Origin of the sequence: Chryseobacterium sp., assembly GCF_019236175.1 — a bacterium.
Classification (GTDB): domain Bacteria; phylum Bacteroidota; class Bacteroidia; order Flavobacteriales; family Weeksellaceae; genus Chryseobacterium.
Genome location: NZ_JAFAJM010000001.1, coordinates 173,015 through 230,685 on the forward strand (window position 1 = coordinate 173,015; position 57,671 = coordinate 230,685).

Consider the following 57,671-nt stretch of genomic DNA (forward strand, 5'->3'; position numbering starts at 1 on the left):
TACAAGAGTAAAACACCCGATGTACGGTAAATTCGTTTTGAAAACGAAAAAATATACTGCACACGACGAGAACAACGAATGCACAGAAGGTGATACAGTTTTGATCCAAGAAACTAGACCTTTGAGCAAGAGCAAGAGATGGAGATTAGTAAGAATCATTGAAAAAGCTAAGTAATAATGTTACAAACAGAATCAAGATTAAAAGTTGCTGATAATACAGGTGCAAAAGAAGTACTAGTTATCAGAGTTCTGGGAGGAACCAGAAGAAGATATGCTTCAGTTGGTGATAAAATCGTTGTTACTATCAAGGATTCTACACCATCAGGAAACGCAAAAAAAGGTCAGGTATCTAAAGCTGTAGTAGTAAGAACTAAAAAAGCAGTAAGAAGAAAAGATGGTTCATACATCAAATTCGACGATAATGCTTGTGTATTACTAAACGCAGCGGGAGAAATGAGAGGAACTCGTGTTTTCGGACCGGTTGCTCGTGAGTTGAGAGACAAAGAATATATGAAAATCATTTCATTAGCTCCTGAAGTACTTTAATTTTTAAAATTTTTAAAAGAAATGTCAAAGTTAAAAATAAAAAGAGGAGATAACGTAATCATTACTACTGGTAAGAAAGATATCAAAGGTAAGACTGGTGAAGTTATTGAAGTGATTAAGAAAGAAGGTAGAGACCCTAGAGTAATCGTTGCAGGACTTAACATCGTTAAAAAACACGTTAAGCCTTCAGCTGCAAATCCTCAAGGAGGAATTACTGAGAAAGAAGCTTCTATTCATATCTCAAACGTAGCTTTAGTTGGTAAAGACGGAAAAGCTATCAAAATCGGTTACAAAATCGAAGGAGATAAGAAAGTAAGAATTAACAAAAAAACGGGTGAAACTTTATAATTTGAATTAACATGGAATTTATAGCAAGACCCAAAAAAGCATATAAAGAGACAATTGTTCCTGCAATGATGGAAGAATTCGGGTACAAGTCAATCATGCAAGTACCTAGATTAGAGAAAATCGTTGTATCACAAGGTTTAGGAGATGCTACTGCAGATAAGAAAATCATTGATTATGCTGTAGAAGAATTGACAAACATCACAGGTCAGAAAGCAGTAGGGACGATCTCTAAGAAAGACGAAGCTGCATTCAAACTAAGAAAAGGAATGCCTGTAGGTGCAAAAGTAACTTTGAGAGCTCACAGAATGTATGAGTTCTTAGACAGACTTACTTCTTCTGCTTTACCACGTATCAGAGATTTCTCTGGGATCAAAGCAGATGGTTTCGATGGTAGAGGTAACTACAACTTAGGTATTACTGAGCAGATTATCTTCCCTGAGATCGTAATTGACAAAGTGAAAAAAATCCAAGGGATGGACATCACTTTCGTTACTACAGCGAAAACAGATAAAGAAGCTAAAGCATTATTAACTCACTTCGGTTTACCATTTAAAAAGAACTAAGAAATGGCTAAAGAATCAATGAAAGCGCGTGAGCGCAAAAGAGAAGCACTAGTTGCTAAATACGCTGCTAAAAGACAAGCTCTTAAAGAAGCTGGTGATTACGAAGGACTTCAAAAATTGCCTAAAAATGCTTCTCCTGTAAGATTACACAACAGATGTAAACTAACAGGTAGACCAAGAGGATACATGAGAACGTTCGGTATTTCCAGAGTAACTTTCAGAGAAATGGCAAACAACGGTCTTATCCCAGGTGTAAGAAAAGCTAGTTGGTAATAATTACTAATTAAAAATCGGGACAATTAAGTTGTCAAGATACTAAAGAATAAAAATATCAGACCGAAGATTTCTGACGTCTGATATTTTAATCTTCAAGTCTTTTCAAAACTGATTGTTCTTTAACCAATAATTTATAAAAGAAAAATGGTAACAGATCCAATTTCAGATTTCCTAACAAGAGTAAGGAACGCACAAAGCGCAGGCCACAAAGTGGTGGAAATTCCTGCATCGAAAATCAAAAAGGAGATTACTAAGATCCTATTTGATCAAGGGTATATCTTAAACTTCAAGTTTGAAGATAACGCTGTTCAAGGAGTGATCAAAATCGCTTTAAAGTATGATAAGCAAACTAACAAACCTGCTATTAAGTCTATTCAAAGAGCTTCAAGACCAGGTTTGAGACAGTACAAAGGTTCTACTGAACTTCCAAGAGTACTAAACGGTTTGGGTATTTCTATCATCTCTACTTCTAAAGGAGTAATGACTGACAAGAAAGCTAGAGAAGAGAAAGTAGGCGGTGAAGTAATCTGCTATGTTTATTAATTTTTAATCAGAGGAAAATGTCAAGAATTGGTAAAGCAATTATAACAATTCCAGCTGGAGTTACAATCACTGAAAACAACGGTGTAGTAACTGTTAAAGGAGCTAAAGGAGAACTTTCTCAGGAGCTTACAGCAGGAATTACTTTAGAACAAAACGATGGTCAACTTAACGTAAACAGACCATCTGATTCTAAACAACACAAAGCGCTTCACGGTTTATACAGAGCGTTGATCGCTAACATGATCGTTGGTGTATCAGAAGGTTTCGAAAAGAAACTAGAACTAGTAGGGGTAGGATACAGAGCATCTCACGCAGGTCAAAAACTTGAGTTAGCTTTAGGATTCTCTCACGGTATCGTATTAGAACTTCCAAGTGAAGTAAAAGTTGATACATTGACTGAAAAAGGTAAAAACCCAATTATTACTTTAACGTCTCATGACAAACAACTTCTAGGAATGGTTACTGCAAAGATCCGTTCTTTCAGAAAGCCTGAGCCATACAAAGGAAAAGGTGTAAGATTCGTAGGAGAAATTGTTAGACGTAAAGCTGGTAAATCTGCTTAATAAATTATAAGTATTATGGCATTAAGTAAATTAGAAAAAAGAATAAGAATCAAAAGAAGAGTAAGAGGAAAAATCTCTGGTTCTTCTGAATTGCCAAGATTATCTGTATACAAAAGTAATAAGGAAATTTACGCTCAGTTAATCGACGATAAAAATGGTAAAACTTTAGCATCAGCTTCTTCTAGAGAGAAAGGTGTAGACGCTAAAGGTACTAAGACTGAAATTTCTGCTGCTGTTGGTAAAGCTATTGCTGCTAAAGCTATCGCTGCAGGAATCGAAAGTATTGTATTTGACAGAAACGGTTTCGTATACCACGGTAGAGTAAAAGCTCTAGCTGACGGAGCGAGAGAAGGTGGACTTAAATTCTAATCATTAAATTTCGGAAAATATGTTAGGACTAGATAATATAGAAAGAGTAAAACCGGGAGGATTAGAATTAAAAGATCGTCTCGTAGCTGTTAACAGAGTAACAAAAGTAACTAAAGGAGGTAGAGCTTTCGGATTTTCTGCTATTGTTGTAGTAGGAAATGAAGAAGGAGTTATCGGTTTTGGTTTAGGAAAATCTAAAGAGGTTGCTTCTGCAATTGCTAAAGCAGTTGAAGATGCTAAGAAAAACCTTGTGAAAGTTCCGGTAATGAACCACACGATTCCTCACCAAACTACTGCTAGATACGGTGGTGCAGATATCTTCTTAAGACCTGCTTCTCACGGTACAGGACTTATCGCAGGTGGTGCGGTAAGAGCGGTATTGGAATCTGCTGGTATTCACGATATCCTTTCAAAATCTAAAGGATCTTCTAACCCTCACAACGTAGTGAAAGCTACTTTCAAAGCGTTATTAGATATCAGAAGACCTGAAGAGATCGCTAGAATGAGAGGAGTTTCTCTAAGTAAAGTGTTTAACGGTTAATAATTAAAACAATGGCAACAATTAAAGTAAAGCAAGTAAGAAGCGCTATTGGTAGAACAAAAACCCAAAAGAGAACGCTTGAAGCATTAGGATTAAAAAGACTTCACCAAGTTGTAGAGCACGAAGCTACTCCTTCTATCTTAGGAATGATAGCTGCTGTAGGTCACTTACTAGAAGTTCAAAAATAATTTTATAAAAGAGAAATTAAAATGAATTTAAATAACATACAACCTGCTGCAGGATCTACTTTCAACTCAAAGAGAATTGGTAGAGGTCAAGGTAGCGGAAAAGGAGGTACTTCAACAAAAGGACACAAAGGTCAAAAAGCTAGAGCTGGTTATTCTCAGAAAATCGGTTTCGAAGGTGGACAGATGCCTTTACAAAGAAGATTACCTAAATTCGGATTCAAAAACGTAAACAGAAAAGAGTTTAGAGGAGTTAACCTTGATACGATCCAGACTTTAATCGAGAACAAATCCATCACTGGAGAGATCACGAAAGAAGTTTTAGTAGCAAACGGGATAGTTTCTAAAAACGAATTAGTGAAAATTATGGGTAGAGGAGAATTGAAATCTGCGGTTTCAATCTCTGCTGACAAATTCACTAAATCTGCTGAAGAGCTTATTGCTAAAGCAGGTGGAAAAGCAATTACCTTATAATACTTACTAATGAAAGAATTTATACAAACACTTAAAAATATTTGGAGTCTTAAAGAATTGAGAGATAAAATTCTCTTCACTTTAGGGATTATCCTTGTGTATAGATTCGCATCTTATATTTCACTTCCGGCAATTAATCTTGCAGAAGTGGGAGATCTCTTAGAGCATTATAAAAATCAAGGCGGTAACAAGCAAGGAGCAGGTCTCCTTGGCTTGCTTTCGTCGTTTACGGGGGGAGCTTTCAGCCACGCTTCCGTAATGGCGTTAGGAATCATGCCTTATATTTCTGCTTCTATTATTGTTCAGTTGATGGGGATGGCTATTCCTTATCTTCAGAAGCTTCAGAAAGATGGAGAGTCAGGTAGAAATACATTGAACCAAATTACAAGATGGTTAACGATCGGGGTTTGTCTGGTACAGGCACCTTCTTACTTAACTTCTATTACTCAATTATTCTTACCGTATGCTCAGTTCCAGTCTGCATATTATGTAGAGCCAAATTCAATTATGTTCTGGTTACCAAGTATTGTTATACTTGTAGGTGGTTCAGTATTTGCAATGTGGTTAGGTGAAAAGATTACCGATAAAGGAATCGGAAATGGTATCTCTATCCTTATTATGGTGGGGATCCTTTCAAGATTACCTGAGGCATTCGTACAGGAGATGGCCGTGCAGAACGGAAAAGGAGGAATGGGATCTATCATGATCCTTATTGAAGTATTATTCTGGATGTTGGTAGTTCTTTTAGCAGTGATCCTATCGGTTGCTGTCAGAAAAATTCCAATTCAGTATGTAAGCAGAGCTCAAGCAAGAGGAGGTGTAAACAAAAATCTTATGCAGGGAGCAAGACAATGGATTCCATTGAAAGTAAATGCTGCTGGTGTAATGCCGATTATCTTTGCTCAGGCATTGATGTTCGTACCAGGACTATTAACAAAGTTCGATGAGTCTAATACTTTTCTTGCAGGTTTCAAGAATGTTTTTAGCTGGCAGTACAATGTATTGTTTGCGCTATTAATTATTATCTTCTCATTTTTCTATACTGCGATTACTATTCCGGTAAACCAGATGGCTGATGATTTGAAAAGAAACGGAGGTTTAGTACCGAAGGTAAGACCCGGAAAAGAGACCGCTGATTATTTAGATGATATTTTATCAAAAATTACCTTGCCAGGTGCAATTTTTTTATCTATCTTTGCAGTCCTTCCAGCAATTGTGCATGGAAGCTTTGTTCAGACAGATGCGTTTGCCCTATTTTTCGGGGGAACGTCACTATTAATTATGGTGGGTGTAATTTTAGATACAGTTCAACAGATTAATACATATCTGCTGAACCATCATTATGATGGCTTAATGCAGTCTAAATTATCAAGAACGACTGGATATTAATTTATGGCAAAACAAAAACATATTGAACAAGATGGCGTGATCGTGGAAGCACTTTCGAACGCCATGTTCCGTGTAGAGCTGGAAAATGGGCATATCCTTATTGCTCATATCTCCGGCAAAATGAGAATGCATTATATTAAACTTTTACCTGGTGATAAGGTAAAACTAGAAATGTCCCCCTATGATTTAACAAAAGGGAGAATCACATTTAGATATTAAAACAATTAGCCAAATGGAATACACATTCCATTTGGCATTTGTAAAAAATAAATACTATCAAAATGAAAGTAAGAGCATCAATTAAAAAAAGAAGCGCTGATTGCAAGATTGTACGCAGAAAAGGTGTACTGTTTGTAATCAACAAGAAGAACCCAAAATTTAAACAAAGACAAGGTTAACATTAAATTATGGCGAGAATTGCAGGTATTGATTTACCAAAAAACAAAAGAGGTGTTATCGGTTTAACTTACATCTATGGAGTAGGAAGAAGTACTTCTTCTGAAATCCTTAAAGCTGCCGGTATCAGCGAAGACAAGAAAGTCAACGAATGGAATGACGATGAATTGGCTGCAATCAGAACATATATCTCTGAAAACGTAAAAGTAGAAGGAGAATTGAGATCTGAAGTGCAATTGAACATCAAGCGATTGATGGACATAGGATGCCAACGAGGAATACGTCACAGACTTGGATTACCTTTAAGAGGCCAGAGAACGAAAAACAACTCTAGAACACGTAAAGGGAAGAGAAAAACTGTTGCTAACAAGAAAAAAGCTAGTAAATAATCGTTAGGAATTATGGCAAAACAAACTAAAGTAGTTAAAAAAAGAAAAGTAAAAGTTGAAGCTATTGGAGAAGCTCATATTCAGGCTTCTTTCAATAACATCATCATTTCTTTAACAAATAAAAACGGAGAGGTTATCTCTTGGGCTTCTGCCGGTAAAATGGGTTTCAGAGGTTCTAAAAAGAATACTCCATTTGCTGCTCAAATGGCAGCTGAAAATTGCTCTGCTGTAGCTCACGAAGCTGGTTTAAGAAGAGTAAAGGTGTTTGTGAAAGGACCAGGTGCAGGTAGAGAATCTGCTATCAGATCTATCCACAATTCAGGAATTGAAGTTAGCGAAATCATTGATGTGACTCCTATGCCACACAATGGATGTAGACCACCAAAAAGAAGAAGAGTTTAATTTTTAGAATTTACCCATTATGGCAAGATATATTGGACCTAAAACTAAGATTGCTAGAAAGTTTGGTGCTGCAATCTACGGAGATGATAAAAACTTCGAAAAAAGAAAAAACCAACCGCCAGGACAACACGGTCCTAACAAAAGAAGAGGTGCTAAGAAATCAGAATACGCAGTTCAGTTAGCTGAAAAACAAAAAGCTAAATATACGTACGGTATCTTAGAAAGACAGTTTGCTAACTTATTTGAAAAAGCACACAGAAGTAAAGGTGTAACAGGGGAAGTTCTATTACAACTTTGTGAATCAAGATTGGATAACGTAGTATACAGATTAGGTTTTGCTAAAACAAGATCTGGTGCTAGACAATTAGTTTCTCACAGACACATCACTGTGAACGGAGAAATTCTTAATATCCCTTCTTACTTGGTAAAAGCAGGTGATGTCATCACTGTAAGAGAAAAGTCTAAGTCTCTTGAGGTTGTTACCAATGCGTTGGCTTCTAAGTCAAACTATGAGTGGTTACAATTCAACGATGAGAAGAAAGAAGGTACTTTCATTTCTGCTCCTGAAAGAATCCAAATTCCGGAGGATATTAAGGAGAACCTTATCGTCGAACTTTACTCTAAATAATTTTTTAATCAAATTTTTGCTCAACCCAATAATATGGCAATTTTACAATTCATAAAACCCGATAAAGTAATTTTACTTAACTCTGATGAATTTAAAGGTCAATTCGAATTCAGACCTTTAGAACCAGGTTTCGGGCTTACAATCGGTAATGCTTTGAGAAGAGTGTTGCTTTCTTCTCTGGAAGGATATGCTATTTCATCTATCAAAATAGAAGGTGTAGAGCACGAATTTTCAACTATTCCAGGAGTAATCGAAGACGTTACCGAAATTATTCTTAACCTAAAGCAGGTAAGATTAAAAGCTGCAGCAGAAGGCCAGGCTAATGAGCAGGTTGTTGCTAAAGTTTCAGGTCAAACGATTATTACTGCTGGAGATTTAGGAAAGTCGATCAACGGATTCGAGGTTCTGAACCCGGATTTAGTGATTTGTAACCTAAACAGTGATGTAACTTTCGAAATTACTTTCAATATTGAAAAAGGTAGAGGGTATGTTCCTTCAGAACAAAATAAGTCAAACAATGCACCGGTAGGTACTATTGCTATTGACTCTATTTTCACGCCAATCAAGAAAGTTCAATACAGCATTGAAAATTATCGTGTAGAGCAAAAAACAGACTACGAAAAACTTGTATTAGATATAGAAACTGACGGGTCTATCAGCCCTCAGAACGCTTTAACTGAAGCTTCTAAGATATTAATTTATCACTTCATGTTGTTCTCTGATGAGAGAATCACGCTTGAAACTGAAGCTGTAAAAGCATCTATCCAATACGATGAAGAAACTCTTCACACAAGACAACTTCTTAAGTCTAAATTAGCAGATATGGATCTTTCTGTAAGAGCCCTTAACTGTCTGAAAGCAGCTGAAGTAGAAACTCTTGGAGAACTGGTTTCTTACAGTAAGTCTGATTTGATGAAATTCAGAAATTTTGGTAAAAAATCTTTGACAGAACTAGAAGAATTAGTGCATTCAAAAGGTCTTAACTTCGGTTTCGACGTTGCAAAATATAAGTTAGACGCTGATAAATAATTAATAATGAGACACGGTAAAAAATTCAATCACTTAGGAAGAACAGCTTCTCACAGAAGTGCTTTACTTTCTAATATGGCTTGTTCTCTAATTGAGCATAAAAGAATCAACACTACTGTAGCTAAAGCTAAAGCTTTAAGAGTATATGTTGAGCCTCTATTAACAAAAGCAAAAGAAGATACTACACACAACAGAAGAGTAGTATTCTCTTACCTTCAAAATAAATTTGCGGTTGCTGAATTATTCAGAACTGTAGCTCCTAAAATCGCTGAAAGAAACGGTGGTTATACAAGAATCATCAAGACAGGATTCAGACCAGGTGATGCTGCTGATACTGCTCTTATCGAATTAGTAGATTTCAACGAGCTTTACAACCCTAATGCTGAAGAGAAAAAAGCTACAAGAAGAAGCAGAAGATCAACTGCTGCACCTAAAAAAGCTGAAGCGGTAGTTGCTGAAGCTCCTGCAGTAGAAGAGAAAGTAGAAGAAGCTAAAGCTGATACTACTGAAGAAAAAACTGAAGAATAATATTCATCAGATATACAATGAAAACCATCCGCATTCCGGATGGTTTTTTTGTATATGAATTTTGTGAAGTTGAAAATCTGTATATTTTCTCTTCCTCTACTTACATCAATTCGCTATGCCGCAATCGTTATTCTTATCATTAGCTGCGAAGATCCGGAGTAAGGCAGGGTTTAATATTCTCTTAACATAAAAGAAAAATAATACGCTTATTTTTGAGTACCAAATAATAATTCTTTTATGAAAACCAAATTTTTATTTTTAGCGATCTTAGCTTTGTTCACAATAGGATGTTCTCATGATGACAGCAGATTAGACTCCGGTTCTGTAACAAGAGTCGCAAGCAAAACTGAGACTGCTAAGACAGAGGCTTCCAGAGCTACTAATATTTCAGACCTTACTAATGAAAATACAGTTGTGAGTTATGTAAAATCAAATCATAAATTACCTGATTATTATATTACTAAGGCTGAAGCAATGTCATATGGATGGGTACCTTCAAATGGAAATTTATGTACTGTTTTGCCGGGAAAGGCTATTGGTGGTGATAACTTCACTAATAGAGAAGGTCTGTTACCTAAAAAGTCAAATCGTAAATATTATGAGGCAGATCTCAACTATAATTGCGGGCCACGAAACGCGGATCGCCTGATATACAGTAACGACGGATTAGTATATGTTACTAAAGATCATTATAAGACTTTCCAGCAAAAGTAAATTTTATTGTGTCATGTCATACAATTGAAACATTTTACGAATGTGCTTTTTATAATATAAAAAATATCCCTCCGTGTAGAGGGATATTGTTATTCTAGATTTTTGTTCTTTTCAGCTCAATAATATTATTTCCCTGTTCAAGATGAAGGCTGTCTCCTTTTACTCTTGCAGTCATATCATCTTTCTTATAAATGGTTTCCTCTCCTTTGGTTTCCGATTTAGGAAGGGTAAAAGTTTTTTTATTGCTGGTAATTGCTACCGTACTTTCTTTCGGATCATTTTTGAAAACCACTTTTACCAGTGTTCCATCGGTTGCTTTGTAAACAAAATCTGTTTTTTCAAATTTTTTACCATTCACATCCATTGTTGATGAACCCTGGGTTACAGAATCAATTTTCCGGTTGTTGTCAGTCACAACGGTTTCAGAGCTTTCCGTTTTGATAATTCCGCTATTTCCGCTTTCGCTTTTTTTACAGCTGATTACTGCTAATGTAAGTACTGCACCAAGTACTAGGATACTTTTTTTCATGATTATATTATTTGATATTCAATATGATTTTTATTCTTTAATTTTACAAAAATCATGCCTTACAATATGAGAAATTTTTACAAATATTTGTGTGTAATTCTTTTCATTTTCTCCATAAATACTGTGTTTTCACAAAAAGGACGCTTTGAAATTAAAGACGGACATTTTGTACTCAACGGAAAACCGTTTATCATTCATTCAGGAGAGATGCATTATCCGAGAGTTCCGTCAGAATACTGGAAGCACCGTTTACAAATGATGAAAGCCATGGGACTGAATACTGTTACTACTTATGTTTTCTGGAATTATCATGAAGAAGCACCCGGGCAGTGGAATTTTTCAGGAGATAAAAATTTGAAAAAGTTTATTAAAACAGCACAGGAGGTAGGTCTGTATGTCATCATCCGTCCCGGACCTTATGTTTGTGCGGAATGGGAATTTGGAGGTTATCCATGGTGGCTTCAGAAAAATAAAGACTTAGAGATCAGAAGAAATAACAAAGCATTTTTAGAAGAATGTGAACAATATATTCACCAGCTTGCACAGCAGCTTGTTCCGCTTCAGATTAATCATGGAGGTCCTGTCATTATGGTTCAGGCTGAAAATGAATTCGGGTCTTATGTTGCACAACGCAAAGATATTTCTTTGGAGGAACACCGGAAATACAGCATACAATAAAAGATATTCTTTTGAAAGAGGGGATCACTGTCCCGTTATTTACTTCAGATGGAAGCTCTTTGTTTAAGGGAGGTTCTATCGACGGAGCTTTGCCTACTGCCAATGGTGAAAGCAATATTGATGTTCTGAAGAAAAGGATCAACGAATATACACAAGATAAAGGACCATATATGGTGGCAGAATATTATCCCGGCTGGCTGGATCACTGGGCGGAGCCATTTGTGAAAGTAAGCACTGAAGATGTGGTAAAACAAACAGAATTATATATCAATAACAATATCTCATTTAATTATTATATGATTCATGGCGGAACCAATTTCGGATTTACCAGTGGGGCTAATTATGATAAGGAACATGATATCCAGCCGGATCTTACAAGCTATGATTATGATGCTCCCATTAATGAAGCAGGCTGGGCTACTCCCAAATATAATGCCTTAAGAAAAGTTTTTCAAAAAATCAGTAAAAACCTGCTTCCTGATGTTCCAAAACCTGCAAAAACGATCTCTGTTCCGGAAATTAGATTTTCAAAAATAAATTCTCTTTTTGATGTTATCAGCTTACAAAAACCGGTGATCAATGATCACCCTCTGACGTTCGAAAACCTGAATATCGGAAACGGTTATGTTTTATACCGAAAGAAATTCGGGCAGAATCAGAAAGGAACGCTTGAAATAAAAGGACTAAGAGATTATGCCAATGTGTATGTTAATGGAATATGGAAAGGGGAGCTCAGCAGAGTCAATAAAAAATATGAGCTTATGATAGAAATTAATGCCGGAGACAGACTAGATATTTTGGTAGAGAATATGGGCCGGATTAATTATGGATCTGAAATTGTGCATAACTTAAAAGGAATTATCAGTCCTGTCAAAATAAACGGAACTGAAATTTCAGGAAACTGGGAAATGTTTCCGCTTCCTTTTGACCGGTTTCCCGGGTTTGGGTATCAATTAAAAGATATACCCTATCATTCTCCCGTCATTCAGGAAGCTGAATTTAACCTTCATGAAACCGGAGATACTTTTCTGGATATGCAAAAGCTCGGCAAAGGGATTGTTTTCATTAACGGGAAAAATATAGGAAGATACTGGAGTAAAGTGGGGCCCCAACAAACATTATACATTCCGGGAGTATGGTTGAAAAAAGGAAAAAATACGATTCAGATTTTCGAACAATTATTTGAAAATAATACCTCTGTTCACAGCATTGATCATCCTGTTTTAGATCAGCTGATAAAATAACAATGCTGCCTGATATCCTGTTTTATTGTAATAGCGGTGTTTGATAATTATTTATGCAAATGTGACGCTGTTAATTGAAAATTAGTTAAATTTAATAAGACTAAAAACTAAATCATAACCAGAACTCAATCTTAAAAAATTACACAAAAGGGTAATTGTTTCTGCTTTATTTTCTATTGAAATTTGTTTCAAACAAAAAGAACATGAGTATTTCTATAGCCATAGTAGAAGATGAGAAAAACTACAACAATGCGTTGAAGAAGGTGATCAGTTACCAGAACGATATGAAGGTGGTAGCCCAGTTCTTCGATGGCAATGATGCCCTAAAAAATCTTCCCGACCTTTCTCCGGATGTTGTCATGATGGACATTCAGCTGCAGGATATGCCGGGTACTGAAATCATTGAGAAGCTCAGGAAAGAAATGCCGGAAACTCAGTTTATCATGTGTACAAGTTTTGAGGATGACGAAAAAATTTTTAATTCCTTAAAAGCCGGTGCGATGGGATACCTTGTGAAAGGAGAAAGTATGGACAAGATTCTCTCCTCCATCCGGGATGTTTATCATGGGGGGGCTCCTATGAGTTTTTCTATCGCCCGAAAGGTTCTCAGACATTTTGAAAAAAAACTTCCCGAAATTAAAGGCTTTGATGAACTGACAGAACGTGAAAAAGAAATACTGGAATTACTATCTCAAGGTCTTTTATACAAAGAAATTGCAGATCAGAAATACATCAGTATAGATACCGTAAAAAAACACGTGGGCAATATCTACAGAAAACTGCATGTCAGCAATAAAGTTGAGGCCATCAATAAACTAAACCAATTTAAAAACTAAGATATTATGGAAAATCCACAAAAAACTCATGGGCCAATAGGCAATAAATTTGAAAAATTAATTGTAGGGCCAGAATTTATAGGCATTGAAGGTATTATAGCTGAAAGCTTTATAACCAGCGCTAAGAATGGAATGTTGCAACTTCTGGATTTAGCAAATTTGAATTTTAACAAAGATGGAGTTTATGAAGTTGAATATTCAGTTCTTGAGAGTTTACTCGAATTAATGTTAGATATTAAGGCAACATATTTAAAATTTAGTTTGGTAGAAATAGATCGAAGGAAATATAATTTAAATCTGAATCCACATTTCAATGAAGATAATTTAATCTATCTTGCTGTATCTCTTGAAGATAAAAACGAAGTAACTATTGATGAACATAATTATTTACTATTTAGTACTTCAGATCAATTAAATAATCTCAGAATTTCAAATAGTACTTTAGACCTTTATAAAGAAGCTTACCTTCAAAAATATCTTCCAACACTTAACAAGTATTTTTCAAATAATAATTTGGGAAGTAATACAATGACTATTTCTTACCATATTCATGATCTGGAAAATATGATAAGTCGTATAAGTAAAAAGTATTTAGTTTATTTATGTGAAATAAGCGATGTTATGGCAATTATTCGGGCTAATAGCCTGAAAGTATCACAATTAGTTTATCGCACTTATTATCAATTTCGAATAAAGCAACTTACAATAGTTTTCTATTCTGTTGATGATGGAAAATATTATGATATGGGCTCACTATACCCTTAATCATGTTTATTATTCAACTCATATATATCACAGTACTTTTTATTGATACTGTAAAATCTGTAATTTTGGCTGGGAAGAAAAGTCTTCCCAGCCAAAACTATTTGACTGTCTTTTTACTGGTTTCTTTTGGACTGGAAGTTTATGGACATTATAAGATGTACATCAAGGAATTTGATTTTGCCTACCTGTTTAATTATTATAGCATTTTCTTAATCCTGTTCTTTGGTTTGTATTATTTCAGAATATTATCAAAAGAAGTAAAGAAAATCCTGCTGTATATTACAGTTTTTATATTTCTCTATATTGTATTCTTTACCAAATTTTATGGTGAAAACTATGAAAATAAGATAGGCTTAATTGTTTGTTTTTATTTTATAGTCAATGCATTGGCTTGGTTTTATTATAGAGTAAAGAATCTGGCTGAAATAAAAATTATGGATGATCCCCATTTTTGGGTTTCTTGCGGATTACTTTTTTGGAGTATCTTTTTTATTTTCAGGTCTATTCCTATGTTTTTCCTTAGAGATAATGATCCTGCTTTTTTACAAATTTTGAAAAGTATGCAATACCTTGTCAACATCATTATGTATGGGGTATTTTATATTGCCTTAGTGAAATTTAAAAAAATAAAAATACCTGTATGAAACAGTTACCGGATACAATCAGATTAGTTTATATTATAGCTGTAATTTTACTCTTTACGTTTGTTATTTTTATTGTTTTAATAGTTGTTCTGTATAATAAACGACAACTATTCTTTATTCAGCAACAGCAGCTCAAAGAAGCAGAATACCAGAATCAGCTCCTTCAGAAAGAACTGGAAAAGCAAAAATCAGTAGAACAGGAACGTGAACGTATTTCCCATGATATGCATGATGATCTGGGGGCAGGAATTTCAGCATTAAAACTTCAGGCCGAATTTATAAAACAAAAGGCACATGACGGAGCCTTGATAAGTGATATTGATGAACTTCTGCTAACCTCAGAAGAAATGAATGTCTCCATGCGGGAAATGCTTTGGAGTCTGAATTCAGGAAATGATACCCTGGGAAATTTTGTAGATTATGCGATTCTGTATACCAGAAATTTTTTAAAGAAAACCAAAATCATATTGTATGCCGAATCAGAGCGGATTATCGGTGAAATTCCAATTTCTACAGAGCAGAGACGGAATCTGTTTTTATGTCTTAAGGAAGCCGTTAATAATGCCTATAAATACAGTAAAGCAAACCATCTCACCCTTTCATTTATTCAGAAAGAAAATAATTTTATCATGAAACTCTCAGATAACGGAACCGGAATTCCTCAAGACCGGCCTGAAGGAAATGGTCTACGGAATATGAAACGGAGAATGCTTGAAATGGATGGCGAATTTGAAGTTGTATCGGGCGATTCGGGAACTCTTCTTCTTTTTAAAATACGATTGTGATAAATTAATTTTTCCTTAGATCCGTAGTCCGGAATTATAAGACCCCGATAATTAAAATAACAGAATGAAGGTCCTGTAAATTAACTAAAATTTAACTTGTATTTCTTTCAAAAAGATCACCCTTAAATGCCCCTAAAAGTTAAATTTTGATTAAATTTGTCTAAACTAAAAAAAATAAAAAATGAGTGCAATTTCTTACATAGAAGCAAGACAGATTTTAGATTCCCGAGGTAATCCTACAATTGAAGTAGATGTATTTACGGAAAGCGGAGCAATGGGGCGTGCTGCAGTTCCTTCAGGAGCATCTACAGGAGAACACGAAGCCGTGGAATTACGTGACGGAGGTTCAGAATATCAGGGAAAAGGAGTTCTGAAAGCTGTTGAAAATGTAAAAGAAATAATTGCAGAGAATTTAGTTGGACAGCCGGTTTTTGAACAAAACTATATCGATCAGATTATGATTGATCTTGACGGAACCGCTAACAAAGGAAATCTTGGTGCTAACGCAATTCTTGGTGTTTCTTTAGCCGTAGCAAAAGCAGCCGCCGCAGAATTGGGAATGCCTCTGTATAAATATGTAGGCGGAGTAAACGCCAATACACTTCCTGTTCCAATGATGAACGTCATCAACGGTGGTTCTCACTCTGATGCCCCGATCGCATTTCAGGAATTCATGATTATGCCGGTAAAAGCAGATTCTTTCTCTCATGCATTGAGAAAAGGAACTGAAATTTTCCACAACTTAAAATCAATCCTTAAAGGAAGAGGCCTTTCTACAGCAGTAGGAGACGAAGGAGGTTTTGCTCCAACATTCAACGGTACAGAAGACGCTTTAGATACTTTACTTCAGGCTATCGAAAAAGCCGGTTACAAACCAGGTGATGACATCATGTTAGCATTAGACTGTGCCGCTTCAGAATTCTATAAAGACGGAACTTACGATTACAGAAAATTTGAAGGAGACAAAGGAGCTCACAGATCAAGAGAAGAACAGGTTTCTTACCTTGCAGAACTGGCTGCTAAATATCCGATCATCTCTATCGAAGACGGTATGCAGGAAGATGACTGGGAAGGATGGAAAATGTTAACGGATAAAATCGGTGACAGAGTACAGCTGGTAGGCGATGACTTATTTGTAACAAACGTTGACAGATTATCAAGAGGAGTAAAAGAAGGAATTGCCAATTCAATCCTTGTAAAAGTAAACCAGATCGGTTCTCTTTCTGAAACAATGGCAGCAGTACAAATGGCTCAGAACAATAAATTCACTTCAGTAATGTCTCACAGATCAGGAGAAACTGAAGATGCTACCATCGCTGATTTAGCAGTAGCGATGAACTGTGGACAGATCAAAACAGGGTCCGCCTCAAGATCAGACAGAATGGCAAAATACAACCAGTTATTGAGAATAGAAGAAGCTCTTGGAGAGACGGCTATTTTCCCGGGCTTAGAAGCATTTAAAATTAAAAGATAATCGAATTTATAAATAACGGCAAGCGATATTTTTTGTTTGCCGTATTTTATGGAAAGTAGTATATTTAAAAAAAAATAAATAATGTCAGACAACAAAGTAATATTGAATTACGCAGGTAATTCATATGAATATCCTATCGTGGATAGTACTATCGGAGACAGAGGGATTGATATTTCAAAATTAAGAGACCAGACAGGTTTAATCACTCTGGATTTAGGTTACAAAAATACAGGAGCTACTATTAGCGACATCACTTACTTAGACGGAGATAAAGGAGAATTATTCTACAGAGGTTACCCTATCGAGCAAATTGCTGAGAAATCTAACTTCACAGAAGTAATGTATCTTTTATTACATGGAGAACTACCTACTCAAGACCAGTTTACTTCTTTCGACAACAATATTAAAAAATATAACTTCATCGCAGATGAGATGAAAAAGATCATTGATGTTTTTCCTCGTTCTGCTCACCCTATGGGAGTTTTATCTTCTATGACTTCTGCATTGACAGCTTTCAACCCGAAAGCAGTTAACGTAAACTCTAAAGAAGAAATGGATCACGCTGCTGAGTTAATGATCGCTAAGTTCTCTCACCTTTGTGCTTGGACTTACAGAAAAACTCAAGGTTTACCATTAAACCACGGAGACAACAACCTAAATTATGTAGAGAACTTCTACAAAATGGCATTCAGATTACCAAACGCTGATTTCGAAATCGATCCAGTGGTTGTAAATGCATTAGATAAATTGTTAATCCTTCATGCAGATCACGAACAAAACTGTTCTACTTCTACAGTAAGAATGGTAGGTTCTGCTCACACAGGTCTTTTTGCTTCTATCTCTGCCGGAGTATCCGCTCTTTGGGGACCACTTCACGGAGGGGCTAACCAGGCCGTAATCGAAATGCTTGAACTTATCGAAAAAGATGGTGGTGACGTATCTAAATATGTGGCTAAAGCAAAAGATAAGAACGATAGCTTCCGTCTAATGGGATTCGGACACAGAGTGTACAAAAACTTCGACCCAAGAGCAAAAATTATCAAGAAAGCTGCTGATGATATCCTTACTGCACTAGGTATTCAGGATAAAGCTCTTGATATCGCGATGCAGTTAGAAAGAGTAGCCCTTGAAGACGAATACTTCATCGAAAGAAAACTATATCCAAACGTAGATTTCTATTCAGGTATCATCTACAGAGCATTAGGAATCCCTACAGAAATGTTCACCGTAATGTTTGCACTAGGAAGACTTCCGGGATGGATTTCTCAATGGAAAGAAATGAGATTGAAAGGAGACCCGATCGGAAGACCAAGACAGGTTTACCAAGGTGCTCAGGAAAGAAACTATATCGATATCGCAAGCAGATAATATTTGCTTATACCATATCAAAATCCCAAGGCTTGCTTTGGGATTTTTTTGTTTTTAATGATTAGGAGCTATTTCCCGCTATCCACTTCTACTCCTCGCGCCAAAGCTTTCCAAAACCTGCTGCGGGGTAACCGTTTCTATCGGGGCTGGGATATACATAATTCCTTTAGTATTTCACAGTGCGATATAACCGACTATCTGTTATTTGAATGCTGATAATGACCTTAATTAATCAATAATAAATACAACCATTCCCATTCTGTCTCATAGCTATTGAATACATTGTACTTTGCCATCCTATTCATTAGAGACGGGCTTTAGCCCGTTTAGAAATAAAAAAAATTCCATTGGCTTTAGCCAAAACTAAAAAAATATCCCATCTGTCTGAAATTCAATCCGATAATTTATTAAATTTACTCTTGAAGAAGATGAGTTTCGGTTAAAGCCGAATGAATAGTGTTTATAGACTAAACAGGCTAAAGCCCGTTTCTATAAGCCCGTTAATTTTGATTAGAAAAATAAATACACCATGACTTTCGGACAACAAATGTTATTTTTTTTCAGTGCAGTAGGAGCATTCAACGGGCTTTTGCTGGGAATTTACCTGTTGTTTGTCAAAAAACTGAAATATCTGCCGGATTTTTTCCTCGGTCTTCTTTTATTAATGCTGAGTACAAGAGTCGGAATTTCCGTTTGTATTTACTTTTATCCGGATTTACCAAGAATTATTCCCCATTTGGGATTATCCGCTTTATTTTTTACAGGACCGGCTTTATATTATTATGTAAGAGCCTCGTTCCAGGATATATTTGATTTCAAAAGCTGCAGAAAAATATTCGGATTACTGACCCTGATCTTAGGAGCTGTTGGTTTATTGTATCTGGTATTTCCTGTTACCTGGGACCATTACTTCGGAACGTTTATTTACACAGTCTGGTCCGTATTTGTATTTCTGGCTGTATATCAATATTATCTTTTTTCAAAGCGAAATAGCAAAAGTTCCAGCCAGTTTGTTTTTCCGGTTCTCCTTAGTAATGTTATTATCTTCCTGACATATCAGCTGATTTCAACAGGATGGGTACAGATTTATTGCGCAGGCGGAAGTCTGGTATTTTCTTTCGTATTATATGCCAATTTCCTGATTCTTTTTAATGAAAAATATAAACAGCTATCGATAAAAGAATCAAATAAATACCCCAATAGAAAGATTTCAGAAACTCAGGCAGATAATTTTGTTTCCAGATTAGAAAAACTGATGAATGCTGAAGAACTGTACAAAGATCCTAATTTGAAATTAAATGACCTCGCTTCCAGAATAAATATTTCGGCCCACCAGCTCTCTCAGTTGCTGAATGATAACCTGGGTAAAAGTTTTTCTACCTATATCAATGAATACAGAATAAAAGAAGCTTGTGAAAAAATAGAAAACGGGTCTTATTTAAAAATTGAGGAGATTGGTTATGAAGTGGGATTCAATTCAAAATCTACTTTTTTCTCTACCTTCAAGAAAATAAAAAATACGACACCTCTTTTGTATAAACAATCTCAAACCCTTATTGAGCCGAAGTTTCAGAGTTCTGATTTATAATTTCGTACTGCGGAATTTTAAATCCAAAACCTCATTGCCGCCATAGCCGTATACTTTTGATTTCATAAAATTAAAATGTATGTTAATCAAATTATGGTTGTTTCTGCTGGTTATATTCCTTTCGTGTTTTGGAAAAGCACAGGAACCGGTAAAAACGAAAACTCCGGATTCCACTGCAGCATCCAGAGCTGTGACTACAAATATTTCAGAAGTTATTATTAAGTCGGCTTCCCGTAACATAAAACTGAGTGAAGGAAATTTAGTTATGAGTGTTTCCGGTAATAAAGACTTCAAAACTTCAGTCAGCCTTCTTGATGTACTTAAAAAAACGCCGGGTGTTACTGTAGATCAGGAAGACGGAATTTTTATCGGCGGAAGGATAAGTCCTGCCATATTCATAGACGGAAAACCAGTTATCATGAGCAATCAGGAACTTCAGGCCTACTTACGTTCCTTACCCCCGGAAATGGTAACATCTGTAGAAGTAAATACCAATCCCTCTTCAAAATATGATGCAGAATTTAACGGAATCATTGATATCAGACTGAAGAAGAATGTAAACCCGGGATGGAAAGGAAATTATAATGGAACATTATATGTAAATAAGTTCAATTACCGGGAAAATTCTTTTAATGTCTCCTATCATACAGGAAAAGTGACTTATAATCTGCTGTCCGGATATAGCGACGGAATTTCCACCTATCGGTATAACGCCCTGCAAAGATTAGCCAATACCAATATCATGAGAACCCAAACCTATCAGAAAGATAATGCAGGCATTTATAATGTTCAGGCAGGAGCAGATTTCAGATTGAATGATCATCACAGAATAGGTGTCAGTCTGAGAGGAAATTTCCGTAAAAATGACAGAGACCGCTCCGGATCGTTATATGCTACAGATAAAAAAGAAACCCTGTTAATCCTGAATACTGAAAATAAAAATCCTATGGATTATTCACAGGACAATTTTGGAATTACTACAGATTATTCCTTTCAGAATAAAGGGTTTAAAATAAGTTTTTCCGGAAACTATCTTTCAGTAAAAAATAAGCAGAAGGATGATTTTATTAACAGAGAAATTTCTTCATCAGCGCTGTTATCCTATTGGAAATCGGATCTTCTGAATAAAATCGATATCTATACCGGTCAGACTGATATTTCTCAGAAAATCGGAAATGCAGATTTTGAAGCCGGAATTAAATACAGTCATTCCGATACCCATAATAACATCAGGTATGATACTTTATCGGCAGATCATCAGTTTTTATTTGATTCTTCAAGAAGTAATGTTTTCGCATATAAAGAAAAAATATGGGCAGGATATCTGGCTTATAGACAAAAGTTTGGAAAACTTCAGATGAATGCAGGCTTACGAGTTGAAAATACCTATAGCCTTTCCAATGCAGTCACAGTTGATTCTGTTGTTTCAAGAAATTATACGGAATGGCTGCCCTCCTTTAACGCTGCTTACACTTTTAATACGGCTAATGAATTTTCCGTTTCTTACAGCAGACGAATAACAAGACCCGTTTTCTCACAGCTTAACCCCTTCCGCTTCTATTTCAGCCCTTTGAATTATTGGATTGGCAATCCGTATCTGTTGCCTTCTCTGACCAGCCAGATCAAAGCAACCTACCGTTATAAGAACTGGATCACGAGTTTTACCATCGGAAAAGAAACAGATGTGATGACCCGTTATCCGTTATATAACTCTAAAACCAATGTACTGGAGTATCTTGGTACTAATCTTCCCTATAGAAAATTTGCTGTTCTGGAAACAAGTTTTCCGCTAAAAATAGCCAAGTGGTGGAATATGACCGGTCAGTTTGCAGGATATTATAATAATGAATTCAGACCTTATCTTGATGAGGTTTTTAAGATGAGTGTGTATAATTACGAAATCAGACTGAATCAGATTTTTACCCTGCCTAAAAGATATACGATAAATCTGTTTGCCGCTTATGAATCAAAAACAGGAAACAGCCTTTATGTCATAAAACCGCGCTATACCATAGATGTATCAATACAAAAGTCATGGTTTGATAACAAACTGAACACCAAGATGGGGTATAATAACATTTTTGATTCTTATGACCAGCGCCTGGAATTCAGATATAAACAGATTATGGATAACCGTTTTACCCATTGGTGGGACAGTAGCAGATTCTTCTTTACTTTAAGTTATAATTTCGGAAGTTCAGATTATCAGGTTAAAGAAACTCAAAGATCAGAAGAAGAGAACAGAGCCAGATAAAAGAAGCCTGCTTCAAAAAGCAGGCTTTTATTTTATTATGGACATACACAATTGCCACATGTCCATATTCTGCAGCTTCCGTCATCATTCCATTCACAGCAATAGCTGTCGCGGCGTGTTGTTCCGCCGGTGATGGATTTTTGTTGGTCTCTGCCTAATTTTTGTGCGTTTTTCAGTACAGGATTGTTCTTGCTCATGATTTTGTTGTTTTTGATGTTAATAGTAAAATTTTAATTTTTTTATAATTTTGTAAAATTATATCACTAATATAGGAATTTATTTAAAGATATAAATAAAAATAGGTGTAATTAATAAGCAGGAGATTTTTGATATAAAATTGAATCCGCTAAAACCTAGAGAAAGTATGAAATGATATCATATACTTTGCTGAATGAATAGTGAGCAAAAGAAAACCTGCTTAAAAAAGCAGGTCATGATATTTTTATGGGCATACACATCTGTCACAAGTATAGATAATACATTTTCCTGATGGATCCCATTCACAACATCTTTTGCCTGTTGAGATTCCTATTCCGCCAGTTACATTTTTTTGTTGGTCTCTACCTAATTTTTGTGCATGCTTCAGCACTTGACTGTTCTTGTTCATGATTTTGTTGTTTTGATGTTAATTGTTAAGTTTTAATTATAATTTCGCGAAAATTATATCACTAATGTATGAAAATATTTTATATTATTACTATATTTTAAATACAATAGGTAGATGGAATATAGCATGTTATACGTTTTTTTTCAGGTTGAGTTTCATTTTCGTGACTGAATGCCGGAGAAGAAACAAGGGAAACAGAAAGGTTAGATAAAGAATAATGTCCTTTATAAAGCCAAATTTAATACATAAAATAATGCAAAAGTTTTGCAGATAGAGTCCTTTACTTATATTTGTAGTATTGCATAAATCTTTATGAGACTAAACATTAAAAACGAAACGGGTAGGCTGAGGTCAGTAGTTCTTGGTCAGCCTAATTCATTGGGGCCCGTTCCCACATTAGAAGAAAGCTATGACGCCAAGTCATACTATTCCATCGAACATAATATGTATCCTAAAGAAGAGGATATCGTTAATGAAATGAACGCTTTCGAAGCGGTTTTAAAAAAGTATGACGTTGAAGTCCTCCGCCCAAGTATTATTGAAGACTATAATCAGGTTTTTTCACGAGATGTGGCTTTTGTGATTGATGATAAAATGATCATCTCCAATGTGATCGCTGACAGAGCGGACGAGCAGGAGGCTTACAAGAGCGTTTTTGAAAAAGTAGCCTGGAGAAAAATTATCAACCTGCCGGAAACAGCGCATATTGAAGGTGGGGACGTTATTGTATGGAATGATTTCCTTTTCATTGGAACCTGTTTCAGTGAAGACTACAGAAATTATAAAACAGCAAGAACTAATGAGTACGCCATTGAAATCCTGAAAGAATACTTTCCGAAGAAAAGAATTATTGATCTTGAACTGAAGAAGAATGATAAAGTTCCGTTTGAAGGAATTCTGCATCTGGACTGTACCTTCAACCCTATAGGAGACGATAAATGTATTATTTATAAAAACGGATTTGTAGACGAAAGTGATTACCGCCTAATTATTGATATTTTTGGAGAAGAAAACTGTTTCCACATTAATGATGATGAAATGTTTGAAATGTTTCCGAATATTTTTTCTATTTCACCGGAAGTAGTGGTTTCAGACAAGGCATTTACAAGAATGAATAACCATTTGAGAAACGAATGGGGAATGACAGTAGAAGAAATCCCCTACAGAGAAATTTCTAAAATGGGAGGCTTACTGAGATGCTCTACTATGCCACTTGTCAGAGAGTAGTTGAGTTATAGTGTAGGAGAGTCTTAGAGTGAGAGAGTTTTAGTAAAATTTTAATTTTAAATAATAACGATCATGCCAACGATTAAATTTCACCAGGATCTAAAAGTATATCAAAAATCTTTTGAATTGGCTCAACAGATTTACGAATTATCGAAAGCTTTCCAAAAGAAGAACTCTATTCTCTTACTGATCAGATTAGAAGATCGTCAAGATCTGTAGCAGATAATGTAAGTGAAGAATGGGGAAAAGAAGATATGAAAAATCCTTTGTTGCTAAACTTACAGACTCCGAAGGTGAAGCAAGAGAAACTCAGACATGGGGCCAATTTGCCTACGCTTGCAATTATATAAACAAAGAGCAATTTAACAACTTGCATAATCAGTATAATCAAATAATAGGGATGTTAGTTAATAGGATCAACCAGTCGGAAAAATGATGCTCATTTTCCTCGATTGATAAAGAAGAGAAGGATTTATAGATAATAGTTCATACTCTGAAACTCTCATACACTAACACCCTCAAACTAAAAAAATGCAGACAACAGATACCATATTAATGATAGAACCGATTGCATTCGGTTACAACGCAGAGACTGCGAAAAATAATTACTTTCAGGTGGAGCAGACAGGAGATGATATTCAGTCGAAAGCTTTGGCGGAATTCAATACTTTTGTCGGAAAACTAAGAAGTAAAGGAATCAATGTGATTACTATAAAAGACACATTGGATCCTCATACACCGGATTCTATTTTTCCTAATAACTGGGTGAGCTTTCACAAAGACGGAAAAGTGGTTTTATACCCGATGTTTGCCTCAAACAGAAGAGTAGAGAGAAGAGAAGATATTATTGAAAGTATAGAAAATCAGGGATTCGAAGTATCGGAAATTGACGACTGGTCATTTTCTGAAACACAGGGGCATTTTCTTGAAGGAACGGGAAGTATGATTTTCGATCACGATCATAAAATTGCTTACGGTTCAGTTTCTTTAAGGTTAGATGAAAATCTTTTCAGAGAATTCTGTGCAAAATATGGCTTCACTCCGGTTGTATTTCATTCTTATCAGACTGTAGGTACAGAAAGGCTGCCTATTTATCATACGAACGTCATGATGTGTGTAGCAGATCAGTTTGTAGTGATATGCCTCGATTGTATCGACGATGAGCTGGAGAGAGAGAAAGTAGTGGAAACCATCAAGAATTCAGGAAAAGAAATCGTAGAAATTTCTGAAGAGCAAATGCAGCAATTTGCAGGAAATATGCTTCAGGTCCAAAATAAACAGGGCGAAAAATTCCTAGTGATGAGCCAGACAGCTTATCAGTCTTTAGCTCCGGAGCAGGTGGCTGCGATTGAAAAATACTGTGAGATTATTTATTCAGATCTTACTACCATTGAAGTGAATGGAGGAGGAAGTGCAAGATGTATGCTTGCTGAGGTATTTCTTCCGAAAAAATAAATAGCATTATATGACACGTCAATAAGCACTTTGAGATCTCAAAGTGCTTATTTTTGATCAATACGGCGCAAGAACCTATCGATTTTATCGATCAGGAAAGAATTATGGGGTGCTTTATCCCAGTCCAGATGACCTCCGTTAAATGCATAGGATTCACTCATCACCTTATTTTTAAAAAAAAGAGAATCCAGAATATTTTTTTGAGCCATTGGAATGACGCGGTCTGTTTTCCCGTAATAAGATAATGTAGGTGGTGTCTTTTTATTAATCCAATATGCAGGGCTTGCAAAGTGGACAGCAGAAATTCCCTGAGGTAAAAATTTCGGATCAATTAAATGTTTCTCCACAAACGGATAGTCTTCATAAGATGTAAAACTGGTATCTGTAAGATCTGCGGGGCCTACAATATTAATGACAGATTTCACATACCGATCCGAATCAAAATGATAGGCATACAGCATAGAAAGATATCCTCCGGCACTGTTTCCTAAAAGAATGACGTTAGGACGGGTGTTGAATTTCTTTTTCAAAAATAAAATGACTTCTTGTATATCATCCATCTGATTGGGAATGGCATATTGCTGTGCAGAGGCTAATCTGTAGTTGATATTCGCAAAAATATGATCCGGAAACTTCTGCATCATAGACAGGGTGAAGAAAGTAAGCTGAGATTTATCTCCGCTACGCCAGCCTCCACCATGTATGATGATAAAAATATCTCTTTGTTGTATTGAATTTCCCTGTGGAATATAAAGATCGAATACCTGCTGTAACTCCTTTCCATAGTGAATATTTTCTTCCTTTTTAAAATTAATTCCTTTTCCAAGGTGTATTGTTTTTTCACGACAATCTACCGGTAAAAAAAAGAAAATAATGCTGACAATGATAATGATTATACTTTTTTTCATAATGACTAAAGATAAAAAACCTGCTGATAAATCAACAGGTAATACAAAATAATTGAGTTGAATATGAAGAAAGATAATTTATTTCGTTCTGCTTTTAATGGCATCTGAAGCGCCCTCAATGTCTCTTACTTTTTTCACTTTCTGATTTCCAAAGTTGTAAGTAAGACTTAGAGTGATACTTCTCGGATATGAGTTTTGGTGTATATAATTATAGTTTCCATTAGTCTGATAATCCTCAATTTCCACAATGTTTGTTTTTAATACATCATTTAAATTCAGGGCAAAAGTCCAGTCGTTCCAATTTTTCTTTATGCTGAGGTCTAAACTTGATAAACTTTTGATCAGTCCCAATTCCACCTGTTGTTTGTCTATATAGAAAAAATTGACGCCAAGGAACCAGGATTTATTTTTATCAAGCCGGATCGTATTGTTTGTCTGGATCACAAGACTCGTAGACTTTCTGTTATTGGTATATGCTACAAATTCTCCCTTATCATTTTTAAACCGGTCTCCTGTAGTAGGGTCCACTCCCAAACTTCCGTTATTGATATTATGCTGAACACCAATATTGAAGTTGGTCGTCCAATATTGCTTAAACAATGATTTCTGAACCCCTATCATGGCAGACATTTCCTGTTTATTCCCGAAATTAGTACTGATGTATCTTAGCTGATTGATATCTTTTGTTTCACCGTCAGGAGATACGGGATAACCTTGTAAAGGAACCTGGGTAATAATATCCTTGAAAAAAGTATGATTCAGGATCAGGAAATATGAATTTTTATACATATAGGTTAATTCCTGATTATACATAGACGATGCCTTTACAAAAGGGTTGTTTTGGGTATAATTATTATTTGTCAGAATACTTCTTACCGGATTGATCTGCCAGAAAGTGGGTCTCATCATTCGACTTGAAAAAGAATAAGAGATATTATTTTTATCATTTATGGCATAGTTGAAACTTGCATACGGAAGAAAATTATTATAATCCCTTTTTATTCTTTGAAGTTCAATGGTAGGCGCATTATCAGATGTCCCTAAACTATGGGTGATTTCATATCTTGCGCCTATTTTTCCGGAAAATTTCTCCGAAAATTTCTTTTCTGCAGTGGCATAAAAACCATATATATTTTCATCGTATATAAAATGATTAGGAGCAGATAACGAAACAGGAGGAGTGTCAAAAATATAAATATCGTTCTGAGTATTGTTGTCCGTTTTGGTTGTATTATAATTTCCTCCCACTGAAACAGTCAGATCATTTTTAAATTTCTGAATATAGTCTACCATTCCGGAGAAATTGTTGATAAGCTGAGGCAGATCCTGCAGGATCTGAGAAGACCTTTTGCCTATCTCTCTGTTAACGTTTGAAGCAAAATTCTGGTTATCAATAAACTGAAATTTTTTATAATTCAGATAGGCCGCGTTTATATTTAATTTACTGCCTAAAGAATCTGTTTTTAATTCATAGTTTAAATTGAATGAATTGTTATATGATCTGGTGTCTTTTTTATTTTTAGACCAGCTGTACGTTACGATATTTTCATCAGTAACGGTATTAAATAAATCTGCCGTAGAATTGTAGCCTTTATTGGCCCAGGTATTCCAGGAGAGTGCCAGATTACTTTTATCTGTCAGTTGATAATCAATATTCAGATATCCACCGATATTTTTGTTAGGATTATCAATTTCCCCTGTAGATACATTAAAAGCTCTGCTATTACCGTTTTTTAAAGTATAGGCCTGGGCAAATATGCTTTCGCCTCCGCTGAGGTTAGCACTGATCCCTAGTTTATTCTTTCTGTAATTGGCAGAAAAACTGGCCTGGCTTGCATTATATTTACTTTGAGTATTAGAGAATCTCATATTGCCGCTTAGACCGTCACTCATCTTTTTCTTTAATATAATATTGATGATTCCATCCGAAGATTCCACCTGATATTCACTTCCGGGAACGGTAATCACTTCAATTTTCTGAATATTTTCAGCAGGCGTGTTTTTCAGGAACTGAGCCAGAGAATCAGCATCCATATTGGTTTTTCTTCCGTTGATATAAATAACGGCATTATTTTTACCTGCAATCTTTAATGTTTTGTCATCAGTAGAAGATAACAACGGGGTTTGCTTTAAAAGATCAAAAGTAGTATTTCCTTTGGTAACAGGTGAAGCTGCTACATCGTATACAAAACGATCACTTTGTTTTTTAAAAACCTGTTTCGTAATAGTAATTCCTTCAATATTTTTTGCTTTGGCAGTATCAGATTTCTTTTCCTGAGCAAAGGTGAAGATTCCTAATACTATTGTGATGGGCAAGAGAGTACGTTTCATGATGTTTTTGTTTTAGAGGAGAGTGGTGGTGATAGTTGTTGAACGTTTAAGTTCTTGATTTTACAGCGTCATTAGCAGATTTCATTTCCCTTGCTTTTTTCAGTTTCTGATTTCCGAAGTTGTAGGTAACCCCGATATTCAGTAATCTTGGATAATAGAAGTTGGTAATATTATTATAACTTCCGTTAGGTTGTGTTCCCTGAACCCTGTAATAACTTTGGTTAAATAAATCGTTTACTTCCGCTATAAGAGTCCAGTCACCTATGATTTTTTTAAGACTGATGTCAAAACTTTGTCTTACCCCTACGGTTCCGGATTCCATAGCTACTTTGCTGGCAAAAAAATAATTGACACTTAGAAACCAGTCCTTTTTGGAAGAAAGGCGAACCATATTATTAATAGTCGCTGACATATTATAATTTTTAACATCAATAATGTAAGGCTCTACAACTTCAGTTTCACCCGGAGCAGGCATTGAGGTAGGGTCTTCTAATACTGCCCCCTTATAGGTAGTATATCCTAAGTTGACAGAATAGTTGGTTGTCCAAATATCTTTAAACCAGGATTTGTTCATTCCAAGAGTCAGATTAAGTTGTCTGTTGTTTCCATAATTGGTTCTTATATATCTCAGGAACCTTGTTGTTTCCATGATCTGATTGCCGCTGTTATCATATATGATATTGCCATTAGCATCTTTTTTCGGAGCTGTTACTGTTCCCTGCAACGGAATAAGATCGGAAGCCGCTGCATCTTCTACCATCGTAAAACTTAGATTAGCATAGAATGCATTTTTGTACATATAATTAAGTTCCTGATTATAGTATTTAGCGGCCAAAATAAATGGATTGTTCTGCGTGTAGTTGGTAGGAGTAAAGTAAGTTCTTGAAGGATTTAATTCCCAAAATCTAGGTCTTCTGATTCTGCTGGAGAAAGTATAGCTAAGATTATGATTTGAACTGATAGCATAATTTAAATTCAAAGAAGGCAACAGATTGTTGTAATTTCTTTCAAAACCTGTCTTGTCAACAATATCTCCGGTACTTCTTGTCATTTCATAGCGAGCGCCTATTTTTCCGGTGAGTTTTTCCGTCAGCTTTCTTTCATAATTAAGATAAATTCCTAAGATATTTTCTTTATAAATAAAGTGATTGGTTTGATTAGGATCAATCATGAAATCTCCGTTAATAAGCTTATCCTGTCGGGTGTCATTATCGGTATTGGTATAATTGTAACTGACTCCCATTAACCATGTCGCCCCCTTAGACGTTTTCTTAATATAATCTATATTGGCCGCGTAATTATTGATAATCTGTGGTACAGACTGATGCAGTGCAGAATATGTATTATTAGGATCATTATTCAAAGGGAAGCTTTCATTAAAGCTTGCCTTATCTCGATTAAACCATAGATAAGAAACGTTCGAAGTAAGCTTACTCCCTATAGAATCTGTTTTTATTTCATAGTTTAAATTGAAAGAATGATTCCTTGTCTGGGCATCTTCATTATTTACCGTCCTGTTTGCTAAGACTCCATTTTGCCAATTGGTAATATCCAGAATCGAGTTGAAACTCTTATTATATCTCATATTATAAGACAATCCTAAACTCTGTTTCTTGCTTACTTCATAGTCAATATTAAAACCTCCGCTGAAGTTCGTATTAGGGTCATCATTATATCCATAAGACTCATTTCTAAACGTTGAATCACCGTTGGATAATGTATATTTTTGTCTGTCTGTCCAGGTTCCCATTCTGAAATTAGAATTTCCCGACCACTTATTTTGTCTGAAATTGAAAGAAAAACCTCCCGATGGATTATTATAATAAGCCTGTTCATTCTGCATTTTCATCGTTCCGTTATAACCGTTATTTCTGTTTTTTTTCATAACGATGTTGATGACTCCTTCTGTTGATTCTACCTGAAATTCACTTCCCGGAACAGTGATCACTTCAATTTTCTGGATATCTTCAGAAGGAGTAGACTTCAGCATTTCAATCAATGCTTCGGAATCCATATTTGTTTTTTTATTATTGATATAGATGACTACATCCGATTTACCTAAGATTTTCAATGTTTTTCCATCTATACTGGAAATCATTGGAGTTTGCTTTAAAAGATTGAACGTAGTGGTTCCCTTAGCAATAGGAGAGGATGCAACATCATAAATCAAACGATCACCTTGTTTTTTGAAAACTTGCTTCTTGATATTAACCGCATCAATAGCATTTACTTTCAGACTGTCTTTTTTCTGTTGAGCACTGATCAATCCGCTGAAAAATAGAGCTGCAATTAGAATTTGAGTTTTCATAATTATTATTTTTTAATTGTTAATAGCTTGTATGGTTAGTTATTTAACATTACAAAGATATATAATAAATTTAGTATCATGCAATACAAAGTACTTAAAATTAATTTAACAAACATGTAACATGTTGATTTGTAGCCATTAAAAATTAAATTAAAATTTGAGTATCTTTATCTTTCTACAATAATAAGACAACTGTAACATTGATTTTGTTACAGCCAAAGTTGATTTTTTTAAAAAAATAAAATTATTCCCGGTCGAAACGGGCTAGTTTTTTATCCACCCAGATGGTAGCAAAAGGGAAAAATGCTGCCAATAAGGCAAATACAAAATCTTCATCATCCCACTTAAAAATTTTTCTCACCGGAATACAAAACAGAAGATAGAGGGTGAAGAATAGCCCATGAATATTTCCGATGATGATAATAAAAATAGTAGGAAGAAGACCTTCATCATCATATCTTTTCCAGATCATGGCCACTCCGTAAAGTAAGAAACAGGTAATTGCTTCTGCCACACAAATCTGCTTAAACCATTTGATAACTTTTTCCTGAGGGTATTTTGTGAAAAATTTTTCGATGAAGTTCATTGATTGAGTTGTAAGTTGAAGGGTACAAGATCAAAGTCCTTTTATGACTTTTCGCTTCTAACCTCTAATTTCTAGTTTACAAAATTACTTATAAAAACTGCTTCCGTCCAAATATTCAAAAACTTCGGGGGGAAGCATAGGTCTTACATTTTTACCTGCCTTGAGCATATTACGGATTTCAGTAGCAGAAAGCTCTATGACCGGAGCTTTTATTAAGGAAATATTTTCGTGCTGCAGATATTCAGAATCCTTTTTCTCCCCTTCAAAAACTCTTGGATAAACAATTATATGATGATTTTTAATTAAAATATCAGCATTTTTCCACTTATGAATACTTTTCAGATTATCTTCTCCCATAATCAGACTAAAAGAATAATCCGGATATTTTTCATGAAGATAAGTAAGCGTATCAATAGTATAACTCGGCTGGGGAAGAGAAAATTCAACATTGGAAGCCCTCATATTCGGATAATTTTTGACTGCAAGCTGTACCATATCCAATCTGTTATGATCTTTCAATAAAGATTTTTTGTCTTTAAAAGGATTTTGTGGACTCACGACAAACCAAAGCTCATCCATATCGGAGTTTTCCAGAATGTAATTGGCTAAAATAAGATGTCCAATGTGTATAGGATTAAAAGACCCGAAAAATAAACCGATTTTTTTCATTTTTGTTAGGTAATAAATAACAGACAGCGGATGATGGTGCTTAGAATAATAACGACAGAGATCAGGCGATTCTATGATCTGTCACCGGAATCCCTCAACTTATCTAATCTCTGAATTTCACATCCTTGATATTAAGATAATGAGTCACATTGCCTTTCCAATGGTTTTCTTCCAGTGTAAATGCCAGATCGAAATTTTTATTTTTAAAATCTTCAACAAAGGGCCCTAGTTTAAAGCCAACACATTCAATATTTCGTCCCGTAGCTTCCTGTCTGATATAAAATTTAAGATGGTTGTTGTCTTTTCCCATTGTTTTCACATAACCCGAAAGTTTCTGATCCGTAAGGGTGAAAATAGGTTTCATATTGTGAGGGCCAAAAGGAGCGAGCTTTCTGTGGAAATTAATAAACTCCCTGTTGATTTCGTCAACATTGATTTCAGTATCAATCGTAATAGAAGGTTCTTTCTGATGTTCCTGTATTTTTTCAGAGACAATTCTTTCAAATTTTTCTTTGAAAGCATCAAACTTTTCCTTTTCCATGGAAAGACCTGCAGCAGCATGGTGACCACCGAATTTTAGAAAATATTCAGAACACAGATCAAGTGCTTCATGTACATCAAAATCTGCAACGGATCTCGCTGAAGCTACCATTTCCCCATTGTTTCCGTCGGTGAATACAAGGGTCGGTTTATAATAGGTTTCAATAAGTCTGGATGCGACAATACCTATCACTCCTTTGTTCCATTCAGGGTGGTAAACAATGGTGGTGTATTTTGTTTCCTGTTGAGATTCTATAATTTGATTCAGTGCAGAAAGGGTAGAGTTCATATCCAGTTCACGCCTTTCATCGTTGAGGTTCATGATATCGCTGACAATCTGATTCGCATGTTTCAGATTATCGGAAACCATAAGTTCAACGGCTGCTTTACCATGTGAAATTCTTCCTGCAGCATTGATTTTAGGGGCAATTTCAAAAACAATATTTGAAATTTCGAAATGAGAAAGCTTGTCTTCCGGAATCAATAATCTTAACCCGAGATTTCTGGTTTTTCTGAGAACTTTTAATCCCATTTTAGCCAAAACCCTGTTTTCACCGGTCATGGAAACAATATCCGCAGCAATAGAGATGGCCAGAAGATCGGTAAGCTCAAATAATTCCGTTTCCGGAATTTTATAAATAGTATTAAGACCCTGGCAAAGTTTAAAACCAACCCCGCATCCGGAGAGTTCCTTAAAAGGATATCTGCAGTCATTTCTCTTTGGATCCAGAACTGCTGCTGCATTAGGAATCTCATCTCCCGGAAGGTGATGGTCACAGATGATAAAATCAATACCCAGATTTTGAGCATACTTTATCATATCGATTGCTTTAATTCCGCAGTCGAGAGCAATAATCAGTGAAAATCCGTTTTCTTTGGCAAAATCAATACCTTCAGTGGAAATCCCATATCCTTCGGAATTTCTGTCCGGAATATAATAATCCAGATATTTTTTCTCAACAATTTTACTGAGATAAAGGTACATCAGGGCAACTGCCGTAGTGCCGTCTACATCATAGTCTCCATATATCAATATTTTTTCTCCATTTTCAATGGCAGTAGCAATACGCTCAACAGCTTTTTGCATATCCGCCATTAGAAACGGATTGTGTATATCGTTGAAATTAGGTTTGAAGAATTCTCTGGCCTTTTGATAATTGTCAATTCCTCTGAGAACGAGGAGTTTAGATTCAAAGGTGCCAAAACCAAGTGACGAACTTAGTCTGTCCACAACTTCCTCATCGGGTTCGGGCTTATAAATCCATTTTTGACTCATTTCACAAAAATAAGGAAAAAAAATAGCATTATGTAAAGATGAGGAACGAAGTTTCGACTTTGTAATCGTTAAAAATTAATTATCTTCGTGCTCCAAATTTTAAATGACTATGAAAAAAATTACTGTATGTCTGCTATTCTTAGGAGCTGCACATTCGATGAGCGCACAAAAAATTAATCTTGGAAAAGCTGCCGGAATAGTCTCCAATGGCGCAAAAGCTTTAACATTTACAAACGAAGATGCTATCAAATTATCCAAAGAATCCGTGGACTGGATGGATAAAAATAATCAGGTAGCCGGACCAAAAGACCCTTACACGGTAAGACTGAATAAGTTATTTGGAAAACACAAATCCCAGGACGGTCTGAATCTGAATTATAAGGTATATAAAGTGAAAGATATCAATGCCTTTGCCTGTGCAGACGGAAGTGTACGTGTATTTTCTTCTTTAATGGATATTATGACAGATAATGAGCTATTAGCCGTAATTGGCCACGAGATCGGGCACGTTAAAAATCAGGATACCAAAGATGCGATGAAATCTGCTTATCTGAAAACAGCAGCCTTAGACGCTGCATCATCTGCTTCTTCCGCTGTGGCAACACTCAATGAAAGCCAGGTCGGAAAAATGGCCAATGCATTTTTAGATGCTTCACACAGTAAAAAACAGGAATCTGAGGCGGATACCTATTCTTATGATTTTATGAGGGCGAATCAGTATGATGTGGTGGGAGCTTACACGGCATTTAAAAAATTAGCATTATTGTCCGGAGGAAACACGCAGTCAGGATTCGAAAAGATGTTTAACTCACATCCGGATAGTGAAAAAAGAGCTCAGGCTATAAAGAAAAGAGCTGAAAAAGACGGGGTATGGAAAGACCCGGGAACGATAAGTCTTCCTGCCGCAAAATTGACGAAATAATTATTTTATTTATTGTTTTAAACAAAATACCTCAAAGCAATTGCTTTGAGGTATTTTTATGATCATGTAATTTTAGATTAAGAATACATCTGTTCTCTTAATTCTTTTACTTTTTTATCAGAAAGATATTCATCGTAGGTCATTTCTCTGTCGATGATCCCTTTAGGAGTTAATTCAATCACTCTGTTACAAACGGTAGAAAGCATTTCGTGGTCATGAGAAGCCAGTAAAATATTTCCTTTGAAGTTAGACAAAGAGTTGTTCAATGTCGTGATACTTTCAAGGTCTAAGTGGTTGGTAGGTTCATCCAATAGAAGGATGTTCGCTTTCTGAAGCATCATTCTGCTGAACATACATCTCATTTTTTCACCTCCTGAAAGTACTTTACAAGACTTTAAAGCTTCATCACCTGAGAAAAGCATTCTTCCTAAGAATCCTCTTACAAATTCTTCATGGCGCTCTTCATCATTTTTAGTGAATTGTCTCAGCCAGTCAACTAAACTTTGATCTTCCTGGAAGAATTTTGTATTATCTAAAGGCATGTGAGATTGAGTAGTGGTCACTCCCCATGCAAATGTCCCTTTATCCGCTTCTGTGTTTCCAGCTAAAATCTCAAAGAACTCTGTAATAGCTAACGAGTTTTTAGAAAGTACAGCTACCTTATCTCCTTTTTTAAGGTTTAAGTCGATGTTGGAGAATAGTAATTCACCGTCTTTTGTTTTCTCAAGACCTTTTACATCTAAGATCTGATCTCCTGCTTCTCTTTCCATTTCGAAAATAATAGCGGGATATCTTCTGGAAGATGGTTTAATATCATCGATATTTAATTTATCGATCATTTTCTTTCTTGCGGTAGCCTGCTTAGCTTTAGCCACGTTTGAGCTAAATCTGGCAATGAAATCCTGAAGTTCTTTTTTCTTTTCTTCAGCTTTTTTGTTAGCCTGAGCTCTTTGTCTTGTTGCTAATTGAGATGCCTGATACCAGAAAGAGTAGTTTCCTGTATACAGGTTAAGTTTAGAGTAATCAAGGTCACCGATGTGAGTACAAACCGTATCTAAGAAGTGACGGTCGTGAGAAACCACAATAACAGTGTTTTCATAATCAGCCAGGAAATCTTCTAACCAGGAGATGGTGTCGATGTCAAGGTCATTGGTAGGCTCATCCAGAATCAATACATCAGGATTTCCAAAAAGTGCCTGAGCCAAAAGAACCTTTACTTTGTCTTTGTTCTCAAGTTCACCCATCAGTTGCCAGTGCATATCATCAGTGATTCCTACGTTAGAAAGCATGGTCTGTGCGTCAGATTCAGCAGTCCATCCGCCCATTTCATCATAAAGTACACCAAGTTCCCCCGCTTTAATTCCGTCTTCGTCAGAGAAATCTTCTTTTGCGTATAACGCATCCATTTCCTCTTTTATCTCAAATAATTTTTTGTTACCTCTCAAAACAGCTTCAAGAACAGTATACTGATCATAAGCAAAGTGATCCTGCTCCAGAACTGACATCCTTTTTCCTGGTTCCAGAGATACATTTCCTGTCGTAGGATCCTGCTTTCCTGTTAATATTTTAAGGAATGTAGACTTTCCCGCACCGTTTGCTCCGATGATTCCGTAGCAGTTTCCTTTGGTAAACATAATATTTACCTCGTCAAAAAGAACTCTTTTCCCGAATTGTAAAGATAAGTTAGATACTGTTAACATATAGTTTTGTAAATTTGGCGCAAAAATACAAAAAGAATTTGGGTATTTTGTAATAATATAATAGTCAAGTTTTTAAATGTATCGTATTTTTTATATATTTCATTAACGAAATTCGAAAACGATGAAGATTGAAAAAACAGTTAATATATTAAATAGAAGAGCCCGTTTTGAATACGAAATTCTTGAAGAGTTTGAAGCAGGGATGGTTTTAACGGGTACAGAAATAAAATCTTTGCGTTCTTCCAAAGCATCCATCACAGAATCGTTCTGTCAGTTTATTGATGGGGAATTGTACATCATTAACATGATGATTGATGAGTACAAATTAGGAACTTTTTACAACCACAAAACAAAAAGGGAACGGAAATTGCTCTTGCACAAAAAAGAATTGCAAAAACTTGAGAAGAAGTTAAAAGATGCAGGGAATACAATTATCCCACTTAAATTATATATCACTGACAGGGGGAAAGCAAAGGTGCTGATTGCCTTAGGGAGAGGGAAAAAGCTGTTTGATAAAAGAGAGGCTATTAAAGATAGAGAAAATAAACGAAACCTGGATAGAATATTAAAGAAAAGTTAAAAATCATTTGAAAAACTTTGTGTATAAAGAAAAATTATATTTATTTTGCATTATCAATTATTTAATCATTTAATTCTATGAAAAATCTAAAATTAGGAATTTCAGCATTGGCGCTTACTGTAGCCTCTACTGTTTTCGCGCAGACTACCAACAATCCGTGGTTAATCGGAGTTGGTGCTCATGCAGAAAACCACGTAGCAGCAAGAAGTGGTTTCAGTAATACGTTCTCTGCTCAAAATTTAACAAAGAGAATGTTCAATGTGAACAATTTCTCTATTACACCTCCATTATCTAAGTTAACAGTTGCTAGAAACGTTGGAAAAGGTTTAGTTATTGACTGGCAAACTACTGTTGGAAATGTTGAAAACAAAAGATTCAACATGGGGAAAGAATTTTTCCTAATGACAGGTCTTGGTTTCCAGGCTCACGCTGCAGGTCTTTTATGGAACGAAGAATCTTGGTTTGATCCATATTTAAGAGTTGGTGCTAACTACTTAAGACATGACTATACTGCACTTTCTTTCCCAAGAACAAGTGTAGATGCTAATGGTAACCCAATCGAAACTGTATCAAACGGTAAAGATGGTAACGAAAACGGTAAAGCTAACTTCTTTACTGTAGCTACAGGTGCTGGTGCTAACTTCTGGGTAACTAAGAACTTCGGTCTTGGTATCCAAGGTGATTATGTTACAACTCCAGGTGATAAATCTACAGTTGCTAACTTCTGGCAAGCTTCTGCTTCCATCTTATTCAGATTCGGAAACAGAGACAGAGACCATGATGGTATCCTAGATAAAGATGACCTTTGTCCTGATACACCAGGTTTACCAGAATTCCAAGGATGTCCTGATACTGACGGAGATGGCGTTCCAGATAAAGACGATCAATGTCCAGATGTAGCTGGTCCAGTTGAAAACAACGGTTGTCCTTGGCCAGATACAGACGGTGACGGTGTAATCGATAAAGATGACGCTTGTCCTACAGTAGCAGGTCCTGCTGAAAACAACGGTTGTCCTTGGCCAGATACAGACGGTGACGGTATCTTAGATAAAGATGATGCTTGTCCTACTGTTCCAGGTCTTCCAGAATACAACGGATGTCCTAAGCCTAAGACTAAAACTGCTGAAGAAGTTGAAACAACATTCAAGAGTGTATTCTTCGACTTCAACAAAGCTACAATCAAAGCTGAGTCTGCAGGTGCATTAGATAGAGCTGCTGATATCATTAAGAAAGATGGAGGTCACTATCTATTAGAAGGTAGAACTGATGCTAAAGGTGCTGCTGCTTACAACTTGAAATTATCTAGAGAAAGAGCTGCTGCTGTAGTTGCTGCTTTAGATGCAAGAGGTGTTGAAACTAACGCTCTTAAATCAGTAGGTGTAGGTGCTACTAAAGCTACTGTTCCAGCAAAAGCTACTGACGCTGAAAGACAAATCGACAGAAAAGTAGTTGTTAAAGCTATTGAAAACGACGCTGAGTGGAATGCAATCGCTAAGAAAGATTACGCAGACGCTCCAGTTAAGAAAGCTACAGCTAAAAAAGCTACTAAAAAAGCTCCAGCTAAGAAAAAAGTTGCTGCTAAAAAGAAAAAATAATTAATTTTTCTAAATAATGAATACCTCCAATTTTTTGGAGGTATTTTTTTTTTGTTGACTTTTAATTAATTTTGTTGAAAATTTAAAAATTTAAAATGGGAAGAGCATTTGAATATAGAAAAGCTTCTAAAATGGCCAGATGGGATAAAATGGCCAAAACATTCTCTAAAATAGGTAAAGATATTGCATTAGCAGTAAAAGCAGGAGGTCCTGATCAGGAATCAAATCCGGCCCTAAGAAGATGTATCCAGAATGCCAAAGGGGCTAATATGCCAAAGGATAACGTAGAAAGAGCAATTAAGAAAGCCAGTGGTGCTGATGCTGAAAACTATGAAGAGATTACATATGAGGGATACGGACAAGGCGGGGTTGCTTTCTTTGTTGAATGTACAACAAACAATACCACAAGAACAGTAGCCAATGTAAGAGCTGTATTCAATAAGTTTGACGGTAACTTAGGAAAGAATGGAGAACTTGCTTTCATCTTTGACAGAAAAGGAATTTTTACAATCGATTTGGCACAAATCAAAATGGATTGGGATGATTTTGAAATGGAAATGATTGATGGGGGAGCAGAAGATGTAGAAAAAGATGAAGAGGAAGTAATGATTACAACTGCTTTTGAAGATTTCGGTTCTTTATCTCACAAATTAGACGAATTGGGTATTGAAGCTAAAAGTGCAGAACTTCAAAGAATTCCAAACAACACCAAGGAGGTAAACGAAGAACAATTCAAAGCGAATATGAAAATGCTTGAGCGTTTCGAAGAAGATGATGACGTTCAGAACGTTTACCATAACATGGAAATTACAGAAGAGCTGATGAACTCTTTATAAAAAATAATATAGCATTCATATACAGTTAATTTTCAATTAGTTTCTTTGTATAAAACTATGAAAAGAAACGTTGAATTAGTTGTTATATCGGATGTTCATTTGGGAACTTATGGATGTAAGGCTAAAGAATTGCTGAGATATCTCAATTCCATTCAGCCTAAAACGTTGGTTTTGAATGGAGATATTATTGATATCTGGCAATTCAAAAAGTCTTACTTCCCTAAACCTCATTTGAAAGTGATCAGAAAGATCATTTCATTTGCTACTAAAAATACAGATGTTTACTATATTACGGGAAATCATGATGAGATGTTCCGAAAGTTTACCGACTTTGAATTAGGGAAACTTAAAGTTTGTAATAAAATCTGTCTCACTATTAATGAAAAGAAAACCTGGATTTTCCATGGTGATGTTTTCGATGCTTCTGTCCAACATTCAAAGTGGATTGCCAAACTTGGCGGAAAAGGATATGACCTTTTAATTATTATTAATAATGCGGTGAATTGGTTTCTGGAAAAAATGGGAAAAGAAAAATACTCATTTTCAAAAAAAATCAAAAACAATGTGAAAAAAGCAGTCAAATATATTGGTGATTTTGAGCTCACAGCCTCTGAACTTGCTATAGACAATAATTATGACTATGTAGTTTGTGGTCATATTCACCAGCCTCAGATCCGTGAAGTCTCCAATAAAAAAGGTTCGTGTACTTATCTGAATTCCGGTGACTGGATTGAGAACCTGTCTGCACTGGAATATCATGATAAAGAATGGAAAATTTTTTATTATGATGAACATAAACACCTGCTTAAAGATGATGAAGCAGAAGAAATTCAGGAAATGGATAATTCTGATCTTTTAAAAATAGTAACTAATTTTTCTTAAATGAAAGTTCTGTATGCATTTCAGGGTACCGGGAACGGACATGTCGCAAGAGCACAGGAGATTATTCCCATTCTCAAAAAATATGCTTCTGTAGATACCTTGATCAGTGGTCACCAGTCTCAGTTAAAGGCTGATTTCGACATTAATTTCCAATACAGAGGGATTTCTCTGCTTTATAATAAAACGGGTGGTTTATCCTATCGAAAAACATTCACGGATAATAAGTTTCTGGATGCCATAAAAACGATAAGAGAGCTTGAGCTTTCAAAGTATGATCTGATTATTAATGATTATGAGCCGCTGACTGGCTGGGCTTCAAAACTAAAGAAGCTCCCGATGATAGAACTTAGTCATCAGGCATCGATGAGTTTTGCTGAAACTCCAAAACCGGAAAAGAAAGATTTTCTGGGTGAAATGATTTTAAAGTACTATGTTCCCGGTGATCGAAAAATAGGTTTTCATTTTGAAAATTATCATCCGCAGATTAAAAAGCCGGTGATCCGAAAAAAAATCAGAAATCTTAACCCTTATAAACAGGGGTACTATCTTGTTTATCTTCCGAGCTTTGCAGATGAAAATATCATTAAGGTACTGAGAAAGATTCCTGTGGAATGGAAGGTATTTTCAAAATACAGTAAGGTACAGGTAAAAGTAAAGAATGTGGAAGTATTCCCTATTGACGAAAACCAGTATCTGAAATATTTCGAAGGCTGTGAAGGAATTCTTTGTAATGCCGGTTTTGAATCTCCGGCCGAAGCACTGTTTATGGATAAAAAATTATTTGTAATCCCGATTCATAATCAGTATGAGCAGGAATGTAATGCATGTGCGTTAGATAAAATAGGGATCCCCAATTCTAAAGTTTTAAAACTGCAGGAAATTATGGAATGGGTGGCCTCAGACCATCGTTTAGCTGTAGATTACCCCAATAATATTGAAGATATTCTGGTGAATGAAGTTCTAATTCTTTAAAAAGATATCATCTACATCATTCATTCTCATCATTACCGATCTTGCATAAGAACAGTGAGGATATACCTTCCAGTTATTTTCTCTGGCAAATCTGATGGCTTCTTCTACCAGAAATTTTCCCATTCCCCGGCCTTCAAATTCCGGATGAACCAATACAAAAGAAATAATCAGCTTATGATCTTCAGGGAAAATAGTATAGGTAAGTCTTCCTACCTCTTTTACTTCATTGTTAAGGGTCAGAACTCCGCCATTTCCGGACCTGTTGTTTTCAAATTTCATAACTAAAGGCTTTTGTTGTTAATTAAAGATACAAAAATTAAACCGACATGTGTTCATAATAAAGAATTAGCTTCACGCCGTTTCCGTATAATTTATAATCTACCTGCGATGTAAAACCCACTGATCATAGATTTATTTAATTATCTTTTCCTGTATAATAGTTGTAATCTTTAATAATAATATTGATAAACTGCTTTTCCGTCATTTGAGTGGGATCTATTTCCAGTTTTAAAATGCTTTTGATTTTATCGGAAAGTTTACTGATAATCTGACGGTCATCTATCTGAACGGCTTTGGTGTAATTGTCTTTAATAATTCTCATATCATTGTCACTTAAAGCAATCACCTGCGGGAAAGACGGAACATAGTTTTCATGAATATTTTCCAGAATGGTGTGAGAAATATTAATCGTATTCTTTAAGGAAATCACTGCCGTTCCGGAAGCAATATCTCCCAGACGTTGATTGTTTTTAGATACGATCATGGAAATTAAACCTACAGCTCCTGCAAAAGATATATCTACCAGTCTAAAAACCCAGCGAATCAGATAATCTCCAAAACTAGCCTGATATCCGTCAATCTTTACGACCCTTATCTTCATCAGCTTCTTACCGGGTGTTTGCCCTTCCATTAAACTTTCCAAAACAAGAGGATAGATATAGGTAGGAAATGTAAGGACAATATAAATCGCCATCACAGACCATTGATCAAGGCCATCCAGTAAATATCCCAAATCCAGAATATTAAAAAAGAGATATAATACAATGACGATATACGCTACACGTATTAACAGATCAATGATAAACGCAAGCATCCTTTCTCCCACACTGGCCGTATTGAAGTTAATATTTACATTTTGTGAAGTATTTATCGCAATTTGAGACATAATTTTTATTATTTTAGCCTTACAATTATGAGAGAAGTTTATTTCATTAAACAAAATAAAGAAAAATGGTTGGGAATTGAACAGGTTATTCAAGGGAAAATAAAAAAAAATCCTGATGACCTGTCTTCGTTATACATTAATTTGATTAATGATCTTTCCTTTGCCCAGACTTATTATCCCAAAAGCAATACGACTGTTTATTTAAATCATTTGTCTTCCCAGATCTTTCAGAAGATTTACAAGACGAAAAGAGTAGAAGAAAACAGACTCATGTATTTTTTTAAAACTGAAGTACCGTTACTGGTGTATCAGTACCGCAGGTATTTGATGTATGCTTTCCTTTTTTTCATTTTATTTACATCCATAGGAGTATTATCTGCGATGTATGATAAAGATTTTGCCAATATTATTCTTGGAGAAAGCTATGTCAATGAAACCATTGAAAATATTAAAAATAAAAATGCTGTAGGAATTTACCAAAGCGGTTCTACCTGGGGAAGTACCATCGGCATTATTTTTAATAATATTCAGGTAGGAGCAAAATTATATATTTACGGAATTGCGGGAGGAGTAGGGACCCTGTTTGCTTTACTTTCCAATAGTGTTATGCTGGGTTCTTTTCAATATTTCTTCTACGATCACGGAGCTTTAAAAGACAGTGCAAGAGGAATATGGCTTCATGGTGTTTTTGAAATTTTTTCAATGGTAGTAGAAGCCATGTGCGGATTAATCCTTGGAGCATCTATCCTCTTTCCCGGAACTTTTTCGAGATTTAATTCTTTTAAAAGAGGATTTAAAGACTCTTTTAAAATATTTCTAAGTACGGTTCCATTTACCATTTGTGCGGGAATTATAGAAGGGTACGTGACAAGACATGCTCTTACAATGCCTTTGGCGCTTAACTTAGCGATCATTATCACTTCACTTGCTATTATCGGATTTTACTATTTCGTATATCCGTCTATAGTCAATAAAAAAACTAATAACCAAATCAATGATACAGTTTTATAAAAAAAGAGATTTTGGAACTTTTATCAGTGATAGTTTCAATTTCTTTAAAACCTACGGGAAGAATTATTTTAAGAATTATCTTCTGATTAACGGACTGTTATTAATTTTAATGGTGACAGTAGCCATTTTTGGATATAAAGAACTTTTTTCTCAGATTTTCGGATCCAATTTAGGAGGTGAGACCTATTATTTTGAACAGTATTTTTCAGATAATATAGGAATGTTGATTGGGGTAGGAATATTAACATTTCTGCTTTTTCTGATTCTAGCTATCGTTAATTATCTGTATCCTGTTTTCTATCTTAAAAGGATTGCTTTGGGGTCAGGAAAAGTGAAAACAGATGAGATTTTAAGTGATTTTAAAAATAACGCCGGTAAGATCGCTAAGCTATGTCTGGGAATGGTTTTTATTGTTGTACCTTTATCTCTATTTATAGTAGGTTTTTCCTACCTGCTTATATTTATTTTTATTGGGATTTTTCTGATTCTTCTTGTTTATCCTACATTATTCAATGTAGTTACATTTCTCATGTATGATTATTTTAATTCAGCCAGAAGTTTTTTTGAAAGCCTGAGTTATGCTATAAGATCTCAGTTTTCTTATCCTAACGGAAGCGAAAAATCTCCTTACTGGAAATACTGGGGCGCTTCATTTGTGATGTTTATTATCATGTATATGGTGACAATGATTGTTACGTTTATTCCCATGATTTTCTTTTACGGATCAATTCTTACTTCCAGTCCGGACGGAAATTTTGAGCAGAACCCTTTTAGCGGTGCAGCGGGTGTTTTCTTCTTTGTTGCGTATGGCGTTTCAACGTTGCTTTCATTCTTGCTTTCCAATCTTATGTATGTGAATGCAGGATTAATGTATTATGACAGCAGAACAGACCTTCATCAAAAAGTAGAGCTTGAAGAAATAGAAACCATTGGAATTAATGAATAAGTATCTTTCCATATTATTTTTCCTGTTTCTTGGGACTTTGCACGCTCAGGATCATGTACCCGTGGATGACTATTTGGTAGATACTTTGAATACGGGGCATTATCACAATATGCTTCGTGCAGATTCTGTACTGATGAAACATCCTGTTTCAGAAAATACCGTATATCCAAAAGAATTTAAAGAAAACCTTCCGTCAAGATATAAAGGAAATGAATTTGATTATTCCGTATCAAAACCCAGAGAATCTTTTTGGGATAAGTTATGGAGAAAAATAGGCAAAATTTTACAAAGCATCTTTGGAGAAACAGCTTTTACCAAATCAGCAGGACTGGCTACGGTTCTTATCCGTTTGTTTGCTATTATTCTTGTAGGCTTTCTTCTTTACTTCATTATTAAATATATAATGGGGAAAGACGGAAACTTTATCTTTGGCAGAAAGAATAAAAAATTAAATCTACAGGTTGAAGAACTCCATGAGAATATCCATGAGATCAATTTTCCGGAAAGCATTGCAAAATTTGAACATGAAGGAGATTACCGTTCAGCAGTACGATATCATTTTTTGTTTATCCTTAAGAAACTAAGCGATAAAAAGCTAATCAACTGGAATCCTGAAAAAACAAATAAAGATTATTCTCAGGAACTTAAAGCTGAACATCTTCAGGAAAAATTTTCTAATCTGTCCTATATCTTCGATTATGTATGGTATGGGGAATTCAACATCGATGAAGAAAGCTATAGAAAATTCAAAAACCAATATCAGGCGTTTAAACCATAATTAAAGACTAACCATGAATAAAACTTTCAAAATATATGCTATAATTTTCATCATTGTGATGGTTATTCTGGCGTTGCTTGAAGTTAACAAGAAAGAGACCACGGACTGGCGCAAAAATTTTGATGTTAATGAGAAGTCTCCGTTCGGGTTATTTGTTTTTAATAATGAAGCAAAAGCTCTTTTTAAGAATAACCTGAAAAAAGTGGGACAGACCCCTTATGAATATTATCAGCAGAAGAAAGCGGTACATAATATAGTGCTTATTGAGAATAAAATTGATGACCAATCGTGGAAAAAAATTCTCGATCAGGTATCCGCCGGTTCAGATGCTATGCTGATTGTCAACAGGAGTGTGCCCAAAGAAGTTTCAGACAGTATAGGGTATTATGATTCAGATATTTCTTTTGAAGAAGAAAATGTGCTGAAATTGACTGATACAAAATATAAAAATGATTTTATTAAACTGGATAAATTCCCATCAGGGAGAGGATTTTCGTTTATAAAACCAGGTGTGGAAATTCTTGGAAAAACAATCGAGAAAAAAAATATTGACCAGGCAAATTTTATCATGATAAAATATGGAAAAGGACATATTTTTGTTCATTGTGAACCTCTTTTTCTGACCAATTATTACCTTTTAAAATCCGGAAATGTAAAATATGCACAAGATGTTTTTTCTTATCTTCCGGATAGAGAAACGGTATGGTTTGTATCGGATGATAGCAAAACTTCACAGTTCTTTATGAGGTTTGTATTGTCTAATCCGGCACTCAAGTATGCGTGGTGGCTTTTCTTAGGCGGGCTGGTGCTCTTTATTTTTTTTAATGCCAAAAGAAAGCAGAGAGTCGTTCCTGTAACTGAAACTTTAAGAAATACTTCGGTAGATTTTGTAAAAAGCATTGGGAATTTATATCTTCAGGAAGGAGATTTCCATGATATGATGGCCAAAAAAGCTCAGTACTTTTTTAATAAAGTAAGAATGGATCTTCTGATTGATACTCAGAATCTGGATTCGGAATTTGCTAAAAAACTACAACTGAAAACAGGCAAAACAATAGAAATGATTAATGAAGCCATAGAACTGATTAAGAAAGCACAGGATCCTTACGCCAGTGTAATGAAAGAAGATCTGGCAAGAATAAACACATTGCTGGACGAAATAATATAATATGTAACCATCTGACAATGTAGTTGTTATCTGTTTATTGGGAAGCACTTACATTGATAAATTAAATTAATATGGAAAACTTAGATAACCAAAACATAGAAAACCAAAATACTATCGATCTGAATAAAAGCGAAGACCAGTTTCAATCGAGAATTGATATGATAGAACTTCGTGCAAGCCTAGATAAAGTAAAATCCGAAATCGGAAAGGTCATTGTAGGACAGGAAAATATGATTGAACACCTGTTGGCCGCATTATTATCTAACGGCCATGTTTTAATTGAAGGTGTTCCGGGAGTCGCAAAAACGATTACTGCAAAATTATTGGCTAAAACAATAGATGTAGGATTCAGCAGGATACAGTTTACCCCGGATCTGATGCCGTCTGACATTTTAGGAACATCAGTTTTTAGTGTAAAAAATTCAGAATTTGAATTTAAAAAGGGCCCTGTTTTTTCTAACTTCATATTAATCGATGAGATCAACCGATCGCCCGCAAAAACACAGGCTGCTTTGTTTGAAGTCATGGAAGAGAGACAGATTACAATGGACGGTACACGTTATATCATGGATGAGCCGTTTCTTGTGGTAGCTACACAAAACCCGATAGAGCATGAAGGTACTTACAGGCTTCCTGAGGCTCAACTGGACCGTTTCTTATTTAAGATCAATGTTGGGTATCCTAATCTTGAACAGGAAATAGCAATCATTAAAAATCAGCACGAAAGCAAAAAAGAAGATAAAACAGAAGGGATAAACCGGGTGATCACCGCCGAACAGTTGAAAAACTATCAGCATTTGGTAAAAGAAATCATCGTGGAATCTCAGCTGATGGAATATATTGCTAAGATCATTATCAATACCAGAGAAAATCAGTTTTTATATCTTGGGGCTTCCCCAAGAGCATCACTTGCTCTTCTTACGGCTTCAAAAGCATTTGCCGCATTGAGAGGAAGAGATTTTGTGACTCCCGAAGATATTAAGGAGGCAAGTTATGCCGTATTAAGACACAGAGTTATCGTTTCTCCGGAAAGAGAAATGGAAGGACTTACTGCAGATGAAATTATTCGTCAGATTTTAGAAGGCATAGAGATTCCGAGGTAGTGAAGAGAGTAGACAGACCTAAAATCTGCACCCTAAACAATGAAAAACTTATACATCAATACACGCTTCTTTTACACACTCATCGGAGTGGGGATTCTGTATGTTTTCGCTTTTTTCTTTCCGGTACTCATGTGGATTGCTCATATAGTCCTGCTGATCTGTTTCCTTGCAGCGATGGTAGACTATTTAATGGTTTTTAATCAGAAAAACGCAATTCAGGCACAAAGAATACTTCCGGAAAAACTATCCAATGGAGATGAAAACTTCGTTAAGATTGATATTAAAAATAATTATGCTTTTAAAAGTACAGTAAGAATTATTGATGAAATTCCATTTCAGTTTCAGAAAAGAGATTTTTTAATTGAAAAACATATTGATTCAGGAGGAAATACTTTTTTTCAATATACACTGGAACCTAAGGAAAGAGGAGAATATTGTTTTGGAAATCTGAATGTATATGCTTCTTCACCTTTAGGATTCGTATCCAAAAGGTTCAGCTTCCAGAAGGATGCCATGTTACCTTCTTATCCTTCCTTTATTCATCTTAGAAAGTATGAGCTGATGGCGCTGCAGAGTGAATTTTTACTGGGAGGAATTAAAAGAGTCCGAAAACTTGGGCATACAATGGAATTTGAACAAATCAAAGATTATGTTCCCGGTGATGATATCAGAACCATCAACTGGAAAGCAACTTCCAAGACCAATCGGTTAATGGTCAATCAGTTTCAGGACGAAAAATCACAACGTATTTTCATCCTGATTGATAAAGGGAGAACAATGAAAATGCCTTTCAACGGACTGAGCCTGCTGGATTATTCTATCAATGCAGCTATGGCACTATCCCATATTATTCTAAGAAAAGGGGACCGGGCAGGGATGATGACTTTTTCAAAGAAAGCTGAAAATAAAATTGCTGCTGACAATAAATCAGGACAGTTGAAAAAAATCTCGGAAGCACTCTATAATATTAAAACAGATTTCTTTGAAAGTGATTTCAATCGCTTATATCAGGATGTAAAATATTCGCTTAATCAACGAAGCTTAATTGTGCTTTTTACCAATTTTGAAACCCTGGATGCATTAAACCGCCAGTTAAAATATCTTCGCGGGATAGCCAAAAACCACTTGTTGGTAGTGGTATTTTTCAAGAACTCGGAATTGCAGCACCTGATGAATAGAAATCCCGAAAATATGCAGGAAATATATGATGAGATCGTAGCGGAAAAATTTGAATTTGAGAAAAAACTGATTATTCAGGAACTTCGTAAATATGGAATTTATACGGTATATACACTTCCGGAAAACCTTAATATCGATGTTATCAATAAATATCTTGAGATAAAAGCAAGAGGAATTTTATAACTTTGTCTGATAAATAATCAACTTATATTTTTGACACTCTTTGGTGTCTTAATGTTCTTAATCTATTGAATAATGAAAATAACGCTTAACAGAATCAACGACGACTTTTTATTTGAATGTACCAATGCTCAGGGGAATTCCATTCTTTTGGATAATACCTCGCAGCCGGGCGCTAAAGGAGTTTCTCCCATGGAAAGCGTACTGATGGCTGTAGCAGGTTGTAGCGGAATAGATGTGGTCTCTATTTTAAAGAAGCAGCGTCAGGATATCAAAAGTTTCCAGGCGGAAGTGGAAGGAGAAAGAGTACAGGTAGATGATGCCAAACCTTTTAAGTCGATTAAAGTTAAATTCCTCTTAGAAGGAGAAATAGATCCTAAGAAAGCACTAAAGGCGGCAGAACTTTCTTTTGAAAAATATTGTTCCGTATCGAAGACTCTGGAACCTAATGTGGAAATAGGATACGAAGTATACGTGAACGGAGAAAAAATTTAAAACTATAGTGAGGCTTTCAGGCCTCATTTTTATTTTGCATTAATTCAGGAATATTTATTTGTCCAAAGTTTATATGCCTATGTGGTAAGAATTTTTACCCCACATAGAAACGTAGTTTTTTGGGGATATCATTTTAGATTATTTTATCCGTGGATTCGTGACAAAAAATCATGATGTAGAAAAAGGAACACCGGATGAAACATCCGGCTTTTATTGTCCATCAGAAGGTAAGTCTTGGTTTTATCAGTTTTGCAACAGTGGCTGTCCATCCCGTCTGATGGGAAGCTCCTACACCGCGGCCGTTATCACCGTGAAAATATTCAAAGAATGTAATATAGTCTTTAAAATGCTCATCATAATTAAACTTTGGGTTTCCGCCATTGAAAGCCCTTTGCCCGTATTCATCCTTTAAGAAAATAGAACATAGTCTTTTGCTGATATTCTGGGCCACTTCATCCAGATTTCTTTTATCACCACTTCCTGTCGGAAGTTCTACTTTCAGACTATTTCCATAATAGTAGTGAAAACGTTGCAAACTTTCCACAATCAGAAAATTGATAGGAAACCAGATCGGGCCCCTCCAGTTGCTGTTTCCGCCAAACATCCTGCTGTCACTTTCTGCAGGAGTATAATAAACTATATTTTCCGTTCCGTGAACAGAGAATACAAAAGGGTTTTCTTCATATACCTTAGACATGGCACGAATTCCGTAAGAACTTAGAAATTCTTTTTCATCAAGCATTCTGCTCAAAACTTTTGTTAATCTGTTTTTACGAAGAATACTCATTAAATGTTTTCTTCCCTGTCCTTCTTCATCCCAATGAGAAACCAGTTTGGTTAATTCCGGCTTATTTTTTAAGATCCACTCCATTCTGGTTCTGAAATTAGGCATCTTTTCCAATAACCTGTGGTCTACAATTTCCACGGCAAATAATGGAATCAGGCCTACAATACTTCTCAGTCTCAAAGAAACACTGTCTCCGTTTCCAAGCTGAAGTACATCATAGAAAAAACCATCTTCTTCATTCCACAGCCCTTTGGTTCCTTCACCCAGATTTTCCATGGCTTCGGCAATATAGAGGTAATGTTCAAAAAATTTAATGGCCATATCTTCATATACCTGATAATATTGGGCAAGTTCCATTGCGATCCGCATCATATTTAGAGCATACATTGCCATCCAGCTTGTTCCGTCTGCCTGTTCAAGATGCTGTCCGTCTTTTAAAACCATATTCCGGTCAAAAGCACCGATATTATCCAGACCAAGAAATCCGCCTCCGAAAATATTTTTTCCGTTCTTATCCTTTCGGTTTACCCACCATGTAAAATTGAGGAGAAGCTTTTGAAATACCTTTTCAAGAAAAAGGAGATCAGGTGTACCGTTATTCTTTTCATCAATTTTAAAAACTCTGAAACAGGACCATGCGTGCACCGGCGGGTTTACGTCGCTCATATTCCATTCATAAGCGGGAAGCTGACCGTTGGGGTGCATATACCATTCTTTGGTTAATAACAAGAGCTGTCCTTTGGCAAATTCGGCATCAATAATTGAAAAAGGGACACAATGAAATGCCAGATCCCAGGTTGCATACCAGGGATATTCCCATTTATCAGGCATGGAAATAATATCTTTATTATGAAGATGATTCCATTCCGTATTTCTTACATATTCATTGAAATTTCTGGGTGCTTCAAAATTCGGATCTCCTTTCAGCCATTTTCCGATATTGTAATGATAGAATTGTTTGTTCCATAGAAGCCCGGCAAAAGCCTGTCTCTGAACATTTCTTTCATCTTCGTTAGTAGTGTCATTTTGAATTTCATTATAAAAATCTTCAGCTTCAGTTTTTCGTAGATTAAAAATTTCATCAAAATGTTCAAATGGTTTATCCGCTTCTTCAGGACATAATCTGAATTCAAAAACTTTGGATTGGCCTGTTCCTATAATATCATCAATCAGAAAAGACGCTTTACTTCCTCTTTTTTCCGGATTTATGGTATCTCCCTTATCAATAATATAATCGTTGATACCGTCTTTGAAATAAGTATTTTCAGTTCTTGGTGCGCCATAGAGTTTTGAAGTATTGGTTTCATTCTCACAGAATACTGGTTGTGCATTGGGGTTTCGGGAATACAACTTTTTGATAGAAATACTGTCATGGCTAATATTGATGCTTCCGTCATGAGATGCATTCATTTCGGCTTTGTAGGTATTGTATCCCCATTTCCAGTTGTTTCTGAACCAGGCGGTAGGAGCTACTACAATAGGAGCATCATGTTGGCTTCGGTTACAGACTGTTATTCTAGCCAAAATATCATTATGGTCGGCTTTACAGTATTCAATGAAAATATCAAAATATTCATCTTGATCAAAAATACCTGTATCAAAAATTTCATATTCAGTATCCTTCTTGCTGCGTCTTGCGTTTTCGGCAACAATTTCATCATAGGGAAATGCATTGATCGGATATTTATAAACCATCTTCATATAGCTATGCGTAGGTGTATTATCCAGATAATAAAAAATTTCCTTAATATCTTCACCGTGATTTCCCTGTGGATTGCTTAACCCAAAGAAGCGCTCCTTCACAATTTTATCTTTCCTGTTCCAAAACGAAAAAGCAAAGCAAAACAATTGTTTTACATCAGAAATGCCGGCAATACCTTCCTCTCCCCAGCGGTAAGCATAGCTTTCAGCATTATCATGATTGGTATAGTTCCAGGCATTCCCGTTCGGACTGTAGTCCTCACGTACATTCCCCCATTGCCGGTTGCTTACATAAGGTCCCCAGTTTTTCCATTTGGTATCTTGTAATCTTTCTTTTTCGGCAGTCATTTGTAATGATTTTTCTATACGAAGTTAGTTTTTTTGAAAAGTAATTCCAATTTTTTTCATCTGAAGAATTATTAATATGCCTCTGAAATGCTTGTATTTAAGGGCTTTTTGAAATATTAAATTATTTTTTTTTTGAAATTAAAAGAAAAGAACTACCTTTGCACCATTCGTTCATTCAAATATTGAAAATGTTATCAAGAAAGGTTGAGGGATTAGACCCTGTGAAACCTTAGCAACCCTTTGCGCAAGCAAAGAAGGTGCTACGTTCTACCAAAATTATTTTGGACAGATAACTTACTGAAGTTCTTTTCAGCCATTTCCTGTGGCATTTTCAATTGTATTAAAATAATAGAATTGAAAACAGAACTAAACTATATTAATCTTTCGTATCAGACCAATTCCAAAAAGGAATATCATATCCCGCTGAGCTATGAGCTTTTCGGGAAAGACCTGTTTACAGCACCCGTTATCTTGATCAATCATGCTTTAACCGGGAATTCAAATGTATCTGGAGAAAATGGCTGGTGGAAACAATTAATCGGTGAGGATCAGGTGATTGATACAAAAAAATATACCATTCTGTGTTTCAATATTCCCGGAAACGGTTACGATAATTTTTTAATTGAAGACTATGAAGACTTTAGTCCTTCAGATATAGCTAATCTATTTCTGTCGGGGCTTGAAGCATTACATATTCAAAACCTATACGCCATTATCGGAGGCTCTTTAGGAGGCGGAATCGCATGGGAAATGCTTGCCAGACAGCCTAAACTGGCAGAAATCTTTATTCCCATTGCCTGCGATTACAGAACTCATGACTGGCTTCATGCCCAATGTCTGGTTCAAAAATTCTTATTACAGGAAAAAGAAGAACCATTACAAAAAGCCAGAATACATGCCATGCTGTGTTATAGAACACCGCAATCACTCAATGACAGATTTCAAAATAAGTATAATCAGGAGAAACAACGCCTGGAATCAGAAGACTGGCTGGTCTATCATGGAAATGCATTAAACGAGAGATTTAGTTTAAAAGCATATCGGCTGATGAATCACTTGTTGATGAATATTAATGCTGATGAAGCAAAACTGCAGAAAATCGAAGCACGAATGCACATGATCTCCGTAGATACAGATCTCTTCTTTCCAGCTTCTGAAATCCGAATGTGTTTTGAAAACTTAAAAGAGAAAAAAGAGGATATATCGTATCACGAGATCCAATCTATACACGGGCATGATGCCTTTCTAATGGAATATCAACAATTAAATACTATCATAAAAAATATTTTGTATACTCATGAAAAATGCTAACGAAATAAAATTTTTAAAGAACAGATCAATCGTTAAATTTGAAGGTGAAGATTTCCTTGGAGAAATCGGAATTGACGGACGGATTTTTAAAGCACTGACTTTAGCAAGAATCAGTGTAGGGGTAATTTCCCAGCAGGCTATAGAAAACGGAATCTCTATTCTGGTTCACGAAAATGATGCGGAAAAAGCAGTGGCTTGCCTTATTGATGAATTTGAAGCAGAAAGAAAGTCAGGAAAAGTTTCTCAGATCTATAGCATCAATAATGTTTCTGTTATTGGTTTTGTAGCTGAAGATTTTAATAAAGTTTTTGCAGAACTGGCCAGAAATAATGTGTTCCCGTTACTTTTAAATCAGGTAGCAGGAGAAAACAGAGCCAATATTGTAGTGACTTCTTCACAGGATGAAAAAACAAAAAATATTATAGAATCTGAAATTTTCAAAAAACCAAAAACCGTTCATCTGGCGATCATCGGCCATGGAAATGTTGGAAAGACTTTAATAGAACAGGTTCTTGAATCTTCTGAAGAGATTAAAAGACGAAAAAAAATAGATCTCAAAGTAGTGGCGGTTGCCAATTCAAAAAAGATTGCTTTTAATAAACATGGTTTTGATGCGGGCTGGAGTGATGAGGTCATTACTGCAGAAAAGCCATCAGATGTGCAAGAACTGATTAAATTTTCCAACGAAAATCAGCTGGAAAATCTGATTGTTGTGGATAATACGGCAAGTAAAGATTTTGTTAAGAATTATCATGCATTGGCAGAAAACGGATTTGATCTTGTTTCTTCCAACAAAATTTTCAATACCCTTCCTATTGAAGAATACCGAAAACTAAGATATACGTTGAGCAAAAATAACAGACGTTATCTCTACGAAACTAACGTAGGTGCTGGTCTTCCGTTAATTGATACCATCAAATTATTACACCTTTCGGGTGAAAATATTACAAGAATCAAAGGGGTATTCTCAGGGACATTAAGCTATGTTTTCAATAATTTTTCTTTGAGAGATGATAAGTTTTCAACAATTATCAACGAAGCTCTGGAAAAAGGATACACAGAACCGGATCCGAGAGAAGATCTATCCGGAAATGATGTGGCAAGAAAGTTACTGATCCTGGCAAGAGAATTAGACCTGATCAATGAATTCAGTGATATAAAGATTCAAAACCTGGTTCCTGAAAACTTACTTTCCGTCTCAAAATCGGAGTTCCTTTCAAGACTTGAAGAACTGGATGAAGAATACCAGAAAATAAAGGATAGTCAGGAATCCGGTCATGTATTAAGATATGTAGGTGATTTACATGGAGATCTGCAGAAAGACAAAGGTGAGCTGGATGTAAAATTAATTTCTGTTCCTGCCACTTCAGCTTTGGGCCAGCTAAAAGGCTCAGATTCAATTTTTGAAATTTATACTGAAAGTTACGGCGAAAACCCAATTGTTATTATGGGTGCCGGAGCCGGAGCACAGGTGACAGCCCGTGGTGTTTTCGGAGATATTTTAAGACTAAGTGAAACAAAGTAATCAATGTACTGATGTAAGAGTATAACAATGTACCTGATCCATTGATTTATTCTTACATTATCAAAATTAAAACTATATGGAAAATTTCGAAACATCAGCAATAAGAACGCAAACGGAAAGAAGCCAGTTTGACGAGCATTCAACACCATTATATCTTACCTCCAGTTTTATTTTTCAGGATGCTGAAGATATGAGAGCCAGCTTTGCCGAAGAAAAACCTAAAAATTTATACAGCCGTTTCTCTAATCCTAATGTAACAGAGTTTACTGAGAAGATCGCAAAAATGGAAGGTGCAGAAGCAGGATATGCATTTGCCACAGGAATGGCCGCAATTTATTCAACATTTGCAGCATTACTGAATGCAGGAGATCATATCGTAAGTTGTCAGTCGGTTTTCGGGTCTACCCACACATTGTTTACCAAGTATTTCCCGAAATGGAATATTGAAACCACATATTTCAAAGCAGATGATGCCGAGAATGTTGAAAATTATATTCAGCCTAATACGAAAATCTTATATCTTGAAACGCCGACTAATCCCGCCATCGAGATTTTAGACCTGGAATTTTTCGGACAGATCGCCAAAAAGCACAATCTTATTTTTATTGTAGATAACTGTTTTGCAACGCCTTATCTTCAGCAGCCTATTAAATATGGTGCGGATATTGTTGTACATTCCGCAACAAAGCTGATTGACGGGCAGGGAAGAGTTCTGGGAGGAATAGCTGTAGGGAAAGCAGACCTGATCAGAGAAATCTATCTTTTCGCAAGAAATACAGGCCCTGCATTGTCTCCTTTTAACGCCTGGGTGTTATCAAAAAGTTTGGAAACATTGGCTATCCGCGTAGAAAAGCACTGTGAAAACGCATTAAAAGTTGCGGAGTTTCTAGAAAGTCATCCTAACGTAGAATTAGTAAAATATCCATTTCTGAAATCCCATCCGAGTTATGAAGTCGCCAAAAAGCAGATGAAGCTGGGGGGAAATATTGTTGCTTTTGAAATAAAAGGGGGAATAGAAGGTGGAAGAAGCTTTTTAGATAAGATACAAATGTGTTCGCTTTCTGCCAACTTAGGAGATACAAGAACGATCGTAACCCATCCGGCATCTACCACACACTCTAAACTGTCGGATGACGAAAGAAACGAAGTAGGAATTACAGCAGGTCTTGTACGTTGTTCAGTAGGACTGGAAAATGTAGAAGATGTCATCGCAGATCTGAAGCAGGCTTTAGACTAATTCAATCAGAACGGGATTTAACCCGTTCTGATGATCCAAATATTCAACGGCTTTAGCCAAAATAGATAAAAAATGAAAAATTCAGAGCAATTATATAAAGCCTTATCGGAAAGAATTTTAATTCTCGACGGTGCCATGGGAACAATGCTTCAACGATACAAGTTCGAAGAAGAAGATTATCGCGGAGAACGTTTCAAAGACTGGGAATATCCGGTAAAGGGAAATAATGATCTTCTTTCCCTGACACAGCCTCAGGCCATTGAAGAAGTTCATAAAAAGTATCTGGAAGCCGGTGCTGATATTATTGAAACCAATACATTTTCAGGAACTACCATTGCTATGGCAGATTATCATATGGAAGAACTGGTGTATGATCTGAACTATGAGTCCGCAAAGATTGCCAGAAAAGCTTGTGATGAATACACTGCAAAAAATCCGGATAAACCGAGATTCGTAGCAGGATCTATCGGACCTACGAACAGAACGGCAAGCTTAAGCCCGGATGTGAATGATCCCGGATACAGAGCTATTACTTTTGAAGAACTGAGAGTGGCTTACAAACAACAGTGTGAAGCATTGCTGGATGGAGGATCTGATATTCTCCTGGTAGAAACGATTTTTGATACGCTAAATGCCAAAGCAGCTTTGTTTGCCATTGACGAATTACAGGATGAAAGAGGAATCAAAATTCCGATTATGGTTTCCGGAACGATTACCGATGCATCGGGAAGAACTCTAAGCGGCCAGACTGCTGAAGCTTTTCTGATCTCCGTTTCTCACCTGAATTTATTAAGTGTCGGATTCAACTGTGCTTTAGGAGCAGATCAGCTGACTCCTTATCTTGAAACACTTGCCCATAATTCAGAATTTTATGTGTCGGCCTATCCGAATGCAGGGCTGCCTAATGCTTTTGGAAAGTATGATGAAACTCCCGAAGATATGGCCAGACAGATTAAAGAATATGTGGAGAAAAGACTGATCAATATTATCGGAGGATGTTGCGGAACGACACCGGAGCATATTAAAGCAATTGCAGAATTGGTAGAAACTTATCAACCAAGAAAATTGAAGAAATTTGTATGATTTGATAGATTTTTTTAATTAAAATCAAGAATGAAGGCTGGATTATAAATATTAACTTTAAATAAACCACAAAAGCTAATATAATGGAAAAGCCGAGTTACTTAAAAAATTCAGACGATACCAAGTTATTTAATGAACTGAGAAAAAAAGTAAACCAAAGGATAGAAGCTATTCCCGGAGACAGAGACATTTATATTCAGATCAAAGCGGTG

62 protein-coding genes, 1 pseudogene and 1 riboswitch (2 of these 64 running past the window's edge) are annotated in these 57,671 nt (G+C 35.7%); of the genes and pseudogenes, 51 read left to right on the plus strand and 12 right to left on the minus strand.

The window, feature by feature from the left end; genetic code table 11:
- The 20 genes from rpsQ to JO178_RS00855 form a co-directional block, all read left to right on the plus strand.
- A protein-coding gene (gene rpsQ / locus JO178_RS00760; RefSeq protein WP_027371715.1) for a 30S ribosomal protein S17 crosses the window boundary here: on the plus strand, positions 1-175 show its 3' portion. The gene continues 80 nt to the left of window position 1, outside the view; only the last 175 of its 255 coding nucleotides appear in the window; its start codon lies off the left edge, out of view; the stop codon is at positions 173-175.
- Between the two features lie 2 nt (positions 176-177).
- The gene (gene rplN, locus JO178_RS00765; protein WP_002983226.1) at positions 178-546 is read left to right on the plus strand and encodes a 50S ribosomal protein L14; all 369 of its coding nucleotides are present in this window, start codon (positions 178-180) and stop codon (positions 544-546) included.
- Between the two features lie 21 nt (positions 547-567).
- Positions 568-894 (plus strand): 50S ribosomal protein L24, encoded by a 327-nt coding sequence (rplX, locus tag JO178_RS00770; RefSeq protein ID WP_291930410.1) that lies wholly within the window; start codon positions 568-570, stop codon positions 892-894.
- An 11-nt stretch (positions 895-905) separates the two neighbouring features.
- On the plus strand, positions 906-1,457 hold the full coding sequence (rplE, locus tag JO178_RS00775; RefSeq protein WP_047427599.1) for a 50S ribosomal protein L5: 552 nt from the start codon (positions 906-908) through the stop codon (positions 1,455-1,457).
- 3 nt (positions 1,458-1,460) lie between these two features.
- Positions 1,461-1,730 (plus strand): 30S ribosomal protein S14, encoded by a 270-nt coding sequence (rpsN, locus tag JO178_RS00780; protein WP_002983233.1) that lies wholly within the window; start codon positions 1,461-1,463, stop codon positions 1,728-1,730.
- A 147-nt stretch (positions 1,731-1,877) separates the two neighbouring features.
- A complete protein-coding gene (gene rpsH, locus JO178_RS00785; protein ID WP_047376575.1) occupies positions 1,878-2,276 on the plus strand; it encodes a 30S ribosomal protein S8 in 399 nt (132 codons plus the stop codon).
- A gap of 17 nt (positions 2,277-2,293) precedes the next feature.
- The gene (rplF, locus tag JO178_RS00790; protein ID WP_291930416.1) at positions 2,294-2,839 is read left to right on the plus strand and encodes a 50S ribosomal protein L6; all 546 of its coding nucleotides are present in this window, start codon (positions 2,294-2,296) and stop codon (positions 2,837-2,839) included.
- 15 nt (positions 2,840-2,854) lie between these two features.
- On the plus strand, positions 2,855-3,208 hold the full coding sequence (gene rplR, locus JO178_RS00795; protein ID WP_077413597.1) for a 50S ribosomal protein L18: 354 nt from the start codon (positions 2,855-2,857) through the stop codon (positions 3,206-3,208).
- A gap of 19 nt (positions 3,209-3,227) precedes the next feature.
- A complete protein-coding gene (gene rpsE, locus JO178_RS00800; RefSeq protein ID WP_042721505.1) occupies positions 3,228-3,749 on the plus strand; it encodes a 30S ribosomal protein S5 in 522 nt (173 codons plus the stop codon).
- Positions 3,750-3,760: 11 nt separating this feature from the next.
- The gene (gene rpmD, locus JO178_RS00805) at positions 3,761-3,937 is read left to right on the plus strand and encodes a 50S ribosomal protein L30 (RefSeq protein ID WP_047422410.1); all 177 of its coding nucleotides are present in this window, start codon (positions 3,761-3,763) and stop codon (positions 3,935-3,937) included.
- A gap of 21 nt (positions 3,938-3,958) precedes the next feature.
- A complete protein-coding gene (rplO, locus tag JO178_RS00810) occupies positions 3,959-4,408 on the plus strand; it encodes a 50S ribosomal protein L15 (protein ID WP_047096813.1) in 450 nt (149 codons plus the stop codon).
- Positions 4,409-4,417: 9 nt separating this feature from the next.
- A complete protein-coding gene (gene secY, locus JO178_RS00815; RefSeq protein WP_291930427.1) occupies positions 4,418-5,797 on the plus strand; it encodes a preprotein translocase subunit SecY in 1,380 nt (459 codons plus the stop codon).
- Positions 5,798-5,800: 3 nt separating this feature from the next.
- Positions 5,801-6,016: a translation initiation factor IF-1 gene (gene infA, locus JO178_RS00820; protein WP_002983257.1), complete on the plus strand. Its 216-nt coding sequence runs from the start codon at positions 5,801-5,803 to the stop codon at positions 6,014-6,016.
- Between the two features lie 62 nt (positions 6,017-6,078).
- A complete protein-coding gene (gene rpmJ, locus JO178_RS00825) occupies positions 6,079-6,195 on the plus strand; it encodes a 50S ribosomal protein L36 (RefSeq protein ID WP_007839480.1) in 117 nt (38 codons plus the stop codon).
- Positions 6,196-6,204: 9 nt separating this feature from the next.
- Entirely contained in the window at positions 6,205-6,582 is a 378-nt protein-coding gene (rpsM, locus tag JO178_RS00830; protein WP_002983260.1) for a 30S ribosomal protein S13, read from the plus strand.
- A 12-nt stretch (positions 6,583-6,594) separates the two neighbouring features.
- Positions 6,595-6,984 (plus strand): 30S ribosomal protein S11, encoded by a 390-nt coding sequence (rpsK, locus tag JO178_RS00835; protein WP_002983263.1) that lies wholly within the window; start codon positions 6,595-6,597, stop codon positions 6,982-6,984.
- Between the two features lie 19 nt (positions 6,985-7,003).
- Positions 7,004-7,612, plus strand: a complete 609-nt coding sequence (rpsD, locus tag JO178_RS00840; RefSeq protein ID WP_047096812.1) for a 30S ribosomal protein S4 — start codon at positions 7,004-7,006, stop codon at positions 7,610-7,612.
- A 33-nt stretch (positions 7,613-7,645) separates the two neighbouring features.
- Positions 7,646-8,641, plus strand: coding sequence for a DNA-directed RNA polymerase subunit alpha (locus JO178_RS00845; protein WP_027371705.1), 996 nt, complete (start codon positions 7,646-7,648; stop codon positions 8,639-8,641).
- 6 nt (positions 8,642-8,647) lie between these two features.
- On the plus strand, positions 8,648-9,169 hold the full coding sequence (gene rplQ / locus JO178_RS00850; RefSeq protein ID WP_027371704.1) for a 50S ribosomal protein L17: 522 nt from the start codon (positions 8,648-8,650) through the stop codon (positions 9,167-9,169).
- A 237-nt stretch (positions 9,170-9,406) separates the two neighbouring features.
- On the plus strand, positions 9,407-9,883 hold the full coding sequence (locus tag JO178_RS00855) for a ribonuclease domain-containing protein (protein ID WP_291930431.1): 477 nt from the start codon (positions 9,407-9,409) through the stop codon (positions 9,881-9,883).
- A 94-nt stretch (positions 9,884-9,977) separates the two neighbouring features.
- Here JO178_RS00855 and JO178_RS00860 read toward each other — a convergent pair whose 3' ends face one another.
- Entirely contained in the window at positions 9,978-10,412 is a 435-nt protein-coding gene (locus tag JO178_RS00860; protein WP_291930433.1) for a hypothetical protein, read from the minus strand.
- 123 nt (positions 10,413-10,535) lie between these two features.
- On the opposite strand from JO178_RS00860, the gene JO178_RS21470 reads away from it, so the two are divergent.
- From JO178_RS21470 to JO178_RS00900, 9 genes are all read left to right on the plus strand, one after another.
- The gene (locus tag JO178_RS21470) at positions 10,536-11,090 is read left to right on the plus strand and encodes a beta-galactosidase (RefSeq protein WP_365865523.1); all 555 of its coding nucleotides are present in this window, start codon (positions 10,536-10,538) and stop codon (positions 11,088-11,090) included.
- A gap of 11 nt (positions 11,091-11,101) precedes the next feature.
- A complete protein-coding gene (locus JO178_RS00865; protein ID WP_365865526.1) occupies positions 11,102-12,334 on the plus strand; it encodes a beta-galactosidase in 1,233 nt (410 codons plus the stop codon).
- 203 nt (positions 12,335-12,537) lie between these two features.
- Positions 12,538-13,170: a response regulator transcription factor gene (locus tag JO178_RS00870; RefSeq protein WP_291930435.1), complete on the plus strand. Its 633-nt coding sequence runs from the start codon at positions 12,538-12,540 to the stop codon at positions 13,168-13,170.
- 6 nt (positions 13,171-13,176) lie between these two features.
- Complete coding sequence (locus tag JO178_RS00875; protein WP_291930437.1) at positions 13,177-13,935, plus strand: hypothetical protein; 759 nt, start codon at positions 13,177-13,179, stop codon at positions 13,933-13,935.
- 640 nt (positions 13,936-14,575) lie between these two features.
- Positions 14,576-15,364, plus strand: a complete 789-nt coding sequence (locus JO178_RS00880; protein ID WP_291930440.1) for a histidine kinase — start codon at positions 14,576-14,578, stop codon at positions 15,362-15,364.
- 181 nt (positions 15,365-15,545) lie between these two features.
- Positions 15,546-16,838: a phosphopyruvate hydratase gene (gene eno, locus JO178_RS00885; protein ID WP_076353272.1), complete on the plus strand. Its 1,293-nt coding sequence runs from the start codon at positions 15,546-15,548 to the stop codon at positions 16,836-16,838.
- Positions 16,839-16,919: 81 nt separating this feature from the next.
- Entirely contained in the window at positions 16,920-18,206 is a 1,287-nt protein-coding gene (locus JO178_RS00890; RefSeq protein ID WP_291930445.1) for a citrate synthase, read from the plus strand.
- A 529-nt stretch (positions 18,207-18,735) separates the two neighbouring features.
- Positions 18,736-19,794: a helix-turn-helix transcriptional regulator gene (locus tag JO178_RS00895; RefSeq protein ID WP_291930447.1), complete on the plus strand. Its 1,059-nt coding sequence runs from the start codon at positions 18,736-18,738 to the stop codon at positions 19,792-19,794.
- A 79-nt stretch (positions 19,795-19,873) separates the two neighbouring features.
- Positions 19,874-22,048, plus strand: coding sequence for a TonB-dependent receptor (locus tag JO178_RS00900; protein WP_291930449.1), 2,175 nt, complete (start codon positions 19,874-19,876; stop codon positions 22,046-22,048).
- A gap of 35 nt (positions 22,049-22,083) precedes the next feature.
- Here the strand turns inward: JO178_RS00900 and JO178_RS00905 are convergent, their stop codons facing one another.
- Positions 22,084-22,245, minus strand: a complete 162-nt coding sequence (locus tag JO178_RS00905; protein ID WP_291930451.1) for a hypothetical protein — start codon at positions 22,243-22,245, stop codon at positions 22,084-22,086.
- Between the two features lie 722 nt (positions 22,246-22,967).
- Between JO178_RS00905 and JO178_RS00910 the strand changes: the two genes are divergently transcribed.
- The 4 genes and pseudogenes from JO178_RS00910 to ctlX all read left to right on the plus strand — a co-directional run bounded on the left by JO178_RS00910 (position 22,968) and on the right by ctlX (position 25,337).
- Positions 22,968-23,882 (plus strand): arginine deiminase family protein, encoded by a 915-nt coding sequence (locus JO178_RS00910; RefSeq protein ID WP_291930453.1) that lies wholly within the window; start codon positions 22,968-22,970, stop codon positions 23,880-23,882.
- A 149-nt stretch (positions 23,883-24,031) separates the two neighbouring features.
- Positions 24,032-24,079: pseudogene (locus tag JO178_RS21475) on the plus strand (hypothetical protein); the annotation flags it as partial.
- A 41-nt stretch (positions 24,080-24,120) separates the two neighbouring features.
- Positions 24,121-24,318 (plus strand): four helix bundle protein, encoded by a 198-nt coding sequence (locus JO178_RS21480; protein ID WP_365865533.1) that lies wholly within the window; start codon positions 24,121-24,123, stop codon positions 24,316-24,318.
- A gap of 95 nt (positions 24,319-24,413) precedes the next feature.
- Positions 24,414-25,337, plus strand: a complete 924-nt coding sequence (ctlX, locus tag JO178_RS00920) for a citrulline utilization hydrolase CtlX (RefSeq protein WP_291930456.1) — start codon at positions 24,414-24,416, stop codon at positions 25,335-25,337.
- Between the two features lie 47 nt (positions 25,338-25,384).
- Here ctlX and JO178_RS00925 read toward each other — a convergent pair whose 3' ends face one another.
- From JO178_RS00925 to recJ, 6 genes are all read right to left on the minus strand, one after another.
- Positions 25,385-26,245: an alpha/beta hydrolase gene (locus JO178_RS00925; protein ID WP_291930458.1), complete on the minus strand. Its 861-nt coding sequence runs from the start codon at positions 26,243-26,245 to the stop codon at positions 25,385-25,387.
- Between the two features lie 78 nt (positions 26,246-26,323).
- Positions 26,324-28,576, minus strand: coding sequence for an outer membrane beta-barrel family protein (locus JO178_RS00930; protein WP_291930460.1), 2,253 nt, complete (start codon positions 28,574-28,576; stop codon positions 26,324-26,326).
- Between the two features lie 46 nt (positions 28,577-28,622).
- Positions 28,623-30,884: an outer membrane beta-barrel family protein gene (locus JO178_RS00935; protein ID WP_291930461.1), complete on the minus strand. Its 2,262-nt coding sequence runs from the start codon at positions 30,882-30,884 to the stop codon at positions 28,623-28,625.
- A 244-nt stretch (positions 30,885-31,128) separates the two neighbouring features.
- The gene (locus tag JO178_RS00940) at positions 31,129-31,470 is read right to left on the minus strand and encodes a DUF3817 domain-containing protein (RefSeq protein ID WP_291930463.1); all 342 of its coding nucleotides are present in this window, start codon (positions 31,468-31,470) and stop codon (positions 31,129-31,131) included.
- 84 nt (positions 31,471-31,554) lie between these two features.
- The gene (gene nadD, locus JO178_RS00945; protein ID WP_291930465.1) at positions 31,555-32,139 is read right to left on the minus strand and encodes a nicotinate (nicotinamide) nucleotide adenylyltransferase; all 585 of its coding nucleotides are present in this window, start codon (positions 32,137-32,139) and stop codon (positions 31,555-31,557) included.
- A 103-nt stretch (positions 32,140-32,242) separates the two neighbouring features.
- Complete coding sequence (gene recJ, locus JO178_RS00950; RefSeq protein ID WP_291930467.1) at positions 32,243-33,955, minus strand: single-stranded-DNA-specific exonuclease RecJ; 1,713 nt, start codon at positions 33,953-33,955, stop codon at positions 32,243-32,245.
- A gap of 109 nt (positions 33,956-34,064) precedes the next feature.
- Between recJ and JO178_RS00955 the strand changes: the two genes are divergently transcribed.
- Positions 34,065-34,877, plus strand: a complete 813-nt coding sequence (locus tag JO178_RS00955) for a M48 family metallopeptidase (protein WP_291930469.1) — start codon at positions 34,065-34,067, stop codon at positions 34,875-34,877.
- A gap of 77 nt (positions 34,878-34,954) precedes the next feature.
- Here the strand turns inward: JO178_RS00955 and JO178_RS00960 are convergent, their stop codons facing one another.
- Positions 34,955-36,577 (minus strand): ATP-binding cassette domain-containing protein, encoded by a 1,623-nt coding sequence (locus JO178_RS00960; RefSeq protein ID WP_291930470.1) that lies wholly within the window; start codon positions 36,575-36,577, stop codon positions 34,955-34,957.
- A 121-nt stretch (positions 36,578-36,698) separates the two neighbouring features.
- Between JO178_RS00960 and smpB the strand changes: the two genes are divergently transcribed.
- The 5 genes from smpB to JO178_RS00985 all read left to right on the plus strand — a co-directional run bounded on the left by smpB (position 36,699) and on the right by JO178_RS00985 (position 41,442).
- Positions 36,699-37,157 (plus strand): SsrA-binding protein SmpB, encoded by a 459-nt coding sequence (smpB, locus tag JO178_RS00965; RefSeq protein ID WP_291930472.1) that lies wholly within the window; start codon positions 36,699-36,701, stop codon positions 37,155-37,157.
- Positions 37,158-37,234: 77 nt separating this feature from the next.
- Positions 37,235-38,752: an OmpA family protein gene (locus JO178_RS00970; RefSeq protein WP_291930474.1), complete on the plus strand. Its 1,518-nt coding sequence runs from the start codon at positions 37,235-37,237 to the stop codon at positions 38,750-38,752.
- A 95-nt stretch (positions 38,753-38,847) separates the two neighbouring features.
- Positions 38,848-39,588 (plus strand): YebC/PmpR family DNA-binding transcriptional regulator, encoded by a 741-nt coding sequence (locus JO178_RS00975; RefSeq protein WP_291930476.1) that lies wholly within the window; start codon positions 38,848-38,850, stop codon positions 39,586-39,588.
- A 57-nt stretch (positions 39,589-39,645) separates the two neighbouring features.
- The gene (locus JO178_RS00980; protein WP_291930478.1) at positions 39,646-40,470 is read left to right on the plus strand and encodes a UDP-2,3-diacylglucosamine diphosphatase; all 825 of its coding nucleotides are present in this window, start codon (positions 39,646-39,648) and stop codon (positions 40,468-40,470) included.
- The gene (locus JO178_RS00985) at positions 40,471-41,442 is read left to right on the plus strand and encodes a glycosyltransferase family protein (RefSeq protein ID WP_291930480.1); all 972 of its coding nucleotides are present in this window, start codon (positions 40,471-40,473) and stop codon (positions 41,440-41,442) included.
- Here the strand turns inward: JO178_RS00985 and JO178_RS00990 are convergent.
- Positions 41,431-41,721: a GNAT family N-acetyltransferase gene (locus tag JO178_RS00990; protein ID WP_291930482.1), complete on the minus strand. Its 291-nt coding sequence runs from the start codon at positions 41,719-41,721 to the stop codon at positions 41,431-41,433. The two genes, JO178_RS00985 and JO178_RS00990, sit on opposite strands and share 12 nt — an antisense overlap.
- Positions 41,722-41,857: 136 nt before the next feature.
- On the minus strand, positions 41,858-42,607 hold the full coding sequence (locus JO178_RS00995; protein ID WP_291930485.1) for an RDD family protein: 750 nt from the start codon (positions 42,605-42,607) through the stop codon (positions 41,858-41,860).
- 27 nt (positions 42,608-42,634) lie between these two features.
- On the opposite strand from JO178_RS00995, the gene JO178_RS01000 reads away from it, so the two are divergent.
- The 7 genes from JO178_RS01000 to JO178_RS01030 all read left to right on the plus strand — a co-directional run bounded on the left by JO178_RS01000 (position 42,635) and on the right by JO178_RS01030 (position 49,467).
- Entirely contained in the window at positions 42,635-43,618 is a 984-nt protein-coding gene (locus JO178_RS01000) for a stage II sporulation protein M (protein ID WP_291930486.1), read from the plus strand.
- Positions 43,602-44,564 carry a DUF4013 domain-containing protein gene (locus tag JO178_RS01005; protein WP_291930488.1) on the plus strand — a complete coding sequence of 321 codons (963 nt, stop codon included), beginning with the start codon at positions 43,602-43,604 and terminating at the stop codon, positions 44,562-44,564. The genes JO178_RS01000 and JO178_RS01005 overlap by 17 nt, the downstream gene beginning before the upstream one ends.
- Positions 44,557-45,342, plus strand: a complete 786-nt coding sequence (locus JO178_RS01010) for a DUF4129 domain-containing protein (protein ID WP_291930489.1) — start codon at positions 44,557-44,559, stop codon at positions 45,340-45,342. The genes JO178_RS01005 and JO178_RS01010 overlap by 8 nt, the downstream gene beginning before the upstream one ends.
- A gap of 13 nt (positions 45,343-45,355) precedes the next feature.
- Complete coding sequence (locus JO178_RS01015; RefSeq protein WP_291930492.1) at positions 45,356-46,510, plus strand: hypothetical protein; 1,155 nt, start codon at positions 45,356-45,358, stop codon at positions 46,508-46,510.
- Between the two features lie 71 nt (positions 46,511-46,581).
- Complete coding sequence (locus tag JO178_RS01020) at positions 46,582-47,613, plus strand: MoxR family ATPase (protein ID WP_291930494.1); 1,032 nt, start codon at positions 46,582-46,584, stop codon at positions 47,611-47,613.
- Positions 47,614-47,652: 39 nt separating this feature from the next.
- Positions 47,653-48,975, plus strand: a complete 1,323-nt coding sequence (locus JO178_RS01025) for a DUF58 domain-containing protein (protein WP_291930496.1) — start codon at positions 47,653-47,655, stop codon at positions 48,973-48,975.
- A 72-nt stretch (positions 48,976-49,047) separates the two neighbouring features.
- Positions 49,048-49,467 carry an OsmC family protein gene (locus JO178_RS01030; protein ID WP_105683379.1) on the plus strand — a complete coding sequence of 140 codons (420 nt, stop codon included), beginning with the start codon at positions 49,048-49,050 and terminating at the stop codon, positions 49,465-49,467.
- A 220-nt stretch (positions 49,468-49,687) separates the two neighbouring features.
- On the opposite strand, the gene JO178_RS01035 is transcribed toward JO178_RS01030, so the two are convergent.
- Positions 49,688-52,303 (minus strand): glucosidase, encoded by a 2,616-nt coding sequence (locus JO178_RS01035; protein ID WP_291930502.1) that lies wholly within the window; start codon positions 52,301-52,303, stop codon positions 49,688-49,690.
- 188 nt (positions 52,304-52,491) lie between these two features.
- Positions 52,492-52,599, plus strand: a riboswitch (SAM riboswitch).
- Positions 52,600-52,657: 58 nt separating this feature from the next.
- Between JO178_RS01035 and JO178_RS01040 the strand changes: the two genes are divergently transcribed.
- The 5 genes from JO178_RS01040 to JO178_RS01060 all read left to right on the plus strand — a co-directional run.
- The gene (locus tag JO178_RS01040) at positions 52,658-53,614 is read left to right on the plus strand and encodes an alpha/beta fold hydrolase (protein ID WP_291930504.1); all 957 of its coding nucleotides are present in this window, start codon (positions 52,658-52,660) and stop codon (positions 53,612-53,614) included.
- On the plus strand, positions 53,601-55,139 hold the full coding sequence (locus JO178_RS01045; RefSeq protein ID WP_291930506.1) for an NAD(P)-binding domain-containing protein: 1,539 nt from the start codon (positions 53,601-53,603) through the stop codon (positions 55,137-55,139). Before JO178_RS01040 ends, JO178_RS01045 begins: the two co-directional genes overlap by 14 nt.
- Before the next feature lie 76 nt (positions 55,140-55,215).
- Entirely contained in the window at positions 55,216-56,376 is a 1,161-nt protein-coding gene (locus JO178_RS01050) for an O-succinylhomoserine sulfhydrylase (protein WP_291930508.1), read from the plus strand.
- A 72-nt stretch (positions 56,377-56,448) separates the two neighbouring features.
- Entirely contained in the window at positions 56,449-57,459 is a 1,011-nt protein-coding gene (locus JO178_RS01055) for a homocysteine S-methyltransferase family protein (protein WP_291930510.1), read from the plus strand.
- An 83-nt stretch (positions 57,460-57,542) separates the two neighbouring features.
- On the plus strand, positions 57,543-57,671 hold the 5' end (the start) of the coding sequence (locus tag JO178_RS01060) for a fatty acid desaturase (RefSeq protein WP_291930512.1). The gene runs 963 nt beyond the window's last position; the window shows 129 of its 1,092 coding nt (coding positions 1-129); the start codon lies at positions 57,543-57,545; its stop codon lies beyond the right edge, outside the window.

Coding starts and splice junctions, on each gene's coding strand:
- rplN (WP_002983226.1), top strand. CDS start 178: ATGTTACAAACAGAATCAAGATTAAAAGTTGCTGATAATACAGGTGCA.
- rplX (WP_291930410.1), top strand. CDS start 568: ATGTCAAAGTTAAAAATAAAAAGAGGAGATAACGTAATCATTACTACT.
- rplE (WP_047427599.1), top strand. CDS start 906: ATGGAATTTATAGCAAGACCCAAAAAAGCATATAAAGAGACAATTGTT.
- rpsN (WP_002983233.1), top strand. CDS start 1,461: ATGGCTAAAGAATCAATGAAAGCGCGTGAGCGCAAAAGAGAAGCACTA.
- rpsH (WP_047376575.1), top strand. CDS start 1,878: ATGGTAACAGATCCAATTTCAGATTTCCTAACAAGAGTAAGGAACGCA.
- rplF (WP_291930416.1), top strand. CDS start 2,294: ATGTCAAGAATTGGTAAAGCAATTATAACAATTCCAGCTGGAGTTACA.
- rplR (WP_077413597.1), top strand. CDS start 2,855: ATGGCATTAAGTAAATTAGAAAAAAGAATAAGAATCAAAAGAAGAGTA.
- rpsE (WP_042721505.1), top strand. CDS start 3,228: ATGTTAGGACTAGATAATATAGAAAGAGTAAAACCGGGAGGATTAGAA.
- rpmD (WP_047422410.1), top strand. CDS start 3,761: ATGGCAACAATTAAAGTAAAGCAAGTAAGAAGCGCTATTGGTAGAACA.
- rplO (WP_047096813.1), top strand. CDS start 3,959: ATGAATTTAAATAACATACAACCTGCTGCAGGATCTACTTTCAACTCA.
- secY (WP_291930427.1), top strand. CDS start 4,418: ATGAAAGAATTTATACAAACACTTAAAAATATTTGGAGTCTTAAAGAA.
- infA (WP_002983257.1), top strand. CDS start 5,801: ATGGCAAAACAAAAACATATTGAACAAGATGGCGTGATCGTGGAAGCA.
- rpmJ (WP_007839480.1), top strand. CDS start 6,079: ATGAAAGTAAGAGCATCAATTAAAAAAAGAAGCGCTGATTGCAAGATT.
- rpsM (WP_002983260.1), top strand. CDS start 6,205: ATGGCGAGAATTGCAGGTATTGATTTACCAAAAAACAAAAGAGGTGTT.
- rpsK (WP_002983263.1), top strand. CDS start 6,595: ATGGCAAAACAAACTAAAGTAGTTAAAAAAAGAAAAGTAAAAGTTGAA.
- rpsD (WP_047096812.1), top strand. CDS start 7,004: ATGGCAAGATATATTGGACCTAAAACTAAGATTGCTAGAAAGTTTGGT.
- JO178_RS00845 (WP_027371705.1), top strand. CDS start 7,646: ATGGCAATTTTACAATTCATAAAACCCGATAAAGTAATTTTACTTAAC.
- rplQ (WP_027371704.1), top strand. CDS start 8,648: ATGAGACACGGTAAAAAATTCAATCACTTAGGAAGAACAGCTTCTCAC.
- JO178_RS00855 (WP_291930431.1), top strand. CDS start 9,407: ATGAAAACCAAATTTTTATTTTTAGCGATCTTAGCTTTGTTCACAATA.
- JO178_RS00860 (WP_291930433.1), bottom strand. CDS start 10,412: ATGAAAAAAAGTATCCTAGTACTTGGTGCAGTACTTACATTAGCAGTA.
- JO178_RS00870 (WP_291930435.1), top strand. CDS start 12,538: ATGAGTATTTCTATAGCCATAGTAGAAGATGAGAAAAACTACAACAAT.
- JO178_RS00875 (WP_291930437.1), top strand. CDS start 13,177: ATGGAAAATCCACAAAAAACTCATGGGCCAATAGGCAATAAATTTGAA.
- JO178_RS00880 (WP_291930440.1), top strand. CDS start 14,576: ATGAAACAGTTACCGGATACAATCAGATTAGTTTATATTATAGCTGTA.
- eno (WP_076353272.1), top strand. CDS start 15,546: ATGAGTGCAATTTCTTACATAGAAGCAAGACAGATTTTAGATTCCCGA.
- JO178_RS00890 (WP_291930445.1), top strand. CDS start 16,920: ATGTCAGACAACAAAGTAATATTGAATTACGCAGGTAATTCATATGAA.
- JO178_RS00895 (WP_291930447.1), top strand. CDS start 18,736: ATGACTTTCGGACAACAAATGTTATTTTTTTTCAGTGCAGTAGGAGCA.
- JO178_RS00900 (WP_291930449.1), top strand. CDS start 19,874: ATGTTAATCAAATTATGGTTGTTTCTGCTGGTTATATTCCTTTCGTGT.
- JO178_RS00905 (WP_291930451.1), bottom strand. CDS start 22,245: ATGAGCAAGAACAATCCTGTACTGAAAAACGCACAAAAATTAGGCAGA.
- JO178_RS00910 (WP_291930453.1), top strand. CDS start 22,968: ATGAGACTAAACATTAAAAACGAAACGGGTAGGCTGAGGTCAGTAGTT.
- JO178_RS21480 (WP_365865533.1), top strand. CDS start 24,121: ATGGGGAAAAGAAGATATGAAAAATCCTTTGTTGCTAAACTTACAGAC.
- ctlX (WP_291930456.1), top strand. CDS start 24,414: ATGCAGACAACAGATACCATATTAATGATAGAACCGATTGCATTCGGT.
- JO178_RS00925 (WP_291930458.1), bottom strand. CDS start 26,245: ATGAAAAAAAGTATAATCATTATCATTGTCAGCATTATTTTCTTTTTT.
- JO178_RS00930 (WP_291930460.1), bottom strand. CDS start 28,576: ATGAAACGTACTCTCTTGCCCATCACAATAGTATTAGGAATCTTCACC.
- JO178_RS00935 (WP_291930461.1), bottom strand. CDS start 30,884: ATGAAAACTCAAATTCTAATTGCAGCTCTATTTTTCAGCGGATTGATC.
- JO178_RS00940 (WP_291930463.1), bottom strand. CDS start 31,470: ATGAACTTCATCGAAAAATTTTTCACAAAATACCCTCAGGAAAAAGTT.
- nadD (WP_291930465.1), bottom strand. CDS start 32,139: ATGAAAAAAATCGGTTTATTTTTCGGGTCTTTTAATCCTATACACATT.
- recJ (WP_291930467.1), bottom strand. CDS start 33,955: ATGAGTCAAAAATGGATTTATAAGCCCGAACCCGATGAGGAAGTTGTG.
- JO178_RS00955 (WP_291930469.1), top strand. CDS start 34,065: ATGAAAAAAATTACTGTATGTCTGCTATTCTTAGGAGCTGCACATTCG.
- JO178_RS00960 (WP_291930470.1), bottom strand. CDS start 36,577: ATGTTAACAGTATCTAACTTATCTTTACAATTCGGGAAAAGAGTTCTT.
- smpB (WP_291930472.1), top strand. CDS start 36,699: ATGAAGATTGAAAAAACAGTTAATATATTAAATAGAAGAGCCCGTTTT.
- JO178_RS00970 (WP_291930474.1), top strand. CDS start 37,235: ATGAAAAATCTAAAATTAGGAATTTCAGCATTGGCGCTTACTGTAGCC.
- JO178_RS00975 (WP_291930476.1), top strand. CDS start 38,848: ATGGGAAGAGCATTTGAATATAGAAAAGCTTCTAAAATGGCCAGATGG.
- JO178_RS00980 (WP_291930478.1), top strand. CDS start 39,646: ATGAAAAGAAACGTTGAATTAGTTGTTATATCGGATGTTCATTTGGGA.
- JO178_RS00985 (WP_291930480.1), top strand. CDS start 40,471: ATGAAAGTTCTGTATGCATTTCAGGGTACCGGGAACGGACATGTCGCA.
- JO178_RS00990 (WP_291930482.1), bottom strand. CDS start 41,721: ATGAAATTTGAAAACAACAGGTCCGGAAATGGCGGAGTTCTGACCCTT.
- JO178_RS00995 (WP_291930485.1), bottom strand. CDS start 42,607: ATGTCTCAAATTGCGATAAATACTTCACAAAATGTAAATATTAACTTC.
- JO178_RS01000 (WP_291930486.1), top strand. CDS start 42,635: ATGAGAGAAGTTTATTTCATTAAACAAAATAAAGAAAAATGGTTGGGA.
- JO178_RS01005 (WP_291930488.1), top strand. CDS start 43,602: ATGATACAGTTTTATAAAAAAAGAGATTTTGGAACTTTTATCAGTGAT.
- JO178_RS01010 (WP_291930489.1), top strand. CDS start 44,557: ATGAATAAGTATCTTTCCATATTATTTTTCCTGTTTCTTGGGACTTTG.
- JO178_RS01015 (WP_291930492.1), top strand. CDS start 45,356: ATGAATAAAACTTTCAAAATATATGCTATAATTTTCATCATTGTGATG.
- JO178_RS01020 (WP_291930494.1), top strand. CDS start 46,582: ATGGAAAACTTAGATAACCAAAACATAGAAAACCAAAATACTATCGAT.
- JO178_RS01025 (WP_291930496.1), top strand. CDS start 47,653: ATGAAAAACTTATACATCAATACACGCTTCTTTTACACACTCATCGGA.
- JO178_RS01030 (WP_105683379.1), top strand. CDS start 49,048: ATGAAAATAACGCTTAACAGAATCAACGACGACTTTTTATTTGAATGT.
- JO178_RS01035 (WP_291930502.1), bottom strand. CDS start 52,303: ATGACTGCCGAAAAAGAAAGATTACAAGATACCAAATGGAAAAACTGG.
- JO178_RS01045 (WP_291930506.1), top strand. CDS start 53,601: ATGAAAAATGCTAACGAAATAAAATTTTTAAAGAACAGATCAATCGTT.
- JO178_RS01050 (WP_291930508.1), top strand. CDS start 55,216: ATGGAAAATTTCGAAACATCAGCAATAAGAACGCAAACGGAAAGAAGC.
- JO178_RS01055 (WP_291930510.1), top strand. CDS start 56,449: ATGAAAAATTCAGAGCAATTATATAAAGCCTTATCGGAAAGAATTTTA.